Raw genomic sequence first — 56161 nt, forward strand, 5'->3', positions numbered from 1 at the left:
ATACTAATCGATCGAGGACTTAACCCAATAAGTATTGAAATAAGTGAACGATATGAATTTCTTGATACGAACACATTATCTAGTTTTGAAGGATCAACCTTCAACTGAATATGTCTGGTAATGATGGCGAAGAGGTCACACCCGTTCCCATACCGAACACGGAAGTTAAGCTCTTCAGCGCCGATGGTAGTTGGGGGATCTCCCCCTGTGAGAGTAGGACGTTGCCAGGCAAATTTATAGGAAACCAGTGCTTATTAGATTAGGCGCTGGTTTTTTTGTATTCTTTTTGGAGAAAATGGTGGCCGAACAATGACAGGGTCCTTTGGAAAGGGGAGGATCTGTCATCGTAGAGGCGAAACGGTGACAAAACAGCGGAGAAGAAGAAAGTTTTGTCATCTTAGAGCGAGAAAGGTGCCAAAAAACAAAAACTAGAGACAATTTTGTCACCGTTTAGCATCGATATTCAGTATGATGAAGACACATTGGGGAAAAATTTTTCGCTGTAAATGTCATCATTCAACTGCTGAAGTCACTTTAAAGCTGAAATTCCATCATATATGTCCTCATATACAAAATGAAAGCACTTTGGCTATTTAATCCCCCTCGTAAACGCCTTTATCATCCCTCTTAAGATAATATAACCACCTACCTCAAACCCCGAACCACTAACGCCCCATTTAATACATTTTTTGAACAATTTTGACCAATTGACGTTTAAACACCTCCCAAAAGTGGAATTCTGTTTGAGAGAGATTATTTTGTCAGAAAAGCTCCCTACATCTATAACCCTACATATATTGACGCAAAGACACCCCAAACACGCCAGAATGACAGTTTTTAGCGAAAGGTTATCTATTGAATTTTTTCGGAAGGTCTTATATATTTTACATATAGTCAAAGATAGTCAAGGTCAGATAGGAGGATAGCATGAGGAACATATCTGATGTCATTGAGCATTATTTGAAACAGGTGTTAGAGGGAAGCAGGGAGAATTCTGCTGAGATTAAACGAAGTGAGATAGCAGATAAGTTTGAATGTGTGCCCTCCCAGATTAATTATGTGATTAATACTAGGTTTACGATTGAACGAGGATATTTGGTGGAGAGCAAGCGTGGAGGCGGCGGGTATATTAGGATTATTAAAATCAAACCGCATGACCATTTGCAATTAATTGACCAGCTTATAGAACTGATAGATGTGAGAGTTTCCCAAGCTAGTGCGGAGGATGTTATCTTTCGGTTGGTGGAAGAGAAGGTGATTTCCGCTAGGGAGGCGAAGATAATGGTCAGTGTCATGGACCGCTCTGTTTTATATTTGGGCCTGCCTGAAAGAGATGAGTTGCGGGCAAGGATGTTAACGGCCATGCTGACGACACTGAAGTATCGGTAGGGGGGATGAAAATGGTTTGTCAAGAATGTAATGAGCGTCCGGCTGCTTTGCATTTTACGAAGATAATTAATGGAGAAAAATCCGAGATTCATATATGTGAGCAATGTGCTCAAGAAAAGGGTAGTATGTCATTATTTACGGGTGGTTCAGGTTTTTCGATTAATAACCTGATTGCTGGATTGTTAAATACGGAACACGCCATTCCAAATCCACAAAAGCAAGATCTTGAGCCGCAGAAGATCTTACAGTGTGAGCGGTGTAAGATGACATTTCCACAGTTTACGAAAATTGGCCGATTTGGTTGTTCGGAATGTTACCATACTTTTTCTGACAAGATGCAGCCTATTTTAAAAAGGTTGCATAGTGGAAACACGATGCATGCAGGGAAAATACCGAAACGAATCGGCGGAAGTATGCATGTAAGGAAAGAAATTGATTCGCTAAGAGAGGAACTACAAGACCTTATTTTACAGGAAGAATTCGAGAGCGCGGCGAATACTAGAGATAGAATCAGAGAATTGGAAAGGCAATTGAGTGAAAAAAGAGAGGGGGAGCAGTAGATGTCTCTTGAACACTTTTTGAATAATGCGGTCAGCTCTTGGATGAAGCAGGAGGGTCCGGATTCAGATATCGTACTTAGTAGTAGAGTGCGACTTGCTAGGAATCTAGAAAAGATGCAGTTTCCGACAGTGTCTAGCAATGAGGAAGCTCAGCAAATAGTGGATATCATGAGGCAGCATTTTGGGGAAAAAGAGTTTCAGGACCTTGGGGAACTAGAGTTTCTTCTTATGGAGGAAATGAATGCATTAGAGAAGAGAGTGCTGGTAGAAAAGCACTTGATCAGTCCACAACTGGCGGAGGATTCGGCATTTGGAGCATGTTTGTTATCACCGAATGAAGAAGTGAGCATTATGATAAATGAGGAGGATCATATCAGGATACAATGCTTGTTTCCCGGCCTGCAATTAAATGAAGCGTTGCAGGTGGCTAATTCATTGGATGATTGGATAGAAGAAAAGATTGATTATGCGTTTGATGAAAAACGAGGATACTTAACGAGTTGCCCGACAAATGTGGGGACGGGGCTCCGCGCTTCCGTCATGATGCACTTGCCCGCACTGGTGTTGACTCAGCAGATGAACAGAATTGTTCCTGCAATTAATCAATTGGGATTAGTTGTTAGAGGAATTTATGGGGAAGGCAGCGAAGCTTTAGGGAACATCTTTCAAATATCTAACCAAATGACACTTGGTAAGTCAGAAGAAGATATTGTCCAGGACCTTATGGGTGTTGTGCATCAACTTATTTCACAAGAGCGCTCTGCCAGGGAAGCATTAGTCAAAACTTCGAACATACAATTAGAAGATAGGGTATTTCGCTCATACGGGTTGCTCGCACATAGCCGGGTAATGGAGACGAAAGAGGCGGCAAAGTGTTTATCGAATGTGCGGCTTGGTATAGATTTAGGCTATATCACCGACATTTCAAGATCGATTTTGAATGAATTAATGATATTAACTCAACCGGGCTTCTTGCAGCAATATGCTGGAGGACCATTAAAACCAAATGAAAGAGATGTTCGCAGGGCTAGCTTGATTCGGGAAAGAATGCGATTAAATAGATAAAATATTCGGGAGGCGATTGGATATGATGTTTGGTCGATTTACAGAAAGAGCGCAAAAAGTATTGGCATTGGCACAAGAAGAGGCACTGCGCCTAAGCCATAATAATATTGGAACAGAGCATATCCTGCTTGGACTGGTCAGAGAAGGAGAAGGGATTGCTGCGAAAGCGCTGATTGCCCTGGGCCTGGGACCTGAAAAAATTCAAAAAGAAGTAGAAAACCTCATTGGCAGAGGTCAGGACAGTGGTCAGTCCATCCCTCACTATACACCAAGAGCGAAGAAGGTAATTGAGCTATCCATGGATGAAGCCCGTAAACTTGGTCATTCCTACGTGGGAACAGAGCATGTATTGCTTGGCCTGATTCGCGAGGGAGAAGGTGTGGCGGCACGCGTATTGAATAACTTGGGAGTGAGTTTGAACAAGGCTCGCCAGCAAGTGTTGCAATTACTTGGAAGCAACGAGTCTTCCGGAGGACATCAAGGTGGTGCATCGGCAAATGTGAATACACCTACTTTGGATAGCTTGGCAAGGGATTTAACAGCGGTTGCGCGTGAAGGCAGCCTGGATCCTGTTATTGGAAGAAGCAAGGAAATTCAGCGTGTCATTGAAGTGCTTAGCCGAAGAACAAAAAACAATCCGGTATTAATAGGGGAGCCTGGAGTGGGTAAGACGGCTATTGCTGAAGGACTCGCACAGCAAATTGTGAGCAACGAAGTTCCGGAAATCCTTCGTGATAAGCGCGTTATGACACTGGATATGGGAACGGTTGTTGCTGGTACGAAATATCGCGGGGAGTTTGAGGACCGCCTGAAGAAAGTGATGGATGAGATCCGTCAAGCTGGCAACATCATTCTTTTTATCGACGAACTTCATACATTAATCGGTGCCGGTGGGGCAGAGGGTGCCATCGACGCATCCAATATCTTAAAACCGTCCTTAGCGCGTGGAGAGTTGCAATGTATCGGTGCCACAACGCTAGATGAGTACCGTAAATATATCGAAAAAGATGCAGCACTTGAGCGACGCTTCCAGCCAATTACAGTGGATGAGCCGACAACAGCGGAATCTATTCAGATTCTGACAGGATTGCGTGACCGGTATGAGGCGCATCATCGCGTATCCATCACCGATGAAGCGATTGAGCAGGCGGTTAAGCTTTCCGATCGTTACATTTCGGACCGCTTCCTGCCGGATAAAGCGATCGACTTGATTGACGAAGCAGGATCAAAAGTGCGACTTCGTTCCTTTACAACACCTCCCAACTTAAAAGAGTTAGAGGTAAAGTTAGAAACTGTTCGCAACGAGAAGGATGCTGCCGTACAGAGCCAAGAGTTTGAAAAGGCGGCGTCATTAAGAGATACAGAGCAACGCCTTCGTGAACAATTAGAAGAAACAAAGAAAACGTGGAAAGAAAAACAGGGACAAGAGAATTCTGAGGTGACAGTGGAAGATATTGCGATGGTGGTATCAAGCTGGACAGGAATTCCGGTATCAAAACTGGCACAAACAGAAACAGATAAACTGTTAAACATGGAATCTTTATTGCACTCCCGTGTCATTGGACAGGATGAAGCAGTTAAAGCTGTATCAAAAGCTGTTCGCCGTGCACGTGCCGGCTTGAAAGATCCGAAGCGTCCAATAGGATCCTTCATCTTCCTTGGGCCAACTGGGGTAGGTAAAACGGAGCTTGCAAGAGCATTAGCTGAATCTATCTTTGGTGACGAGGATGCGATGATTCGTATTGATATGTCCGAATATATGGAGAAGCATTCAACTTCCCGTCTTGTTGGTTCCCCTCCAGGCTATGTTGGATATGATGAAGGCGGCCAATTGACGGAGAAGGTTCGTCGCAAACCGTATTCTGTTATTCTGTTAGATGAAATCGAGAAGGCGCATCCTGATGTGTTCAATATTCTACTACAAGTGTTAGAGGATGGCCGTTTGACAGATTCGAAGGGTCGAACAGTCGACTTCCGTAACACGCTTGTCATTATGACATCGAATGTTGGTGCAGATGCCTTAAAGCGTAACAAATATGTAGGTTTCAATGTACAGGATGAGAACCAGAACTATAAAGACATGAAAGGGAAAGTGATGGATGAGCTGAAAAAGGCGTTCCGTCCGGAGTTCCTAAACCGTGTGGATGAAATGATTGTTTTCCACTCTTTAGAAAAGACACACTTGAAAGAAATCGTAACGTTGCTATCTGAGCAGTTGACGAAACGCCTGAAAGAACAGGATATCGACTTAGAGCTGACAGATGCTGCAAAAGAAAAGATTTCAGAAGAAGGCTATGATCCGGAATATGGTGCAAGACCGTTGCGCCGTGCCATCCAAAAGCACGTGGAAGATAAACTATCAGAAGAGCTGTTAAAAGGAAATATCGAGAAAGGCAAGAAAATCTCATTAGATGTGATAGACGGAGAATTTGTTGTCCGTGATGTGGAAAAAGTAAAATAAAGTTGATAGTCGATTTACATGGCTGAATAGAAGTGGAGGTTAGCTCTTGATATAAGGGCTTTCCTCCTTTCTTGTATTTTCCAATGGTTTAGATTAGCGTAAGTTATGTGAAATAAGGTATCATAAAAGAAGGAAAACAATGGTATTTTTACTATACTCTTTTCATAAAGATTATTGTTAATATAGAGAGGATTTTTGGATGGCAAAGCGTAAGACAAAGTTTATGTGTAAGGAATGCGGGTATGAGTCTCCTAAGTGGATGGGGAAATGTCCCGGGTGCAATGCTTGGAATACAATGGTGGAGGAACTGGAAGAGTCCAGGACGCCAAGGCGTGGAGGTTTTACGACGTCCTCATCTACACTGGCAAGAAAAGCGGAATCCATCACAAAAGTGGAAAATATAAAGCAGTCAAGAATTTATACAGATATGGAAGAGTGCAATAGAGTGCTTGGAGGGGGATTGGTACAAGGATCACTTGTTCTTATTGGGGGAGACCCCGGCATTGGAAAGTCTACTTTATTGCTGCAGGTGTGCTGTCAATTGGCATTAAAAAAACATCGTGTCCTATACATATCGGGGGAAGAATCTGTTCAGCAAACAAAGCTGCGGGCAGACCGTTTGGGAGTACAGGCAGATGAGTTGTTTGTTTTATCAGAAACAGACTTCGAACTGGTTGCAAAAGCGGTGGATGATGTACAGCCGACCTTGCTTGTTGTCGATTCCATACAAACTGTTTACCACCCTGCTGTTACCTCCGCTCCGGGGAGTGTGTCGCAGGTTAGAGAATGTACGGCTGAGTTGATGCGGATAGCGAAGACAAAGAATATTGCCGTCTTCATCGTAGGTCATGTCACCAAAGAAGGATCAATTGCAGGGCCGCGCCTTTTGGAGCATATGGTGGACACGGTGCTGTATTTTGAAGGAGAAAGACACCACACATACCGTATCTTGCGTTCGGTAAAAAATAGATTCGGCTCCACAAATGAGATTGGGATTTTCGAAATGAAGGAAGAGGGGTTGACGGAAGTAAAGAACCCCTCAGAAATCTTTTTAGAAGAACGGTCAAAAGGAGCGGCAGGTTCCACAGTTGTAGCATCCATGGAAGGTACAAGGCCCGTATTGGTGGAAATCCAGGCATTGATCTCTCCAACAAGTTATGGGAATCCAAGAAGAATGGCAACAGGAATCGACCATAACAGGGTATCACTCATCATGGCGGTACTTGAAAAAAGAGTGGGGCTGTTGCTTCAAAACCAGGATGCCTACTTGAAAGTGGCTGGAGGGGTTAAACTCGATGAACCAGCCATTGACCTAGCAGTAGCGGTCAGCATTGCCTCAAGCTTCCGTAACCAGACATCTGAACCAACAGATGTGGTGATAGGGGAAGTGGGACTGACAGGCGAAATCAGACGGGTATCCCGCATCGAACAACGTGTTCAAGAAGCGGCAAAACTTGGATTCAAACGAGTGATCATACCCGCAAAAAACTTGGGAGGATGGACCATTCCAAAAGAAATTAATGTGATTGGCGTTAACACCATTGAACAGGCTCTTCAATATACTCTAGGGGGATAGAGATGGAAGAACAACGGCAGAAAGAAAAAATCATGGCAGATACGTTACAGTTTATCGCACCCGGAACACCTATTCGGGAAGGAATCAACAATATTCTAAGGTCCCAAACCGGCGGACTTGTGGTGGTGGGATTCAATGATAAAGTGAAAGACATGGTAGACGGCGGGTTTTCCATCAATTGTCCATTCAGCCCAGCCTACGTATATGAATTGGCCAAAATGGATGGCGCCATCATCCTAAATGAAAAAGGGACGAAAATACTGTATGCCAATGCACAATTGACACCTAACTCCACGATCATTTCAACAGAAACAGGAATGAGGCATCGAACAGCAGAACGTGTGGCTAAGCAGACAGGCTGTCTTGTGGTAGCGATATCTCAGCGCCGTAATGTCATTACATTGTATAAAGGCGATTTTCGTTATGCATTGCGTGATATCGGGGTTATTTTTACGAAGGCAAACCAAGCAATTCAAACGTTGGAAAAATATAAAACAGTGCTAGATCAAGGTATTACCAATTTAGGTGCCTTGGAATTTGAAGAACAAGTATCATTATCGGAACTTTTACAGGTAATCCATCGTATAGAAATGGTACTCCGCATAAAAAATGAAATACTAAGCTATATAAATGAGCTTGGTACGGAAGGCAGACTCATCCGTCTACAAATGACAGAACTACTGGCGCATATTGAAGAAGAAGCGATTCTACTTATAAAAGATTATTGTCTGGATAAAGAGATGGATGCGTTTATGATTTTAAGAAGATTGCAGGAGTTGGCAAATACCGATCTATTGGACGATGCGGTTATTCTGAAGATGCTAGGGTATTCTGGGTTTATGAATCCGGATGAAATTGTCCTCCCAAGAGGATATAGAGTCTTGCATAAGATTCCAAGACTTCCGCCTCTTGTCATCGAAAACCTTGTCTGCAAGTTCTGGAATTTAAAGCATATCCTTCATGCAACCGTGGAAGAACTGGATGAAGTAGACGGGATTGGTGAGGTGCGAGCCCGAAAAATCAAAGAGGGATTAAAACGAATACAGGACCAACTATTAATAGACCGTCAAATGTAAGCCGTAAAATCAGGAATGTGACAAAATCCTTACAAAAGTAAATTAAAAGTTTTTTCGACGTTTTATTTAAAGGAAACTGTTTATAATGAATAAAGGGAGGTGAGGCAATGTTAAGGCGTATGGTTCAACTATTCTTTTTAATCCTTGGCGGAACATTGGGGATCTTTTTCATTCCCGAGCTGTTTTCTCTTTTGGATCTAGGGGATATCCCTTTTCTTACGAAGCCTTATACTGTTGCTATTTTAGGAGCAATTATATTTTTTATCCTTACTTTTTGGTTAGTGGATTATGTTGTAGGATTCATTAAATGGATAGAGGAATCTCTAGTAAAAGCGCCGGTTACCGATGTGTTATTTGGTAGTTTAGGACTGATTTTTGGACTGATTGTCGCGTATCTAGCAGTTATTCCTTTAGAAAGAATCCCATTTGTCAGCGCCATTTTCCCTATTTTCATTACCATTCTATTAGGATATCTTGGTTTTCAAGTAGGCTTTAAAAAACGAGATGAATTAGTAAGTTTATTTTCTATCTCTTCTAAATTCGGGAAGAAAAAATCAGTAGAAGATGACGAATTAGATTTATCCTCAAAGAAACTGAAGATCTTGGATACGAGCGTTATTATTGATGGCAGGGTGGCCGATATTTGCCAAACCGGTTTTCTAGAAGGAACAATCGTCATTCCACGATTTGTTCTAGAAGAGCTTCAGCATATCGCCGATTCATCCGATGTATTAAAGCGAAATCGTGGTCGACGTGGATTAGATATACTTAACAGAATTCAAAAAGAATTAGCGATAAAAGTAGAGATATATGAAGGCAATTTTGAAGATATCCAGGAAGTGGATTCTAAGCTTGTGAAGCTAGCAAAGTTGACCTCTGGAGTAGTAGTGACCAATGACTTTAACTTAAACAAAGTTTGCGAACTCCAAAATGTTGAAGTGTTAAATATCAACGATCTCGCCAATGCGGTCAAGCCTGTCGTTCTTCCTGGCGAAGAGCTGACTGTACAAGTCATAAAAGACGGAAAAGAACATAATCAAGGTGTCGCATACCTTGATGACGGTACCATGATTGTAGTGGAAGAAGGCCGAGATTACATCGGCAAGCACATCCAGGTACTAGTCACAAGCGTCCTCCAGACATCTGCCGGACGAATGATCTTTGCCAAGCCCAAACAACTAGAACGGGCAGCGTTATAAGTAAATACGAGTAACCCTTACCCTCTTAAGCTTTGCTTAGAGGGTATAAGTTATTTTGTGAAAAAACAAGACCCACGGGAGAGTAAATAATGAACTATCAAGTAATCGTACTAGCAGCAGGACAGGGGAAGCGGATGAAAGCAGGAAAAAACAAGCAGTTCATCGAGCTGGAGGGGAAACCTGTCATCATACATACCCTCTCTGTCTTTGAAGCAGACCCATGGTGCAAAGAAATTAAACTAGTCATCAATGAAAATGAAAAAGGTATATTCAAAGAACTTCTTACCCAATATCCAATACAAAAAGTAAAAGAAATGGTCATTGGTGGAGAAGAGCGGCAGGATAGCGTGTATAATGGGCTTACATCGCTTCAAACAGCAGAAATTGTACTTGTTCATGATGGAGCAAGACCTTTCATTTCCCACGAAGTCATTCACAATTTGGTGGAAAAAGCGTCCAAAGAGGGGGCTGCAATTGTAGGGGTGCCGGTAAAAGATACGATAAAGCGTGTTAGCGTGGCGGGAATAGTGGAAGAAACCGTGGAGAGATCCAGCTTATGGTCCATCCAAACACCTCAAGCTTTCCGTTATGGAATCCTAAAAGAGGCGCATGATCAGGCAAAAACAGAGAACTACTTAGGAACCGACGAAGCAAGTCTGGTTGAACGTATCCATGTGCCGGTACACATAGTACAAGGTGAATACGAAAACTTCAAACTGACCACACCAGAAGATCTAATCCTTGCAAAAGCTTTTTTACAAAAATAATTTTATGAAAATGTAACAGATGATATTAAACCGTAAATCCCTGTAGATTGGAGTGCAAGGTGTGAGACTTCGGAGGGAGGTAGCGGTAGGTTGAGACCCCTTAAGCGTTGTGAGGAGGCTCAAGCACCGCCCATCGGAAAGCGAACACCTGGAACAGAAATCTACAGGAGTTAAACGATAATGGAGAGGTGCACTATGTTTCGAATTGGACAAGGTTTTGACGTACATCAGTTTGCAGAAGGTAGACCACTTATAATCGGAGGCATCACCATCCCTTACGAAAAAGGGCTACTAGGACATTCCGATGCCGACGTACTATTACATACAATCTCCGATGCATGCTTAGGCGCAATTGGAGAAGGAGATATCGGAAAACACTTCCCAGACACAGACCCGGCATTCAAAAACGCAGATTCCGCTGTTTTAATGGAACAGGTATGGGCAATAGTAAAAGAAAAAGGCTATACACTTGGAAATGTGGACTGTACCATCATTGCACAAAAACCAAAAATGGCTCCACATATCGAACCGATGCGCAAACGAATTGCCGAACTACTAGAAGCGGACGTGGAACAAGTCAACGTAAAAGCCACCACCACTGAAAAACTCGGCTTCACCGGCCGAGAAGAAGGAATCGCCGCCCAAGCAGCCGTCCTTTTGATAAAGAAATAGTTTTTGGAAAACGTGATCTATAGCTGATGATTGGAGCAAATGGCGAAGACTCCTCGAAAATGCTACGCATTTACTTCGTGCGATGTTTCGCTGCCGAAGCCTTCCTTGTCCTGAGGGAGATAGCGCTAGGTGGAGACCCCGCATGCGTAAGCCGAGGAGGCTCCAGCAGCGCCCCTAGGAATGCGAAGCCATTTGCGGAAATCAACAGCGGCGTTATAACAAACCTATAGAAAGAAATAGCTACGTGCTCCAGCATTTTTATGTTAAAATAATGCTTAGTTTTAAAAACCGTCCGGGCCCGAAAGCCGACGGAAAATGGAGGTAACAAAACATGACAGTTCGTGTACGATATGCCCCAAGTCCAACAGGGCACTTACATATAGGAAATGCCAGAACCGCACTATTCAACTACTTGTTTGCACGCAGCCAAAACGGGAAGTTCATCATCCGTATTGAAGATACAGACAAAAAACGTAATATCGCAGGCGGAGAAGAAAGCCAGCTGAAATATTTGAAGTGGCTTGGAATGGAATGGGATGAAAGTGTCGATGTAGGTGGCGAATATGGACCATACCGCCAATCAGAACGTAATGAAATCTACACTAAATTTTATAACGAGCTATTGGAAAATGGGTCTGCCTATAAATGCTATTGCACGGAAGAGGAACTGGAAGCGGAGCGCGAAGAACAGATTGCCCGTGGAGAGAACCCTAGTTACTCGGGCAAACATAGCAATTTAACCGAAGAAGAGCAGAAAGCATTTGAATCAGAAGGAAGAGAACCAAGCATTCGCTTCCGCGTACCAAAAGGAAAAGAAATTAAGTTCCATGACATGGTAAAAGGAGACGTTTCTTTTGAATCCGATGGCATTGGTGACTTTGTTATCGTGAAAAAGGACGGAACACCTACTTACAATTTCGCGGTGGCAGTCGATGATCACCTGATGCAAATTTCCCACGTCCTTCGTGGTGACGATCATATCTCGAACACGCCAAAACAAATCATGATTTTCGAAGCGTTAGGTTGGGATGTTCCTGTTTTCGGCCATATGACGTTAATCGTAAACGAAAGTCGAAAAAAATTAAGTAAACGTGATGAGTCCATCATCCAGTTTATCGAGCAATACGAGGAGCTTGGCTATCTGCCTGAGGCGTTGTTCAACTTTATTGCGTTGCTTGGATGGTCTCCAGTCGGCGAAGAGGAAGTCTTCTCTAAGGATCAATTTATTGAGATCTTTGACACGGCTCGCCTATCCAAATCACCAGCGGTATTTGATACAAACAAATTAACATGGATGAATAATCAATACATCAAAACAATGGACCTGGATCGACTAGTCGACCTTTCCTTGCCGCACCTAGTAAAAGCAGGTCGTCTGGAAGAATCGATGACAGAAGATAAAAAGGTTTGGGCGAAGGAGCTTATCGGACTTTACCAAGAGCAGATGAGTTTTGGAGCGGAAATTGTGGAGCTAACGGAAATGTTCTTCAAAACCCATATTGAATACGATGAAGAAGCAAAAGCTGTCCTGGCGGAAGAACAAGTACCGGAAGTAATGGTTGCTTTCCATAAAGAATTGGAAGCGATGGAGGACTTCTCCGTGGACAACATCAAAGCTGCAACGAAAGCTGTTCAAAAAGCAACCGGTCATAAAGGCAAGAAGCTGTTCATGCCGATCCGTGTGGCAACGACTGGTCAAACACATGGTCGTGACCTGCCGCAAACGATCCATCTACTAGGAAAAGATACAGTTTTAGCGAGATTGTCGAAGCTAATCGGTTAACATTTTACGTAAAACATAATATGATAGAATTAACATATTTTTAAACGAGATAACCATAGATGAATGTTGAAGAGGAGAGTAGAAAAAGTCCATCCTTTCCAGAGAGAATCGCCATGGCTGCAAGCGATTCATGTGATGACTTTTTTGAAATGCACCTTGGAGTCTGTTACTAAAAGGCGTTAAAGCTGAGTAAGTGACAGCGGCAACCTCCCGTTATGAGGCTTAAGTGGGGATATGGGTCCTCTTTTATTAGCAACCCATATCCAAACAGAGTGGAACCGCGCCATAAGCGTCTCTGTGTCAATGACACCGAGGCGTTTTTATTTTTGAAAAGAAAGAAAAGAAAGGAGGTACTCCATGTTTCGTACACTAAAGGAAGACATAGAAGTGGTATTTGAACAAGATCCCGCTGCAAGAAATTATTTCGAAGTAATCCTAACTTACTCGGGTCTCCATGCCGTATGGGCCCACCGGATTGCGCATGCTTTTTTTAAACGGAAAATGTTCTTCATCGCAAGAGTCATCTCCCAAGTAAGCCGTTTTTTCACTGGAATAGAAATCCATCCAGGTGCCAAAATTGGCCGTAGATTTTTTATTGACCACGGAATGGGAGTTGTTATAGGAGAAACCTGTGAAATTGGGAATAATGTTACTGTCTTCCAAGGAGTAACCCTCGGCGGTACCGGGAAAGAAAAAGGAAAACGCCACCCGACCATTCAAGACAACGCACTGATTGCAACAGGGGCCAAAGTATTGGGTTCCATCACAATCGGTGAAAACTCTAAAGTTGGAGCGGGATCGGTTGTATTAAAGGATGTACCTGCCAACTCCACTGTTGTTGGCATTCCGGGGAAGATCGTCATACAAGATGGAGTGAAGGTGAAAAGGGATTTAAACCATCATGAAATGCCAGATCCGACAGGTGACAGGTTTGTAGAATTAGAAAATCAAATTGCCCGCCTGCAAAATGAACTGCTACTTTTAAAAGAGAGGAAGAAAATTGATGACCATTCATCTTTATAATACATTAACACGTCAAAAGGAAAAGTTCGTCCCGCTTGAAGAGGGCAAGGTAAAGATGTATGTGTGCGGACCGACCGTTTATAACTACATTCATATTGGGAATGCTAGACCGCCAATCGTGTTTGATACGGTTAGAAGATACTTAGAATACCGCGGCTATGAAGTGAACTACGTTTCTAATTTTACGGATGTGGATGATAAGCTGATCAAGGCTGCAAACGAATTAGGAGAAGATGTACCGACCATTGCAGAACGGTTTATCGAAGCTTATCACGAAGACGTCTCTGCACTGGGTTGCAAACAAGCAACTGTTCACCCAAGAGTAACAGAAAGCATGGATATCATCATTGAGTTCATTGAAGCATTAATTGAAAAAGGATATGCCTACGAGTCTGGTGGAGATGTTTATTACAGAACCCGCGAGTTTAAGGAGTATGGAAAACTTTCACACCAACCGATAGAGGACCTTCAGCTTGGAACTCGTATTGAAGTAGGAGATAAGAAACAAGATGCACTTGATTTTGTTCTATGGAAAGCAGCAAAAGAGGGTGAGATTTATTGGGAAAGTCCATGGGGGAATGGTAGACCTGGGTGGCATATCGAGTGCTCGGCAATGGCGCGCAAATACCTTGGGGATACCATTGATATCCATGCCGGTGGACAGGACTTGTCCTTCCCGCATCATGAAAATGAAATCGCCCAATCTGAGGCGTTGACAGGTAAGACATTTGCTAACTATTGGTTGCACAATGGGTATATTAATATTGATAACGAAAAGATGTCTAAATCACTCGGTAACTTCGTGCTGGTTCATGACATCATTAAAAAGCATGACCCGCAATTATTACGTTTCTTTATGCTTTCCGTCCATTACCGTCATCCAATCAACTATAACGAAGAGTTGCTACAAAGTACCAAGAACGGCCTCGACCGTATACGAACAGCTTACGAAAACTTAAAGCATCGTTTGGACAATACAGCTGATCTTGCAACGGATGATGCGGAATGGCTAGAAAAAGTAGAAGAGTTTAAAAACGAATTCATCAAAGTAATGGATGATGATTTTAATACAGCAAATGCTGTTTCCGTTTTATTTGATATGGCGAAGCAAGCCAACCTTTACTTAAACGGGAAAAACACTTCTGAAAAGGTATTAGAGGCGTTCATTGCCCAGTTTGAAGAATTATTTTCTGTGATTGGTGTGTCCCTTACTGCAGAGGAAGAACTATTGGATGAAGAAATCGAAAGCTTGATTCAGCAGAGAATCGATGCAAGGAAAAACCGTGATTTTGCAAGAGCCGATGAGATTCGTGACGAATTGAAAGCTAAAAATATCATCCTCGAAGATACAGCACAAGGCACGCGTTGGAAAAGAGGCTAATATCTGAATGAGCAAAACACAAGTAGATGCAAAGCAATTAAATAGTCTGGCGCTTGCCTATATGGGGGATGCGGTGTATGAAGGATACATCCGCCACCACCTTTTGAAATCCGGAAAGATTCGCCCAAACCAGTTGCACCGGGCTGCAACAAACTATGTGTCTGCGAAATCGCAGGCACATCTGCTTCACCAACTGATGGACCGCGAATATTTTACCGAAGAAGAACAAGGTGTGATCAGACGCGGAAGGAATGCAAAATCCGGTTCAGTACCAAAGAATACCGACGTGCAAACATACCGTTACTCTACCGCATTTGAAGCGCTGATCGGCTATCATTATTTAAGTGATAAAATAGACCGCATGGAAGAAATCGTGTTTACCTGCATAGAACTGGTAGACAGCAAGAGAGGTGAATAGAGATGACAAAAGAATTCATTATGGGAAGAAACCCAGTGCTAGAGGCGCTTAAATCTAATCGTGAAATCAACAAGCTATGGATTGCAGAGGGTGGTCAAAAAGGCTCTATCCAACAGGTAATTGCAATGGCGAAGGAAGCAAATGTTCTTGTGCAATTTGTCCCTCGGAAAAAAATCGATCAGATGGTGGAGGGAAATCATCAAGGAGTCGTCGCATCCGTAGCTGCCTATGATTATGCAGAGCTTGATGATCTGTATAAGGCTGCAGAACAACGAAACGAAGATCCATTCTTTCTGATTCTTGATGAAATTGAAGATCCCCATAACTTAGGTTCCATCATGCGTACAGCAGATGCCGTAGGCGCACATGGTATCATCATTCCGAAGCGGAGAGCGGTGGGATTGACTGCCACAGTGGCAAAAGCCTCCACAGGTGCCATTGAGCATATACCGGTTGTGCGAGTAACCAATCTTGCCAGAACAGTGGACGAGCTGAAAGAGCGAGGTCTTTGGATCTTTGGAACAGATGCAAAAGGAACGGTTGATTATACAAAAATCGATGGTTCCTTGCCGCTTGGGCTTATCATAGGCAGTGAAGGAAAAGGAATGGCCAGACTTTTAAAAGAAAAATGTGATTTTCTTGTGTCTTTACCGATGGTGGGGAAAGTTACGTCACTAAATGCATCTGTAGCAGCAAGTTTATTAATGTATGAGGTTTTCCGCAAAAGATTGTCGGCAGGAGAGTAAGGAAGAATGGATATTCTACTGGTAGATGGATATAACATTATCGGTGCGTGGCCGGAGCTTAGGGTCTTGAAAGATCAGGATCTCGCAATGGCCCGTGATATCCTTATTTCTAGAATGGCAGAGTACCAGGCGTATACAGGCTACAAGGTGATTATTGTTTTTGACGCGCATATGTCACAGGGAATAGAGACGAAGTACAAAAATCATCGGGTGGAAGTCATTTATACTCGTGAAAACGAAACAGCCGATGAAAGGATCGAAAAACTCGCTATCAGCTTAAGTGATATTCGCACCCAAATCCATGTGGCCACTTCTGACTTTACAGAACAATGGGCCATCTTCGGTCAAGGTGCATTGCGGAAATCTGCTCGTGAACTGTTAAATGAGTCAAATGCTATTGAGGAAAGAATAAAAAAACGCGTAACAAAATTTACCAACGAAAAGCCGTCAAAACGCATAGAACTGGACCATGAAATTTCAGCAATTTTCGAAAAATGGCGCCGAGGACAGCGATGAGTGGTTGACGGTCAATTTATGCCTACTGTATAATATTTCTATCTACTGATTCAGTCGGAGGGATAGGTGTGATAGTGAGCGATCCAAGAAATGCTAACAGGATATTAGAGCTTATGGAAGACGAACAGATGGTAGAACTTGTGCATTTAGGTGATAGTGAAGCGCTAGATTATTTAATCAACAAGTATAAGAACTTCGTTCGCGCGAAGGCTAGATCCTATTTTCTTATTGGTGCAGATCGCGAGGATATTGTGCAAGAAGGGATGATAGGTCTATACAAGGCAATCCGGGACTTTAAAGAGGACAAGTTGACTTCTTTCAAGGCGTTTGCCGAACTATGCATTACAAGACAAATCATTACTGCGATTAAAACTGCTACAAGACAGAAGCATATTCCATTGAATTCGTACGTATCATTGGACAAGCCTATCTATGACGAAGAATCGGACCGCACATTAATGGATGTCATTTCGGGTGCTAAGGTCATGGACCCTGAAGAATTAATCATAAATCAAGAGGAATTTGATGATATAGAAGTTAAGATGGGGGAGTTGCTGAGCGACCTTGAGAGAAAGGTTCTTGCTCTTTACCTGGACGGACGTTCCTATCAGGAAATTTCAGAAGATTTAAACCGGCACGTAAAATCCATCGATAACGCCTTACAAAGGGTAAAACGTAAGTTAGAAAGGTACTTGGAGCTGAGAGAGATTACGTTATAAACAGTAACATCTCCTAGGCTATAATACCAAATGGTGGCGCCTTCAAACCACATTGACTAATTATTACGCCTATGTTACATTTTTAGGGACATCTATGTTTTGGTGGTGTAACACATGCAAAGTAAGGTAGCACTTGCTTGCGCGACGTGCTCTTCCCGCAACTATTCAACAGTGAAAGGAAAGTCACAAAGCGCAGAGCGATTAGAGATAAAGAAATTTTGTAAAGTTTGTAATGCTCACACCGTTCATCGGGAGACAAAATAGATCACTATCTGGGGTTGGAGGTTACATGGATGGGACGTTTGACTAATTTTTTTCGTGATGTAGCTCGCGAAATGAAAAAAGTAAGCTGGCCAAAACGCCAGGAACTAACTCGCTACACAATTACAGTAGTAACAACAGTATTGTTTGTAGCAGTATTTTTCTGGGTTATTGACTTAGGTATTTCCGAGTTAATCCGTGCTTTGATTAACTAATCTTTTAAGAGCGAACAAAATTTTTTCCTTATTCCTTTTGCTCTTGAATAAGTAATGTTATATCATGGTATAATGTAAATAATACTTTCTGATAAAAAGCCCGTTCAACGGGTTTTTTCATTTGGAAAAAAACACCACGGTGTTTTAATAGTTTCACTGATTTTTATAAGGTGGTATTCTTGGCGATTAGCCGAACTTCCCCTGTTGATTGTAGTGAAGGGTGTGAGACTCCTGAGGGAGATAGCGGTAGCTTGAGACCCCTGAAGCGTTGTGAGGAGGCTCAAGCACCGCCCCTAGGAAAGCGAACACCCATAACGGAAATCAACAGGGAGTTCAACGGAATACTAATATTTATAGTCTCAAAAATAAAATGCTAGAAAAGGGAGGGACGGACACAAGTCCTAAACAATGGAGAAAAACTGGTACGTTGTTCATACTTATTCCGGATACGAGAATAAAGTAAAAGCGAACTTAGAAAAACGAGTAGAATCAATGGGGATGCAAGACAAGATCTTCCGTGTCGTAGTTCCTGAAGAAGAAGAAACAGACATCAAAAACGGCAAAAAGAAAGTAACAAAGAAAAAAGTTTTCCCAGGTTACGTTCTAGTAGAAATTGTCATGACAGACGACTCTTGGTATGTCGTACGTAACACACCTGGAGTAACAGGTTTCGTAGGATCAAGCGGATCCGGTTCCAAGCCAACACCTCTATTGGATGATGAAATTGCATTTATCCTAAAGAGAATGGGCATGATGGAGAAGCAAGTAGAAGTAGACTTCGATCTGAAAGAATCCGTAAAAGTTACAGAAGGACCATTTGCAAACTTCACCGGTCACATCGTAGAGTTGGATAAAGACAAGCATAAAGTGAAAGTTCTAGTGAATATGTTCGGCCGTGAAACCCCTGTGGAGCTTGACTTTACACAGATTGAAAAATTATAATGTAAAAAAACTTGAAATAGTTTCGTAAAAATGATATTATTTCAAAGGTCAGTATGTCTCTGAAACAGAGACTATTAATAAAAAATATTCTTTATTAAATATATAAAGAATGAGTTGAGTGGGAGGGAGAAATCCCAGATACCACATCACGGACTTAAGGAGGTGTGTCTCGTGGCTAAAAAAGTAATTAAAATGGTAAAGCTACAAATTCCGGCAGCGAAAGCTAACCCAGCACCACCAGTTGGACCAGCACTAGGTCAAGCAGGTGTTAACATCATGGGTTTCTGTAAAGAGTTTAACGCTCGTACAGCAGATCAAGCTGGATTGATTATCCCTGTTGAAATCACGGTTTTTGAAGACCGTTCATTTACATTTATTACGAAAACTCCACCTGCTGCAGTTTTACTTAAAAAAGCAGCTGGTATCGAGTCTGGTTCTGGTGAACCAAACCGTAATAAAGTTGCAACAGTTAAGCGTGATAAAGTACGCGAAATTGCGGAGACGAAAATGCCAGATCTAAACGCTGCAAGCGTAGAAGCTGCAATGCGCATGGTTGAAGGTACTGCTCGTAGCATGGGTATCGTCATCGAAGACTAATCCCATTGCTTTTGATTTAACTGCTGTTCAGGGTTGCGGATTTTGGTTTATGGCCAATTCGCAACCTTTATTCGTGGGAGGTTATTCCGCTAAAACCACATAAGGAGGACGTTTAAAATGGCAAAAAGAGGTAAAAAGTACATCGAAGCTGCGAAACTTGTGGACCGTCAAACGGCTTACTCTGTTAACGAAGCTATCGAATTAGTTAAGAAAACAAACACTGCGAAGTTCGACGCTACTGTGGAAGTTGCATTCCGTCTTGGAGTTGACCCTCGTAAAAATGACCAACAGATCCGTGGAGCAGTAGTGCTTCCTCATGGAACTGGTAAAACTCAAAAAGTCCTAGTTTTCGCTAAAGGCGAAAAAGCGAAAGAAGCAGAAGCTGCTGGAGCTGACTATGTTGGGGATGCTGACATGATCGCGAAAATCAACCAAGGTTGGTTTGATTTCGACGTAATCGTTGCTACACCAGACATGATGGGTGAAGTTGGTAAATTGGGACGCGTATTAGGACCTAAAGGCTTAATGCCAAACCCTAAAACTGGTACAGTTACATTTGATGTAACAAAAGCTGTTAACGAGATCAAAGCTGGTAAAGTTGAATACCGCCTTGACAAATCCGGTAACATCCACGTACCAGTAGGTAAAATCTCTTTCGAAGATACGAAGCTTGTTGAAAACTTCACAACTATCTATGAGACTTTACTAAAAGCTAAACCGGCTGCTGCAAAAGGTACATTCATGAAGAACGTTGCTGTTACTTCTACAATGGGCCCTGGAGTAAAAGTTGACACTTCTACTTTCGTAGCTACCAAAAACTAACATATTGACACAAGATAACTAGACGGTTATAATAATCGTTGTGTTTATAAAATGATATTGTTTGTACCGTAGACAGTAGGTGCCGCAAGGCTTAATTTCCTACCGAGGTGTGAATTTTTACGACATAAAGCCTTGTGCTTTTAACGATAAAACTTCTGCCTCCACCTGCGTGGAGGCATTCTTTATGTACACCGGTCGGTATAAGTAGTAACCAACTTTTTAGGAGGTGTAACGATGAGCAAAGCAGTTGAAGTAAAAAAACAAGCTGTTGGAGAAATCGCTGACAAGTTTAAAGGTTCTGTATCTACGATCGTAGTTGACTACCGTGGACTTAACGTTGCGGAAGTAACAGAACTTCGTAAACAACTTCGTGAAGCAGGTGTTGAGTTCAAGGTTTACAAAAACTCTTTAACTCGCCGTGCGGCTGAAGCAGCAGACATCAACGGACTTAACGACGCATTAACAGGACCTAACGCTATCGCATTCTCTACTGAAGATGTAGTAGCTCCTGCTAAGATTCTTAATGACTTCGCGAAAAAACACGAAGCATTAGAAATCAAAGCTGGTGTAATCGAAGGAAATGTTGCAACGGTTGAAGAAGTGAAAGCTCTTGCTGAACTTCCATCCCGCGAAGGTCTTCTTTCCATGTTGCTTAGCGTCCTTCAAGCTCCAATCCGCAACTTGGCTCTTGTTACGAAAGCAGTTGCAGATCAAAAAGAAGAGCAAGGCGCTTAATTTCAATCTAGCAAGTTAAGTAAGAAAAACAAAAACTTATAATATCTAAGGAGGAAATTAACAATGACACACGAACAAATCATTGAAGCGGTTAAAAATATGACTGTTTTAGAATTAAACGACCTAGTAAAAGCAATCGAAGAAGAATTTGGTGTAACTGCTGCTGCTCCTGTAGCTGTAGCTGGTGGCGGAGCTGCTGAAGCTGCTGCTGAGCAAACTGAATTCGACGTAATCCTAGCTAACGCTGGCGGACAAAAAATCAAGGTTATCAAAGTAGTACGTGAAATCACTGGCCTTGGTCTTAAAGAAGCTAAAGAAGTTGTAGACAACGCTCCTAAAGCTCTTAAAGAAGGTATTGCTAAAGAAGAAGCTGAAGAAATCAAAGCTAAACTTGAAGAAGTTGGAGCTTCTGTAGAAGTTAAGTAATTACAGGCTCTTTAAAAGGAAAGCTCGCTACGTGTTAGCGGGCTTTTTTTAAACGGTGCCACACTTGATGTAAGGATCGTTTGGTTACTGTCTTTTTCAAGGGTGCTAATATATGAAGTTGATTTGTTGAAAAGTTAGTGATAGCTTTTCAGATAAGGAGACTAAATATGACGAATCATTATTATACAAACAAGCCATCTGTGGAAAGCAACCGTCAACAATGGAAATTTGATTTAAAAGGTAACAACTTTTCTTTCATAACGGATAGCGGTGTTTTTTCAAAAAAAGAAGTGGACTTTGGATCAAGAGTGCTGATAGAGGCTTTTGAAGAACCGGAAGTGGAAGGTCGCATTCTGGATGTTGGCTGTGGTTATGGTCCAATTGGATTGTCTCTTGCAAAATTTTATCCACATCGTCACGTGGACATGATTGATGTCAATGAACGGGCTGTTGAGCTTGCCAAAGAAAACGGTTCTATTAACAAAGTGGAAAATATCACAGTTTTCACTAGTGATATTTATGAAAATGTCACTTCCACCGATTATGCGGCAATACTTTCTAATCCTCCGATCCGCGCTGGCAAAAAAGTAGTTCATGAAATTCTAGAAAAAGCTTGGACGCACTTAGCGCCAAAAGGTGAACTGTGGATTGTGATCCAAAAGAAACAAGGAGCTCCTTCAGCAATGGAGAAATTAGAATCATTGTTTGAGGAAGTGGAAGTTGTGACAAAGAAAAAAGGCTACTCCATCATCAAATCAAAAAAGGGTTGACTTGGTTTTTTTGTTATGGTAGCATTGTTTAATGCCAATATGTATTTTTCTGAGCACTAATAATTTTATGTATTTTGCATGTATAAAATTAGTATGCTTGGAAAAGATAGTAAAATCAATAGAGCGATTGTAAAAACGTGGTTTTCTGTATTGAAACCATTTTTTATTTTTAACATGGATTCGTTTAAGCAATATTGTTTCCATGTTGAATGTTTTTTTATGTTTGGCTTTGAGTGGTTTATATTTTTTAAACTACTATTAATAACGCTTGATACGAGGGGTGAATCAGTTGACAGGTCAACTAGTTCAATACGGACGACACCGCCAACGCAGAAGTTATGCTCGCATTAGTGAAGTATTAGATTTACCAAATCTAATAGAGATTCAAACATCTTCTTATCAATGGTTCCTTGATGAAGGGTTAAGAGAAATGTTTCACGACATTTCCCCGATTGAAGACTTCACAGGAAATCTATCTTTAGAATTCATCGATTATAGCTTAGGGGAACCTAAATATTCTGTTGAAGAATCAAAGGAAAGAGATGTTACATACTCAGCTCCTTTACGTGTGAAGGTTCGTCTCATTAACAAAGAAACTGGTGAAGTAAAAGACCAGGATGTATTTATGGGTGATTTCCCGTTGATGACGGATACTGGTACGTTCGTTATTAATGGTGCAGAACGTGTTATTGTATCTCAGTTAGTGCGTTCTCCAAGTGTGTATTACAGCGGAAAAGTAGATAAAAATGGTAAAAAAGGCTTTTCGGCTACTGTTATTCCAAACCGTGGTGCATGGTTAGAATACGAGACTGACGCTAAAGATGTTGTATATGTTCGTATAGATCGTACTCGTAAACTACCAGTAACGGTTCTTTTGCGTGCTCTTGGATTCGGTTCCGACCAGGAAATCATTGATCTTCTTGGCGAAAACGAGTACCTTCGCAATACTTTAGATAAGGATAACACAGAAAGCACAGAAAAGGCATTACTAGAAATATATGAGCGTCTACGCCCTGGTGAACCACCAACGGTTGAAAACGCGAAAAGTTTATTAGAGTCTAGATTTTTCGATCCTAAACGCTATGATTTGGCAAGTGTTGGAAGATACAAGATTAATAAAAAGCTTCATATTAAGAACAGGCTTTTCAATCAACGTATCGCTGAAACACTTGTAGACCCAGAAACTGGGGAGATCATTGTAGAAAAAGGTACGCTGTTAGATCGTAGAACTTTAGACCGCATCCTACCTAACATTGAAGATGGTATCGGTCTGACTTCTTTCCATCCGCATGGTGGAGTAGTAGAAGATGAAGTGCCTATGCAATCTATTAAGATATATGCACCAAATGATGCAGAAGGTGAAAAAGAAATCGTCGTTTTAGGCAACGGTTTTATTGAAGAAAAAGTAAAGCATATCGCTCCAGCGGATATTATTGCTTCTATCAGTTACTTCTTTGACCTTCTTCATGGTGTAGGCGACACGGATGATATTGATCACCTTGGTAACCGCCGTTTACGTTCTGTTGGAGAACTTCTTCAAAACCAGTTCCGTATCGGTCTATCCAGAATGGAGCGTGTAGTTCGTGAGAGAATGTCCATTCAGGACACGAACACTATTACTCCGCAACAATTGATCAACATCAGACCTGTTATTGCATCTATTAAAGAGTTCTTCGGAAGCTCTCAGTTATCTCAGTTCATGGATCAAACAAATCCACTGGCTGAATTAACACATAAACGTAGATTATCTGCGCTTGGACCTGGTGGTTTGACGCGTGAGCGTGCCGGCTTTGAAGTACGTGACGTTCACTACTCTCACTATGGCCGTATGTGTCCGATCGAGACTCCTGAGGGACCAAACATTGGATTAATCAACTCCCTTTCTTCTTTTGCGAAAGTGAATAAATTTGGCTTCATCGAAACTCCTTACAGAAGAGTTGACCCTGAAACGGGCCGCGTGACAGACCAAATTGATTACTTGACTGCAGATGAAGAAGATAACTATGTAGTAGCCCAAGCAAATGCCCGTCTTGGTGAAGATGGTACATTCTTGGATCAAAATGTTGTATCCCGTTTCCGTGGAGAGAACACGGTTGTTGTAAGTGAGAGAATTGACTACATGGACGTTTCTCCTAAGCAGGTTGTATCTGCTGCGACAGCTTGTATTCCTTTCTTAGAAAACGATGACTCCAACCGTGCCCTAATGGGAGCGAACATGCAACGTCAAGCTGTACCTTTATTGCAACCGGAATCCCCGATTGTTGGTACTGGGATGGAGCACGTTTCCGCAAAAGACTCCGGAGCTGCCGTTATCTGTAAACACCCTGGTGTTGTAGAACGTGTAGAAGCCCGCGAAGTTTGGGTGCGTCGTATGGAAGAAGTCGACGGACAACAGGTAAAAGGCAACCTTGATAAGTACAGAATGCTTAAATTCATTCGTTCTAACCAAGGGACTTGCTATAACCAACGTCCAATCGTTTCTGTTGGTGACGTTGTAACAAAAGGAGAAATCCTTGCAGACGGTCCATCCATGGAAAAAGGTGAATTGGCACTTGGCCGTAACGTAATGGTCGGTTTCATGACATGGGACGGTTATAACTATGAGGATGCTATCATCATGAGTGAGCGTCTGGTAAAAGATGATGTGTACACTTCCATTCATATTGAAGAATATGAGTCAGAAGCACGTGACACGAAACTTGGACCAGAAGAAATCACACGTGATATCCCGAACGTTGGGGAAGAGGCACTTAAAAATCTTGACGACCGCGGAATCATCCGAGTGGGTGCGGAAGTAAAAGACGGAGACCTACTAGTAGGAAAAGTAACACCTAAAGGAGTTACGGAACTTACTGCAGAAGAACGTCTATTACACGCAATCTTCGGTGAGAAAGCAAGAGAAGTACGTGATACATCACTAAGAGTTCCACACGGTGGTGGCGGTATCGTACTTGATGTAAAAGTATTCAACCGTGAAGATGGTGATGAATTGCCACCAGGTGTTAACCAATTAGTTCGTGCATACATCGTTCAGAAGCGTAAAATTTCTGAAGGTGACAAAATGGCCGGACGACATGGTAACAAAGGGGTAATCTCCCGTATCTTACCGGAAGAAGATATGCCTTACTTGCCAGATGGAACACCAATTGACATCATGTTAAACCCACTAGGGGTACCTTCTCGTATGAACATCGGGCAGGTATTGGAGCTTCACCTAGGAATGGCAGCAAGAACACTTGGCATCCACGTAGCTTCCGCCGTATTTGATGGCGCGCGTGAAGAAGACGTTTGGAGCACACTTGAAGAGGCTGGCATGGCAAGAGACGCTAAAACAGTATTGTATGACGGAAGAACAGGTGAGCCGTTCGACAGCCGTGTATCTGTAGGGATCATGTATATGATCAAACTTGCGCACATGGTTGATGATAAGCTTCACGCACGTTCTACTGGACCATACTCACTTGTTACGCAACAACCACTTGGCGGTAAAGCTCAATTTGGTGGACAACGTTTCGGTGAGATGGAGGTATGGGCACTTGAGGCTTATGGTGCCGCTTATACACTACAAGAAATCCTAACAGTTAAATCCGATGACGTAGTAGGACGTGTAAAAACGTACGAAGCGATCGTTAAAGGTGAAAATGTACCTGAACCAGGTGTACCTGAATCCTTCAAAGTATTGATCAAAGAACTTCAAAGTTTAGGTATGGATGTAAAAATCCTATCCGGCGATGAAGAAGAGATAGAAATGAGAGATCTAGAGGAAGATGAAGAACAAGCTTCCGAAGGTATTTCCCTTGATTCAGATCAAGTAGAAGAAGTAAAAGAAACTGTCGCTAAAGACTGATGGCCAACAGTACTTTAAAGATAAGCATTTGGGTAGAACCTGTAGATTATAAGGGAGGTAGGCCCCTTGCTAGATGTTAATAATTTTGAATATATGAAAATAGGCCTTGCTTCACCCGACAAGATCAGATCCTGGTCTTTCGGGGAAGTCAAGAAGCCTGAGACAATTAACTATCGTACATTAAAGCCAGAAAAAGATGGGTTATTCTGCGAAAGAATTTTCGGTCCTACAAAGGACTGGGAATGTCACTGTGGTAAATACAAGCGCGTCCGTTATAAGGGCGTTGTCTGTGACCGCTGTGGTGTAGAAGTAACAAGAGCAAAAGTACGTCGTGAACGCATGGGTCACATCGAGCTTGCTGCTCCTGTATCCCACATCTGGTACTTCAAAGGAATCCCAAGCCGCATGGGTCTTGTTCTTGACATGTCCCCACGTGCGCTAGAGGAAGTAATTTACTTCGCATCTTACGTGGTAACAGAAACAGGCGACACTCCTTTGGAGAAGAAGCAACTGCTTTCTGAAAAGGAATTCCGTGCATACCGTGAAAAGTATGGTCAAACATTCCAAGCTGCCATGGGTGCAGAAGCAATCAAGAAACTTCTTTTTGACATCGACTTGGAAAAAGAAGTAGATACCCTAAAAGAAGAGCTTAAAACTGCTCAAGGTCAACGCCGTACGAGAGCAATTAAGCGTCTTGAAGTATTGGAATCCTTCAGAGGATCCGGCAACGAACCATCTTGGATGATCCTTGATGTACTACCGGTTATCCCTCCTGAATTACGTCCAATGGTGCAATTGGATGGTGGTCGTTTTGCGACTTCCGACTTGAATGACTTGTATCGCCGTGTCATCAACCGTAACAACCGTTTAAAACGTCTTCTTGACCTTGGTGCCCCAAGCATCATCGTACAGAATGAAAAACGTATGTTACAAGAAGCTGTTGACGCACTTATCGACAATGGTCGCCGTGGCCGTCCAGTAACAGGACCTGGTAACCGCCCATTGAAATCTCTTTCTCACATGCTGAAAGGGAAGCAAGGTCGTTTCCGTCAGAACTTACTAGGAAAACGTGTTGACTACTCTGGTCGTTCCGTTATCGTAGTAGGACCTAACTTGAAAATGTACCAATGTGGATTACCGAAAGAAATGGCCCTTGAGCTATTCAAGCCTTTCGTCATGAAAGAACTTGTAGAACGCGGGCTTGCACATAACATTAAGAGTGCGAAGCGTAAGATCGAACGGGTACAACCTGAGGTTTGGGACGTATTGGAATCCGTTATCAAGGAACACCCAGTATTACTGAACCGCGCACCAACTCTACACAGACTAGGTATTCAAGCATTTGAACCTACCCTTGTAGAAGGCCGTGCTATTCGTCTACATCCTCTTGTGTGTACTGCATACAACGCGGACTTTGACGGTGACCAAATGGCTGTTCACGTACCTCTTTCTGCTGAAGCACAGGCTGAAGCACGCATCTTGATGCTTGCTGCGCAAAACATCCTTAACCCTAAGGATGGAAAACCGGTAGTAACACCTTCCCAGGATATGGTACTTGGTAACTACTACTTAACACTAGAGCGAGAAAATGCTGTAGGTGAAGGAATGGTATTCAAGGATACGAATGAAGCGCTTATCGCTTATTCAAACGGCTATGTACATCTGCACACTCGTGTAGCGGTATATGCAGGATCCTTAAATAACGAAACATTCACTGAAGAGCAAAAACAAAAGCTTCTAATTACGACAGTAGGGAAGTTGATTTTCAACGAAATCCTGCCGCCGTCATTCCCTTACATTAACGAACCGACAAAGTTCAACTTAGAAGTAAACACTCCTGAGAAGTATTTTGTTGAAAAAGGTGCGAATGTAAAAGAAGCAATACAAGCACAAGAAATAATCGATCCATTTAAGAAGAAAATTCTTGGTAACATTATTGCGGAAGTGTTCAAACGCTTCAAGATTACGCAAACGTCTGAAATGCTTGACCGCATGAAAAACCTTGGATTCCGTTACTCTACTAAAGCTGGTATCACAGTTGGTGTAGCTGATATCGTAGTTCTTAAAGAGAAAGATGAAATCTTGGTGGAAGCACAAACAAAAGTTGATACAGTTCTTAAGCAGTTCCGCCGTGGATTAATCACAGAGGAAGAGCGCTATGACCGCGTTATCTCCATCTGGAGTGCTGCTAAAGATAAGATCCAAGGGTTGCTAATGGCGTCCTTGCCACGCTTGAACCACATCTTTATGATGAGTGATTCCGGTGCCCGTGGTAACGCATCTAACTTTACACAATTAGCTGGTATGCGTGGACTGATGGCCAATCCATCTGGACGTATCATTGAATTACCGATCAAATCCAGTTTCCGTGAAGGTCTTACGGTATTGGAATACTTTATCTCTACTCACGGTGCGCGTAAAGGTCTTGCCGATACAGCACTGAAAACTGCCGATTCCGGTTACTTGACTCGTCGTCTTGTAGACGTGGCGCAGGATGTTATCGTTCGTGAGATAGATTGTGGAACAGACCGTGGTCTGCACATTACTTCTCTGAAAGATGGCACAGAAGTAGTAGAAAAATTAGAAGAACGTTTAGTCGGCCGTTACGCGAGAAAAGCTGTAAAGCACCCTGAAACTGGGGAAGTTCTTGTTGCGGGTAACGATTTAATTACTGAAGACCTAGCAACAACCATTGTAGAAGCAGGCGTGGAAGATGTTTGGATCCGATCTGTATTCACATGTGACACTCGTCATGGTGTATGTAAAAAATGTTACGGCCGCAACCTTGCGACTGGCCTAGAAGTAGAAGTGGGAGAAGCAGTTGGTATCATCGCTGCCCAATCTATCGGTGAGCCGGGAACTCAGTTGACGATGCGTACATTCCATACAGGTGGGGTTGCTGGAGACGATATTACACAAGGTTTACCACGTATCCAAGAGATTTTCGAAGCGCGTAATCCTAAAGGTCAAGCGGTCATCTCTGAGATCGATGGTGTTGTAACTGCCATCAACGAAGGTCGCGACCGTCAGCAAGAAATCACTGTCCAAGGTGAAGTTGAAACGAGAAACTACACAGTGCCTTACACTGGCCGCCTTAAAGTAGGCGTGAATTCAGAAGTATCTCGTGGTCAGGAACTAACAGAAGGTTCCATCGATCCGAAAGAACTACTGAAAGTGAAAGATATGGTTTCTGTACAGGAGTATCTATTGCTTGAAGTTCAAAAAGTATACCGTATGCAAGGGGTAGAAATCGGTGACAAACACGTAGAGGTTATGGTTCGCCAGATGCTACGTAAAGTACGTGTTATTGATGCTGGTGATACAGATGTACTACCAGGAACACTGCTTGATGTTCACCAATTCACTGATGCAAACGAACGTGTACTTCTTGAAGGCAGAACACCTGCAACTGGACGTCCGGTATTACTAGGTATCACGAAAGCTTCTCTTGAAACGGATTCCTTCCTATCTGCAGCTTCCTTCCAGGAAACGACTAGAGTCTTGACAGACGCTGCAATTAAAGGAAAACGCGACGAGTTACTAGGTCTGAAAGAGAATGTTATCATCGGTAAACTAGTTCCAGCTGGTACAGGTATGAACCGTTACCGTAAATTCGATCTAACGAAAGAAGTCGGTAAAGAAGAGCCTGTAACGGTAGAATAAAAGAAAGATTGTCGGGCATCCCCCGACAATCTTTTCAATGTTATTCGATAAAGTGTTGACATTCAAAAATAGAGATGGTAATATAGCAAAGGTGCTTATATAACCTGTTGCTTTGGAGGATATGTTAATGTCTTATGAAAAAGTGATGCAGGCAAACACCTTCATTGTTGGTACCAAACAAACAGTGAAGGCGCTGAAATCCGGAACAGTAAAAGAGGTTGTCATTGCAGAGGATGCTGATGTGATTGTCACACAGAAAGTTGTCCAAACTGCCAATGAGCACAACATACCAGTCTTAAAAGTAGATTCGATGAAAAAACTCGGAAAAGCTTGCGGGATTGAAGTGGGTGCCTCCGCTGTTGCGATCATTCATTAAAAACTGTTTTTGTGAGTGCAGATTCGCAAAGACTTTGTTTTTTACCTAAAAATGAACCACCTGGATATGTGGTCTTAAAACACTAGGAAGGAGGAAATATTAATGCCTACTATTAACCAGTTAGTCCGCAAAGGACGTACAAGTAAAGTTGTAAAGTCAAAATCTCCAGCTTTGAACAAAGGTTATAACAGTTTCAAGAAGGCTCAAACTGATGTGTCTTCACCTCAAAAACGTGGTGTATGTACTCGTGTTGGTACAATGACTCCAAAGAAACCGAACTCCGCATTACGTAAATATGCTCGTGTTCGTTTAACTAACCAAATTGAGGTAACTGCTTATATCCCAGGTATCGGTCACAACCTACAAGAGCACAGCGTAGTATTAATTCGCGGCGGTCGTGTAAAAGACTTACCAGGGGTACGTTACCACATCGTTCGTGGAGCACTTGATACTGCGGGAGTTAACAACCGTATGCAAGGTCGTTCTAAATATGGTACTAAGAGACCAAAAGCACCTAAGAAGTAATATACTTCAAACTGCTTAACATTAAGTTACCCGAAAGGAGGAAAATAATATGCCACGTAAAGGCCCTGTTGCAAAAAGAGACGTATTACCAGATCCGTTATACAACTCTAAATTAGTAACTCGTCTTGTAAATAAATTAATGATCGATGGTAAGAGAGGAAAATCTCAAGCTATCATCTATAACGCATTCAAACTAGTTGGTGAGCGTTCCGGACAAGAACCTATGGAAGTGTTCGAACAAGCTATGAAAAACATCATGCCTGTTCTTGAAGTTAGAGCACGTCGTGTAGGTGGAGCAAACTACCAAGTACCTGTAGAGGTGCGCCCAGATCGTCGTACAACTCTTGGACTTCGTTATTTAGTTAACTATTCTCGTCTTCGTGGAGAGAAAACGATGGAAGAGCGTTTAGCTAATGAAATCCTTGATGCTGCTAACAACACTGGTGCTTCCGTTAAGAAGCGTGAAGATATGCACAAAATGGCAGAAGCAAACAAAGCGTTTGCTCACTACCGCTGGTAAGATCACATATTATCTGGAGCTGTTAAGACAAGTACTTAACAGCTTTCGGTATAAATTAAATCTAGTTACTTAGGAAGGAGAAATACACTATGGCAAGAGAGTTCTCCTTAGATAAAACACGTAATATCGGTATCATGGCTCACATCGATGCTGGTAAAACAACAACAACTGAACGTGTTTTGTTCTACACAGGACGTATTCACAAAATTGGTGAAACTCACGAAGGTGCTTCTCAAATGGACTGGATGGAGCAGGAGCAAGAGCGTGGAATCACGATCACATCTGCTGCGACAACAGCTCAATGGAAAGGTCACCGCGTAAACATTATCGATACACCTGGTCACGTAGACTTCACTGTTGAAGTAGAACGTTCCCTACGTGTACTTGATGGTGCGGTAGCAGTTCTTGATGCACAATCTGGAGTTGAGCCTCAAACTGAAACAGTTTGGCGCCAAGCTACAACTTATGGTGTTCCACGTATCGTGTTCGTTAACAAAATGGACAAGATCGGTGCAGATTTCTTATACTCTGTAGGAACTATCCATGACCGCCTTCAAGCTAATGCTCATCCAATTCAACTTCCTATCGGAGCTGAAGATGAGTTTGAAGGTATCATCGACCTAGTAGAAATGCAAGCTTTCTACTACGAGGATGACTTAGGTACTCGTTCTGAAGCGAAAGAAATTCCGGCTGAGTACAAAGACCAAGCTGACGAATACCGTCAACGCTTAGTTGAAGCAGTAGCAGAATTAGATGAAGAATTAATGATGAAATACCTTGAAGGTGAAGAGCTTACTACTGAAGAGTTGAAAGCGACTATCCGTAAAGGTACTTGTGATGTTAACTTCTATCCTGTAATCTGTGGTTCTGCTTTCAAAAATAAAGGTGTTCAATTAATGCTTGACGCTGTTATCGATTACCTTCCAGCGCCAACAGACGTACCTGCAATCAAAGGTATCGTTCCTGACACTGAAGAAGAAGTAACTCGTGAATCTGGCGACGAAAACCCATTCGCTGCGCTTGCATTCAAAGTTATGACTGACCCTTATGTAGGTAAATTAACGTTCTTCCGTGTGTACTCTGGTACATTAAACTCCGGATCTTACGTAATCAACTCTACAAAAGGTAAGCGTGAGCGTGTAGGACGTATCCTACAAATGCACGCAAACAGCCGTGAAGAGATTCCTGTTGTTTATTCTGGAGATATCGCTGCTGCAGTTGGTCTTAAAGACACAACTACTGGTGACACGCTATGTGACGATAAAAACCAAGTTATCTTGGAGTCCATGGAATTCCCAGAGCCGGTTATCCAATTGTCTGTTGAGCCTAAATCTAAGGCTGACCAAGACAAAATGACAACTGCTCTTCAAAAGCTACAAGAAGAAGATCCTACTTTCCGTGCACATACAGATCAGGAAACTGGTCAAACAATCATCGCAGGTATGGGTGAACTTCACCTTGATATCCTAGTTGATCGTATGAAGCGTGAGTTCAAAGTAGAAGCAAACGTTGGTGCACCTCAGGTTGCTTACCGTGAAACGTTCCGCGGATCTGCTAAGGTTGAAGGTAAATTTGCTCGTCAATCTGGTGGACGTGGTCAATTCGGACACGTTTGGATCGAATTCGAACCAAACGAAGAAGGAAAAGGCTTTGAATTTGAAAACAAAATCGTAGGTGGGGTTGTACCTCGTGAATACGTACCTGCAGTTCAATCTGGTCTTGAAGATGCAATGGCGAACGGTGTACTAGCTGGTTACCCTCTAATCGATGTTAAAGCTGCGTTGGTTGATGGTTCTTACCATGACGTTGACTCCTCTGAGATGGCGTTTAAAGTAGCTGCATCTTTAGCTCTTAAAAATGCAGTATCCAAGTGTAACCCTGTAATCCTTGAGCCTGTCATGAAAGTTGAAGTAGTGACACCTGAAGAGTACATGGGAGACATCATGGGTGGTATCACTTCCCGTCGTGGTCGTGTAGAAGGTATGGAAGCTCGCGGTAACGCTCAAGTTGTTCGCGCAATGGTTCCACTTTCTGAAATGTTTGGTTATGCAACATCCCTACGTTCTAACACACAAGGACGCGGAGTGTTCACAATGCATTTCGATCACTATGAAGAAGTACCAAAATCGATTTCTGAAGAAATCATCAAAAAAAATAAAGGTGAATAATTGATTTTCACCTAATCTTGTTTTATAAATAGTATGTAGGTTAATAAGTGGAAATCACTTGTTAATAACATATAAAATAAAAATTAATGAAATTCTAAGGAGGATATAACAATGGGTAAAGAGAAATTCGATAGATCCAAGACTCATGCTAATATCGGTACAATCGGTCACGTTGACCACGGTAAAACAACTTTAACAGCTGCAATCACTACTGTTCTTGCTAAGCGCAGTGGTAAAGGTGCTGCAATGGCATACGACATGATCGATGCTGCTCCAGAAGAAAGAGAGCGTGGAATCACAATTTCTACAGCTCACGTTGAGTACGAAACTGATACTCGTCACTATGCACACGTTGACTGCCCAGGACACGCTGACTATGTTAAAAACATGATCACTGGTGCTGCGCAAATGGACGGCGGAATCCTAGTAGTATCTGCTGCTGACGGCCCAATGCCACAAACTCGTGAGCACATCCTTCTTTCTCGTCAAGTAGGTGTACCTTACCTAGTAGTATTCTTAAACAAATGCGACATGGTAGACGACGAAGAATTATTAGAACTAGTTGAAATGGAAGTTCGTGACCTTCTTTCTGAGTACGATTTCCCTGGAGACGATGTTCCTGTAATCAAAGGTTCTGCTCTTAAAGCTCTTGAAGGAGACGCTGAGTGGGAAGAAAGAATCGTTGAGCTTATGGCTGCAGTTGATGACTACATCCCAACACCAGCTCGTGACACTGAAAAGCCATTCATGATGCCAGTTGAGGACGTATTCTCTATCACTGGTCGTGGAACAGTTGCTACTGGACGTGTTGAGCGTGGACAAGTTAAAGTTGGTGACACTATCGAAATCATCGGTTTAACTGAAGAGCCTAAATCTACTACTGTAACTGGAGTAGAAATGTTCCGTAAGCTTCTTGACTATGCTGAAGCTGGAGACAACATCGGTGCACTTCTTCGTGGGGTTGCTCGTGACGACATCCAACGTGGACAAGTATTAGCTAAGCCTGGTACAATCACTCCACACACAAAGTTCAAAGCTGAAGTTTACGTACTATCTAAAGAAGAGGGTGGACGTCACACTCCATTCTTCACAAACTACCGTCCTCAGTTCTACTTCCGTACAACTGACGTAACTGGTATTTGTAACCTACCTGAAGGCATCGAAATGGTTATGCCTGGCGACAACGTTGAGATGACTGTTGAACTTATCTCTCCAATCGCTATCGAAGAAGGAACTAAGTTCTCTATTCGTGAAGGTGGACGTACTGTAGGCGCTGGCGTTGTAGCGACTATCCAAGAGTAATTTTTGGATCTATCATAGATCTTTTATAAACCGGCATCCCTAATTGAGGGGTGCCGGTTTTTTGTTTTGTTAATCTGATATGAAGACATTCTTAAGTCTTAAATTCTTGTGAGAGTGTATTCACGAAAGTGATGAAGACATTTATGAGTGAAGAAAAAACGAGAGACTGTTTTCATATGGTTGATGAAGACAATCCTGCGTCGAAGAAATGAGTGAGATTGTCATCATTGACTGCATGAAGACAATTCTTAATTGACAAACCCCCGAGTTCGTAATCATATGCAGCGACAGTAATTCTAAGCGATGAAATATCCTCTTTCTTCTATATAAATAACAACCATCTTCCGCTGGAAAAAACTGAAACGAATAAATCTCCTGCCCACTTGTTGCATTAAACCTCACTTCTCGTTATAATATGAAAAGTGCTCAGAGATTTATTTGAAATATAGTTGCATTGTCTATTAACTCCATGTATAATAGGTAATGTTGGTCTTTGACTGCGATGATGTGAAAGGTTGCTGACACACCCGGCCGCTTTGCCATGGCGAGTGTGACAGGTTAATTTTCACGGAGAATGTCTATCAATAATATAGGCGAAAAAAGGAGGGAAAAATAATGGCAAAAGAAAAGATTCGCATTCGTTTAAAAGCTTATGATCACAGAATTCTAGATCAATCTTCTGAGAAGATCGTTGAAACTGCAAAACGTTCAGGTGCAACTGTTTCTGGTCCTATTCCGTTACCAACGGAAAGATCTGTATACACAATCTTACGTGCGGTACACAAATATAAAGATTCTCGTGAGCAATTCGAAATGCGCACTCATAAGCGCTTAATCGACATCATTAATCCAACACCACAAACGGTTGACAGCTTAATGCGTTTAGACCTACCATCTGGTGTAGATATCGAAATCAAGCTTTAATCAATAAATTACTTAATTAATCTAGGAGGTGTGACTGATGACCAAAGGAATCTTAGGAAGAAAAGTTGGTATGACTCAAGTTTTTGCTGAAAACGGCGATCTTATCCCTGTAACAGTAATTGAAGCTACACCAAACGTTGTACTTCAAGTTAAAACTGTTGAAACAGACGGATACGAAGCGGTTCAGATTGGTTTTGCTGACAAACGCGATAAATTAGCGAACAAGCCATTAAAAGGACACGTTGCTAAAGCGAACACAGCACCTAAGCGCTTCATTCGTGAAATCAGTGGAGCTAACTTAGAAGTTGGTCAAGAAGTCAAAGTTGATATTTTCACAGAAGGCGATGTAGTAGATGTAACAGGAATCTCAAAGGGTAAAGGTTTCCAAGGCTCAATTAAGCGCCATAACCAATCTCGTGGCCCAATGAGTCACGGTTCCCGTTATCACCGTCGTCCTGGTTCTATGGGACCTGTTGCTCCAAACCGTGTATTCAAAGGTAAACTTTTACCTGGACGTATGGGTGGAGAGCGCATTACTATCCAGAACCTTGAGATCGTGAAAGTTGACGTAGAACGTAACCTATTACTTGTTAAAGGTAACGTACCTGGTCCAAAAAAATCTTTAATCACAATTAAAAGTGCTATAAAAGCAAACTAATTGTTTAGGAAAGGAGGAACTACAAATGCCTAAAGTAGCATTATACAACCAAGCTGGCGCAAACGTTGGTGAAGTTGAATTAGCAGATGCTGTATTCGGTATTGAGCCAAATAACAGCGTATTGTTCGATGCGATTGTTATGCAAAGAGCATCTCAACGTCAAGGTACTGCAAAAGTAAAAGGACGTTCTGAAGTAGCAGGTGGTGGACGCAAACCATGGCGTCAAAAGGGTACTGGTCGTGCTCGTCAAGGATCTATCCGCTCTCCACAATGGCGTGGTGGTGGTATCGTATTCGGTCCTACACCAAGAAGCTACAGCTACAAACTTCCTAAAAAAGTTCGTCGCTTAGCTATCAAATCTGCATTATCATCTAAGGTATTAGAAAACGAACTATTAGTATTAGAAGGATTAGCTTTTGATGCACCAAAAACAAAAGAAATGACTTCTGTATTAAAAGGTTTAGAAATCAATCGTAAAGCGTTGATCGTAACAGCTGACGCTGACGAAAACGTTGCTTTATCTGCTCGTAACATTCCTGGAGTAACAGTTGTTACAGTAACTGGTGTGAACGTATTAGACGTTGTTAACCACGATAAAGTAATCTTTACGAAAGACGCTGTTCAAAAATTAGAGGAGGTGCTTGCATAATGAGAGATCATCGTGATGTTCTTAAGCGCCCCGTGATTACTGAGCGTTCTACAGATTTAATGACTGAAAAGAAATATACTTTTGAAGTAGATGTTAGAGCTAATAAAACTGAAGTTAAAGATGCTGTTGAAGCGATCTTTGGCGTAGACGTTGAAAAAGTAAACATCATGAACTACAAAGGTAAATTCCGTCGTGTAGGTCGTCATAGCGGATTAACTAACCGTCGTAGAAAAGCTATCGTAACTTTAAAAGCTGATAGCAAAGAAATCGAATTCTTCGAGGTTTAATACAAAAATAAAAACATCATCGAAAAGGAGGGAACATGATGGCGATTAAAAAATACAAACCAACCTCTAATGGACGTCGTGGCATGACAGTTTCTGATTTTGCTGAGATCACTACAGACAAACCAGAAAAAAGCTTGCTTCAACCGTTACACAGAAAAGGTGGTCGTAATAACCAAGGTAAATTGACTGTACGTCACCAAGGTGGTGGACACAAACGTCAATACCGCGTCATCGACTTTAAACGTGATAAAGATGGTATACCAGGACGCGTTGCTACAATCGAGTACGATCCTAACCGTTCCGCTAATATCGCGTTAATCAACTATGCAGATGGGGAAAAGCGTTACATCCTGGCTCCTAAGAACTTAGAAGTAGGAATGACTGTAATGGCTGGTCCTGAAGCAGACATCAAGGTAGGAAATGCATTACCACTAATCAACATCCCAGTTGGTACTGTAATCCACAACATCGAGTTAAAACCAGGTAAAGGTGGACAATTAGTTCGCTCTGCAGGAACTTCTGCTCAAGTACTTGGTAAAGAAGGTAAATACGTACTTGTACGTTTAACTTCTGGTGAAACTCGTATGATTCTATCCACTTGCCGCGCTACTGTAGGTCAAGTTGGTAACGAACAACACGAACTTATCAACATTGGTAAAGCAGGACGTTCTCGTTGGATGGGTATTCGCCCAACTGTACGTGGTTCTGTAATGAACCCTAACGATCACCCACACGGTGGTGGTGAAGGACGTTCTCCAATCGGACGTAAGTCACCTATGACTCCTTGGGGCAAACCGACTCTTGGATTCAAAACTCGTAAGAAAAAGAACAAGTCTGACAAATTTATCGTTCGTCGTCGTAAAAAATAACGGGGTTGTACTACGGTTCAACGGAGCCGTAGAGCAATCACGAAGGGAGGTTTCCACATGGGTCGCAGCTTGAAAAAAGGGCCTTTTGTAGATGATCATTTAATGAACAAGATTGAAAAGTTAAATGAAACTGAGGGTAAACAAGTTGTTAAAACTTGGTCTCGTCGTTCTACTATTTTCCCACAATTTATCGGACATACAATCGCTGTATATGATGGCCGTAAACACGTACCTGTTTATGTGACAGAAGACATGGTAGGTCACAAGCTTGGAGAATTCGCTCCATCTCGTGCTTACAAAGGTCACGGAAATGATGATAAGAAAACAAAACGCTAATTAGAGAGGAGGCTTTTACATGCAAGCTAAAGCTGTTGCAAGAACAGTTCGTATTGCTCCTCGTAAAGCTCGTCTAGTTATGGATTTAATTCGAGGCAAGCAAGTAGGCGAAGCGGTAGCTATTTTGGCATTAACTCCAAAAGCTGCTTCACCAGTAATCGAAAAGGTTCTAAAGTCCGCTATTGCAAATGCAGAGCACAATTTTGAAATGGACGCAAACTCACTAGTTGTAACAGAGGCATACGTTAACGAAGGTCCAACTTTGAAACGTTTCCGCCCTCGTGCAATGGGTCGTGCGAGCCAAATTAACAAACGTACTAGCCACATTACAATCGTGGTATCAGAAAAGAAGGAGGGATAACCAGTGGGTCAAAAGGTAAATCCGATCGGTCTTCGTGTAGGAGTCATTCGTGATTGGGAGTCCAAATGGTACGCAGGTAAAGATTATGCTAACCTGTTACATGAAGACATCAAAGTTCGCGAATACATCGCAAAACGTCTAAATGACGCATCTGTTTCTAAAGTAGAAATCGAACGTGCTGCAAACCGTCTGAACGTTACTGTTCACACTGCTAAGCCAGGTATGGTTATTGGTAAAGGTGGTACGGAAGTTGAAGCATTACGTAAAGCACTTAACCAATTAACTGGTAAACGTGTACACATCAACATCTTAGAGGTTAAAAGAGCAGATCTTGATGCTAAATTAGTAGCTGAAAACATCGCTCGTCAATTAGAAAACCGTGTATCTTTCCGTCGTGCTCAAAAGCAATCACTTCAACGTGCAATGCGCGCTGGTGCGAAAGGTATTAAAACGATGGTTTCTGGTCGCTTAGGCGGAGCAGATATCGCTCGTTCTGAACATTATAGTGAGGGTACAGTTCCACTTCATACTCTTCGCGCTGATATTGACTATGGTACAGCAGAAGCTGATACAACTTACGGTAAATTAGGTGTGAAAGTATGGATCTACCGTGGAGAGGTCCTTCCTACGAAGAAGAAAACTGAGGAAGGAGGAAAATAATTATGTTATTACCAAAACGCGTAAAATATCGCCGCGAACATCGTGGAAAAATGCGTGGTAAAGCGAAAGGCGGTACTGAAGTACATTTCGGAGAGTTCGGATTACAATCTCTTGAAGCTTCTTGGATCACAAACCGTCAAATCGAAGCTGCGCGTCGTGCGATGACTCGTTATATGAAACGTGGCGGTAAAGTTTGGATTAAAATTTTCCCTTCAAAACCATACACTGCAAAACCTCTAGAGGTCCGAATGGGTTCCGGTAAAGGTGCTCCAGAAGGATGGGTAGCAGTTGTTAAACCTGGAAAGGTTATGTTTGAAATTTCAGGTGTATCTGAAGAAGTAGCTCGTGAAGCTCTACGTTTAGCTATGCATAAGTTGCCAGTTAAATGTAAGTTCGTAAAACGTGAAGAAATTGGTGGTGAATCTAATGAAAGCTAATGAACTACGCGACTTAACCACTGCCGAGATTGAACAAAAAGTGAAATCTTTAAAAGAAGAGTTATTTAACCTACGCTTTCAATTAGCGACTGGTCAATTAGAAAACACTGCTCGTATTCGCGAAGTACGTAAGTCAATCGCTCGTATGAAAACAGTAGTTCGCGAGAGAGAGATCGCTTCTAACAAATAATCAAGAGGAGGTTCGCGAAAATGAGTGAACGTAACCAACGTAAAGTTTACACTGGTCGTGTTGTTTCCGATAAAATGGATAAAACAATCACTGTACTAGTTGAAACTTACAAAACTCACCCACTCTACGGCAAACGTGTTAAGTACTCTAAAAAGTACAAAGCGCATGATGAGAATAGCACAGCTAAAACTGGCGACATCGTAAAAATCATGGAGACTCGTCCATTATCTTCTACGAAGCGTTTCCGTTTGCTAGAGGTTGTAGAGAAAGCTGTAATTATCTAATATATAAGTTCGGATATTTAATTCCGAAGGGAGGTACCATGCATGATTCAACAAGAATCTCGTTTGAAAGTTGCTGATAACTCAGGTGCTCGTGAAGTGCTTGCTATTAAAGTACTAGGTGGATCTGGTCGTCGCTACGCTAACATTGGTGATGTTATTGTTTGTACAGTGAAACAAGCAACACCAGGAGGCGTTGTTAAAAAAGGTGACGTAGTGAAAGCTGTTGTAGTACGTACAAAGCGCGGAGTTCGTCGTAATGACGGTTCATACATCCGTTTCGATGAGAACGCATGCGTAATCATCAAGGATGATAAGAGCCCTCGTGGAACTCGTATCTTCGGACCAGTTGCACGTGAACTACGTGATAACAACTACATGAAGATTGTATCTTTAGCTCCAGAAGTTCTGTAATAAATCGAAAAGATGTTTGTCAAGGAGGTGCGAAAGGATGCATGTCAAAAAAGGTGATAAAGTTGTAGTTATCTCTGGTAAGGATAAAGGTAAACAAGGAGTTATTCTTGAATCTTATCCTAAGAAAGACCGTGTTCTTGTAGAAGGTATCAACGTGATCAAAAAGCACGCTAAACCATCTCAAGAAAATCCTCAAGGTGGAATCATCAACCGTGAGGCACCTATTCATGTATCAAACGTTATGCCTTTAGATCCTAAGTCCGGTGAACCGACTCGTGTAGGATACAAGGTAGTTGACGGTAAAAAAGTACGTGTTGCAACAAAATCAGGTGAACAATTAGATAAATAGAACGTTTAAGAAAGGAGGTACTTTTGATGAACCGCCTAAAAGAAAAGTATCAAAGCGAAATTATTCCTGCTCTAATGGGCAAGTTTAACTATCAATCTGTGATGCAAGCTCCTAAGCTTGAGAAAATCGTTATCAACATGGGTGTTGGTGATGCAGTAGCAAACTCTAAGGCTTTAGACGCAGCTGTTGAAGAGTTAACTTCAATCACTGGTCAAAAACCTGTTGTAACAAGAGCGAAAAAATCTATCGCTGGTTTCCGTCTTCGTGAAGGAATGCCTATCGGTGCGAAAGTTACATTACGCGGCGAGCGTATGTACGAATTCCTAGATAAGTTAGTATCTGTTTCCCTACCACGTGTTCGTGACTTCCGTGGAATCTCTAAAAAGTCTTTCGACGGTCGTGGAAACTACACTCTTGGAGTGAAAGAGCAACTTATCTTCCCTGAAATTGATTACGATAAAGTTAGCAAGGTTCGTGGTATGGATATCGTTATCGTTACTACTGCTAACACTGATGAAGAAGCGCGTGAGCTTTTAACATCATTCGGAATGCCATTCCAAAAATAATACCAGCGTGTGGTAGAGGGAGGCGAAAATGTGGCTAAAAAATCAATGATTGCGAAACAAAAGCGCACACCAAAATATAACGTGCAGGCTTACACTCGTTGCGAACGTTGTGGACGTCCCCACTCTGTAATCCGTAAGTTTAAGCTTTGCCGTATTTGTTTCCGTGAATTAGCTTATAAAGGCCAAATTCCTGGCGTTAAAAAAGCAAGTTGGTAAAACCCGATAATTGGGAAGGAGGTAAATTAAATGGTTATGACAGATCCTATTGCAGATATGCTTACTCGCATCCGCAATGCGAACATGGTACGTCACGAGAAGCTTGAACTTCCTGCTTCTAAAATCAAAAAAGAAGTTGCTGAAATCTTAAAGCGTGAAGGTTTCGTACGTGACGTAGAATTTATCGAAGACAACAAACAAGGTATCATTCGTATTTTCTTGAAATACGGTGCAAACAACGAGCGTGTTATTACTGGTCTTAAGCGTATCAGTAAGCCTGGTCTTCGTGTTTATGCAAAAGCAAATGAAGTACCTCGTGTATTAAACGGTTTAGGTATTGCGATCATCTCTACTTCTCAAGGTGTTATCACTGATAAAGAAGCTCGTCAAAAACAAGCTGGTGGAGAAGTATTAGCATACGTTTGGTAATAAATTTCTTTAAATGAACGGAGGTGTAACTATGTCACGTGTAGGTAAAAAACCTATTGAAATCCCAACTGGGGTTACAATTACAAACGACAACAACACAGTTACCGTAAAAGGTCCTAAAGGTGAATTAACTCGTACATTCAGCCAAGATATGGCTATTACAGTTGAAGAGAACGTATTAACAGTAGTACGTCCTTCTGATAGCAAAGAACACCGTACAATCCACGGAACAACTCGTGCACTTTTAAACAACATGGTTCAAGGTGTTACAACTGGTTTCGAAAGAGGATTGGAACTTATTGGGGTAGGTTACCGTGCATCTAAGCAAGGTAACAAACTAGTTCTTAACGTTGGTTACTCTCATCCAGTTGAGATCACTCCTGAACAGGGGATCGAAGTGGAAGTACCGGCAAACACAAAGATCGTTATTAAAGGTATTGATAAAGAGCGCGTAGGTGCTTTAGCAGCTAACATTCGTGACGTTCGCCCACCAGAGCCTTACAAAGGTAAAGGTATTCGTTATGAAGGTGAACAAGTACGTCGTAAAGAAGGTAAAACTGCTAAGTAATACGGCATAAGCAGATAGAAAGGAGTGACTGCACGATGATTACAAAACCTGATAAGAATTCTACTCGTAAGAAAAGACACACTCGTGTTCGTGCTAAGTTATCAGGAACTGCAACTCGTCCACGTTTAAATGTGTTCCGTTCCAACCAACACATTTACGCTCAAGTGATCGACGATACTAACGCTGTAACAATCGCAAGTGCTTCTACACTTGACAAAGATGTAACAGCAAACGGTAGCAACGTTGAGTCCGCTAAAGCAGTTGGAGAACTTGTTGCAAAGCGCGCAATTGAAAAAGGAATCAAATCAGTAGTATTCGACCGCGGTGGATACTTATATCACGGCCGTGTGAAAGCATTAGCAGATGCTGCACGTGAGGCTGGTCTAGAATTTTAATCGACAAAGGAGGGACACTGATGCGTCGTATTGATCCAAACAAATTAGAACTTGAAGAACGCGTTGTTACGGTTAACCGCGTTGCGAAAGTAGTAAAAGGTGGACGTCGTTTCCGCTTTGCTGCTCTTGTAGTAGTAGGAGATAAAAACGGTAATGTTGGTTTTGGTACTGGTAAAGCTCAAGAGGTACCTGAAGCAATCCGTAAAGCAATTGAAGATGCGAAAAAGAACTTGGTTGCTGTACCTATCGTTGGTACAACAATTCCTCACCAAGTACTTGGTGAGTTCGGTTCTGGTGAAATCCTATTGAAACCTGCTTCTGAAGGTACTGGGGTTATCGCTGGAGGACCAGTTCGTGCGGTACTTGAGTTAGCGGGTGTTCAAGACATCCTTTCTAAATCTTTAGGATCTAACACACCAATCAACATGATCCGTGCAACACTTAACGGATTAAAGCAATTGAAACGTGCAGAGGACGTTGCTAAATTGCGTGGTAAAACGGTAGAAGAACTGTTAGGATAAGGAGGGAAACAAAATGGCGAACAAATTAGCAATCACCCTCACTCGCAGTGTAATCGGTCGTCCACAAGATCAACGTGCGACTGTTCAAACTCTTGGTTTGAAAAAGATGCACCAAACAGTTGTCCATGAGGATAACGCAGCTATCCGTGGAATGATTAACAAGGTATCTCACCTTGTTACTGTGAAAGAGCAATAAATAGAAACGGTTTTTTAAATAAGGAGGTGCCACAATGAAACTTCATGAGTTAAAACCTAACGAAGGATCTCGTAAAGAGCGCAACCGTGTAGGTCGCGGAACTGGTTCTGGTAACGGAAAAACTTCTGGTAAAGGTCATAAAGGTCAAAATGCACGCTCTGGCGGTGGCGTTCGTCCTGGATTCGAAGGTGGTCAAACACCTCTATTCCAACGCTTACCTAAGCGCGGATTCACGAACATCAATCGCAAAGAGTACGCAATCATTAACCTTGATGCTTTAAACCGCTTTGACGAGGGAACTGAAGTTACTCCTGAATTACTTCTTGAAACAGGTTTAGTTAGCAAATTAAACGCTGGTCTTAAAGTATTGGGTAACGGTTCTATCGAGAAAAAGCTTACAGTACGTGCTCATAAATTCTCCTCAGCAGCTAAGGAAGCTATCGAAGCAGCTGGCGGTTCAGTTGAGGTGATTTAATGTTCCAGACATTCTCCAATTTTATGCGCGTGGGTGATATAAGAAAGAAAATTGTCTTCACCCTATTAATGTTAGTAATTTTCCGTATCGGTACGTTTATCCCAGTACCAGGGGTGAACTCTGACATTTTGAAATTCCAGGATGAACTTAGTGTATTTGGTATCCTGAATACTTTTGGTGGTGGAGCTCTTCAGAACTTCTCTATTCTTGCCATGGGTGTAATGCCATACATCACAGCGTCCATCATCGTGCAGTTATTGCAAATGGATGTTGTTCCGAAGTTTACGGAGTGGTCAAAACAAGGAGAAGCTGGACGTCGCAAATTAGCTCAATTCACTAGGTATTTTACCATTGTACTTGGTTTCGTTCAGGCAATTGGTATGTCGATCGGTTTCAATACAATGGCCAATGGTCAATTGATTATGAATCCGACTTTCACTACTTATCTGCTTATAGCATTAGTGTTAACAGCAGGAACTGCATTCTTGATGTGGCTTGGTGAGCAAATCACGGCACATGGCGTAGGAAACGGAATCTCCATTCTAATCTTCGCTGGTATCGTATCTGCAATCCCAACCGGCGCAAATCAGATTTACGCATCTTTGATCCAGGATGCTGGTGATCAGTTGTTCTTAAATCTTGTTATTGTTGCACTTATCATCCTTGCAATCTTAGCTGTAATCGTAGGTGTAATCTTCATTCAGCAAGCGTTACGTAAAATTCCGATTCAGTATGCGAAGAAGACGGCAGGTCGCGCTCCTACTGGTGGAGGACACACTACACACTTACCTTTAAAGGTAAATGCAGCAGGGGTAATTCCGGTTATCTTTGCAGTATCCTTTATCATTACACCACCGACAATCGCTTCATTCTTTAACGAGAATGCTGTGACTAGATGGATTATTAGTTCATTTGACTACACGAATCCAATCGGTATGGTTGTATATGTAGCTCTTATAATTGCCTTCACTTACTTCTACACATTTGTTCAGTCTAATCCTGAACAGATGGCAGAAAACTTAAAGAAACAAGGCGGATATATCCCAGGAATTCGTCCTGGTTTAAATACACAGGAATATTTGACCAAGATTATTTACCGACTAACATTTGTTGGTGCATTATTCTTAGCAGCTATTTCTATCCTACCTATTATCTTTATGAGCTTTGCCGGTCTTCCTGCAGCAGTGCAGATTGGCGGTACTAGTCTACTAATCGTCGTAGGTGTTGCACTTGAGACGATGAAGCAACTAGAAAGCCAGTTAGTGAAGCGTCATTATAAAGGGTTTATCAAGTAATGAAGTAGTTGGGATAAATTTATCCCAATATACTTCACAAGATACTGAGGGGGCAAAAAGATGAATTTAGTTCTAATGGGACTTCCGGGTGCCGGTAAAGGTACTCAAGCAGAACGAATTGTCGAAAAGTACAATATCCCTCATATCTCTACTGGAGATATGTTTCGTGCTGCTATGAAGGAAGAAACTGAACTAGGCATGAAAGCTAAGTCTTTCATGGATCAAGGTCAGCTTGTTCCGGATGAAGTGACGATCGGTATCGTTCGTGAAAGATTAGAAAAAGAAGATTGCAAAGACGGCTTTCTATTAGACGGTTTCCCAAGAACGGTTCCCCAAGCAGATGCACTTGAGCAGATGCTAGAAGAACTAGGTCGTAAAATTGACTATGTCATCAATGTCAATGTTGACCAAAGCATTCTTATGGAGCGTTTAACAGGACGTCGTATCTGTAAAGATTGTGGAGCTACTTACCACTTGGTATTCAACCCACCTGCAAAGGATGGCGTTTGTGACAAATGTGGAGGAGAGCTTTACCAACGTGCTGATGACAACGAAGAGACAGTTGGTAACCGTCTTGAAGTTAACGTAAAACAATCTAAGCCATTGTTAGACTTCTATGAGTCCAAAGGTTATCTTCGCAACATTAATGGCCAACAAGCGATCGATAAAGTATTCGCTGATATAGAAGAACTTCTTGGAGGTCGTGCGTAATGATTATCTGTAAAACTCCTCGTGAACTTGAGATCATGAGAGAAGCAGGTAGAATTGTCGCTCTGACACACCAAGAATTAAAAAAGCACATTGTACCTGGTGTAACAACGAAGCAATTGGATGATATTGCTGAGAAATTCATCCGCAAACATGATGCAATTCCTTCGTTTAAGGGGTATAATGGTTTTCGCGGAAGCATCTGCGCTTCTGTTAATGAAGAACTTGTTCATGGTATTCCCGGCGATCGTGTTCTGAAAGACGGAGATATCATTAGCATAGATATTGGTGCTAAGTATAATGGTTACCACGGTGACTCCGCTTGGACGTATGCTGTTGGTAACATATCCGATGAAACAAAGCGATTACTTGAAGTCACGGAACAATCATTGTATGAAGGCATCAAGGAAGTAAAACCGGGCGCTCGTCTCTCTGATGTATCCCATGCGATTCAAACGTATGCGGAAGCACACGATTTTTCAATTGTGAGAGAGTATGTAGGGCATGGAATTGGTCAAGACTTACATGAAGACCCACAAATTCCTCATTATGGACCTCCTAACAAAGGTCCACGGTTAAAACCTGGTATGGTTCTTGCAATTGAACCAATGGTCAATGCAGGCACCCGCTACGTAAAAACGCTAGCAGATGACTGGACTGTTGTTACTGTTGACGGTAAAATGTGTGCTCATTTTGAACATACGGTCGCTATTACAGAAACAGGCTACGAGATCTTAACAAAAGCCTAAGAGGTGATATTGCTTGATCGAATCTGATTCGACTTTGCAAGTAGGCCAAATTGTTTCGATTACTCAAGGCAGAGATGCCGGACAGTATGCCGTAATTATTAAAATTCTTGATGAGCGTTTTGTCGTCCTAGCGGATGGAGACAAGCGGAAGTTTGACCGCCCAAAGAAAAAGAACATTCATCATCTTGAATTTTTTGATTACGTGTCTCCAGAAGTTCAGAACAGTATGAAGGAAACAAGCCGTGTGACAAATGGAAAGCTGCGTTTTGCACTAACCAAATTTGTCAATGAGCTTGTTACTGATTTGAAGAAGGGAGAACTTAATTAATGGCGAAAGACGATGTAATTGAAGTAGAAGGTACGGTCATTGAGACTTTACCAAATGCTATGTTTAAAGTAGAATTGGAAAATGGTCATACTGTGTTGGCTCATGTATCTGGGAAAATACGTATGCACTTTATTCGAATCCTACCAGGAGATAAAGTAACGGTGGAGCTTTCTCCATACGATTTAACACGCGGTAGAATTACGTATCGTTTTAAATAAACCTATTTTAGCACTCCGTACTATCAGGGAGGTAATATAAGATGAAAGTGAGACCATCTGTTAAGCCAATCTGCGAAAAATGTAAAGTTATTCGTAGAAAAGGCAAAGTCATGGTTATTTGTGAAAACCCGAAACACAAACAAAAACAAGGATAACTTGAGGGAGGTGCGCATATATGGCACGTATTGCTGGTGTTGATGTTCCTCGCGACAAGCGCGTTGTAATTTCATTAACATACATTTTCGGTATTGGTCGTTCTACAGCTGAGAAAGTATTGGCTGAAGCTGGTGTTTCTGAAGAAACTCGCGTTCGCGACTTAACGGAAGAAGAATTAGGAAAGATTCGTGACATCGTAGACAAAATAAAAGTTGAGGGAGACCTTCGTCGTGAAGTATCTCTAAACATTAAACGTCTTATCGAGATCGGTTGCTACCGTGGTCTTCGTCACCGTCGTGGTTTACCGGTTCGCGGTCAAAACACTAAAAACAACGCTCGTACACGTAAAGGACCTCGTCGTACTGTAGCAAACAAAAAGAAATAATTTTAAGTAAGTAAGGAGGTAAGTTAAATATGGCACGCAAAACTAATACACGTAAACGCCGTGTGAAAAAGAATATTGAAACTGGTATCGCGCATATCCGTTCTACATTCAATAACACAATCGTAACGATTACTGACTCTCACGGAAATGCAATTGGGTGGTCTAGTGCAGGTGCTCTTGGCTTCAGAGGTTCTCGTAAATCTACTCCATTCGCAGCACAAATGGCAGCTGAAACAGCAGCTAAAGCTTGCATGGAGCACGGTTTAAAAACTCTTGAAGTTACAGTTAAAGGCCCTGGAGCTGGTCGTGAAGCAGCAATTCGTGCTTTACAAGCAGCTGGTCTTGAAGTAACTGCGATCAGAGACGTAACCCCAGTACCTCATAACGGTTGCCGTCCACCAAAACGTCGCCGTGTTTAATTTGTCTGTATAGATTTTGTATACATGTCAATAATGGCTGATGATACAGTTTAAAAATATACAGAGATAATTAAATGTTGTTGTTGTGCACAATCGGGACATACCTATGGGGAATTTCGGTAAGACATTATATGTCTTTCCGGGGTTTCGACGTTTTGAAGGAGGGTTATGAATGTTAGAAATCGAAAAACCAAAAATCGAAACGGTTGAAATCAGCGATGACGCCAACTATGGTAAATTCGTCGTCGAGCCACTTGAGCGTGGATATGGAACAACTTTGGGTAACTCCTTACGTCGTATTCTTTTATCCTCACTTCCTGGTGCCGCTGTAACATCTATCCAAATAGATGGTGTACTGCATGAGTTCTCAACAATTGAAGGCGTCGTTGAAGATGTTACAACAGTTATTTTGAACGTTAAGAAGCTAGCATTAAAAATCTATTCTGATGATGAGAAGACGTTAGAGATTGATGTGCAAGGTGAAGGTGCTGTAACAGCTGCTGACATTACTCATGACAGCGATGTTGAAATCCTTAACCCTGACCTTCATATCGCAACGTTAGCGAAGGACGCTCACCTGCGTATCCGTTTCACTGCAAAACGCGGTCGTGGATATGTACCAGCGGACGGAAACAAACGTGAAGACCAACCAATCGGTGTTATTCCGATTGATTCCATTTTCACTCCAGTTTCTCGTGTTTCTTATTATGTTGAAAATACACGTGTAGGCCAAGTCTCTAACTATGACAAGCTTACATTAGATGTATGGACAGATGGTAGTAACGGTCCACAAGAAGCAGTTGCACTTGGGGCAAAGATTTTAACTGAACACCTAAATATATTTGTAGGTCTAACAGATGAAGCGCAAAACGCTGAAATCATGGTAGAAAAAGAAGAAGATCAGAAAGAAAAAGTTCTAGAGATGACTATCGAGGAATTAGATCTATCTGTTCGTTCTTACAACTGCCTGAAGCGTGCTGGCATCAACACTGTTCAAGAACTTGCAAATAAGACAGAAGAAGATATGATGAAAGTTCGTAACTTAGGCCGTAAATCTTTAGAAGAAGTCAAGCACAAATTAGAAGAGCTTGGTCTTGGCCTGCGTAAAGATGACTAGTTTTTACTTGGAAAACTAGGCATCTTTATGTGTTTGAACGTTTCATGACTTTCTACAGAAGGAGGGAACATCAACATGGGATACAGAAAATTAGGTCGTACTAGCGCACAGCGTAAAGCAATGTTACGTGACTTGACTACTGACTTGATCATCAGCGAGCGCATTGAAACTACTGAAGCACGTGCAAAAGAATTACGTTCTTTAGTAGAAAAAATGATTACTCTTGGTAAGCGTGGTGACTTACACGCTCGTCGTCAAGCAGCTTCTTACGTTCGTCATGAAGTAGCGAACGCAGAAACTGGTCAAGACGCAGTTCAAAAGTTATTCGCTGATATCGCTCCACGTTATGAAGAGCGTCAAGGTGGATACACTCGTATCATGAAACTTGGACCTCGTCGTGGAGACGGAGCTCCAATGGTTATCATTGAACTTGTATAATATATAATAGATGATAGTGGGTTAAAGAGGAGGAAACGATTCTTTGAGCTTACTATAGTCAGTCATAAATAAGGGCGGACAGTTGTAATGACTGATCTAAGCCCTTTATTTTTTTGTCTATTTATTTAAAAGAGTTTCTGCTAATACACCGCTGGTGATATCCGCAAAAGGCTTCGCTTTCCTAGGGGCGGTGCTTGAGCCTCCTCGCATTCGCTGCGGGGTCTCAAGCTACCGCTATCTCCCTCAGGAGTCTTCGCCTTTTGCTCCAATCACCAGCTATAAATATCATTGAACGTGGTATTAAAGATTCTCAAGAACGGAAGTTAACGTTTCAAATATCTATGAGTTGATAGCAGTAACCCCATGTTGCTTGGAGTGGAAGGTGTGAGACTCCAGCGGGGGAAAACGGTTGATTGAGACCCCGCAACGAAGTGAGGAGGCTCAAACACCGTCCCGCGGAAAGCGAACGCCTGCAACGTAAAGCAACAAGGGAGTATAACCAAACCCTTGCACTTGAACTGTGTTGGTGGGTTGTACTACTTATTTTCTTTTTTTAGAGGTTAAGTCTATAGTAGAGAGAGTCAGTTAAGCGGAGAAGAGAGGAGTTGTATTTTCGATGGCCATCTTAGAAGTGAAGGGTTTGTCCTTCCGCTATGCAAACCAAGAAGAGGATACGTTAAAGAATATTAACCTGAAAGTGGAACAAGGAGAGTGGACCGCCATTGTTGGCCATAACGGCTCAGGCAAATCCACATTGGCTAGGATCCTAAACGGCTTGCAGCTTCCAACAGAAGGATCTGTTACAGTGCAGGGAACAAAGTTAGCAGAAGATACGATTTGGGATATTAGAAGACAGGTAGGAATGGTCTTTCAAAACCCTGATAATCAATTTGTAGGCTCGACGGTAGAGGACGATGTTGCGTTTGGTTTAGAAAATATTGGCGTCCCCCGTGAAGAAATGATTTCCCGCGTGGCAGAGGGGATTGAAAAAGTAGGGATGGAATCTTTTTTAACCCAAGAGCCACATCAGCTCTCTGGTGGCCAAAAGCAGCGGGTGGCCATTGCAGGCTTAATTGCGCTGCGACCATCCATCATCATTTTGGATGAAGCTACTAGCATGCTCGATCCTATCGGACGAAAAGAAGTAATTGACACAATAGAAGAGCTCCGACAACAGGTGGGAGTAACGGTTATATCCATTACACATGATCTGGAAGAGGCTGCTAGAGCTGACCGAATCATTGTATTGAACGCAGGAGAAGTGTATGGCGAAGGAACCCCCGAGGAAGTTTTCCGTATGGGAGATAAGCTTGTGGAGATAGGTCTTGATTTGCCTTTTCCTATCATCTTGGCGAATAAACTGCAACAGTTGGGTGTGGAGTTTGATACAGATCCGACCAATAGGGAAAGGCTGATGAATGAGTTATGCAAATTACAATCAAAGATTTAGAGCATCGCTATCAGCTGAATACTCCCTTTGAAAGAGTTGCGCTTTATGATGTAGACATGATGATTCCTGAGAACTCCTATATTGCCATTATTGGTCATACAGGGTCCGGGAAGTCTACATTGTTGCAACACCTTAATGGATTGTTAAGACCTACAAGTGGGAGCATTCAAGTTGGAGACATCACCTTGCATGCGAATAAAAAGGAAAAGAACATCAAGGCCTTGCGTAAAAAGGTAGGGATTGTTTTTCAATTTCCGGAGCATCAGCTTTTTGATGAAACCGTGGAAAAGGATGTTTGTTTTGGTCCGCTTAATTTTGGTGTTCCAGAAGAGGAAGCAAAGAAGCGGGCAAGAGAGGCACTTAAGCTTGTCGGTCTGCCTGATAGATATCTGGAGTCATCGCCTTTCGATTTAAGTGGTGGACAGATGCGCCGGGTTGCCATTGCCGGGGTGCTTGCGATGCAACCGGAAGTCCTTGTACTGGACGAGCCGACAGCTGGTCTCGATCCACGAGGACGTAAAGAAATCATGGACCTGTTTTATAAACTGCATAAAGAGCAGAACCTTACCACCATCCTAGTCACACACAGCATGGAGGATGCGGCAAAGTACGCAGATTCGATTGTGGTCATGAACAACGGGACTGTTGGGCTAAAAGGGACACCAAGGGAGATTTTCAGCCAGGCAGAGGAAATTAAGAAACTTGGGTTGGACGTTCCGGAGACGGTTTTGTTTATGAAAGAGTTAGGGGCGCGTTTGAATTTAGAATTCAGTGAAGTGTGTCTGACTGTTGAAGAAGTGGCAGAAGCGATCGCCTCCCGTTTGAAAAAGGGGGATGAGTGAAGTGAATAATTTAATCATCGGTCGTTATGTGCCCGGTACTTCTCTTATTCACCGGATGGATCCAAGAGCAAAACTCTTGCTTGTATTTATTTTCGTCATGGTTGTGTTTCTTGCCAATAACATCTGGGGCTATGCCATGCTTGCTGCCTTCACATTGACCATCGTGTTGCTTACCAGAATACCGGTTCCCTTTATTTTAAAAGGACTGAAGCCGATTCTCTGGATTATTATCTTTACCATGCTTTTTCATGTTTTTTTAACAAAAGAGGGCAACTTGCTCTTTGAAGTAGGTTTTATTGAAGTGTACGAAGAAGGCATCATACAGGCTATCTTTATATCCTTGCGTTTTTTATTCTTGATTACCATCACCACCATCCTTACCTTGACCACTACACCAATTGAGGTGACTGACGGGATGGAGACGTTATTTGGTCCGTTTAAAAAGATAGGAGTCCCTGTCCATGAATTAGCGCTTATGATGTCTATTTCCTTGCGATTCATCCCAACCTTGATGCAGGAAACGGACAAGATCATGAAGGCGCAGAGTGCGAGAGGTGCAGACTTCACTGTAGGGCCTCTGAAAGAGCGTGTTAAGGCGTTGGTTCCTTTGCTTGTCCCGTTGTTCATCAGTGCGTTTAAACGCGCAGAGGAGCTTGCTACGGCGATGGAAGCACGAGGGTATAGAGGCGGCGAAGGAAGAACGAAATTCCGTCTGTTAGAATGGCAGTGGAAAGACACCTTGTTGTTGGTGACGCTTGCTGTCCTTACGTTTATCTTAGTTCTTATTCGAACATAATGGAGTTAGATATAATGAATAGATTGAAATGTACCCTAACCTATGACGGGGCACAGTTTGAAGGCTATCAGATTCAAAAGGAGAAGCGTACGGTTCAGCTGGAGGTCCAGAAGGCTTTGTCCCGAATTCATAAGGGGACAGAGGCAAAGGTTGCTGCTTCTGGACGTACGGATGCAGGTGTTCATGCAGTAGGGCAGGTGCTGCACTTTGACTCGCCTCTAAGTATTCCGGAGGCTGCCTGGCAGAAGGCGCTGAACGCCCATCTACCCAAAGATATTTGGGTGAAGAGAGTGGAGTCTGTCTCAGGGGACTTCCACGCACGTTTTGATGTGGTAAAAAAGGAATACCGTTACAAGGTGAGCCTGGCAAAGGACTTTAATGTGTTTGACCGAGATCAGGTGTTTCACTACCCTTACCCGTTGGATTTGGAAGCTGTTAAAGAGGCGTGTGAGCATTTTATTGGCGAACACGATTTCACAAGCTTCTGTTCTGCAAAAACGGAAGTGGAGGACAAGGTGCGGTTCATTTACTCGCTTGATGTAGAGTTGAATGGGGAGGAGCTTGAATTCCGCATTGTCGGCAATGGCTTTTTATATAATATGGTCCGTATCATTGTAGGTACCTTACTGGAAATAGGACAAGGTAAAAAATTACCAAGAGATATTTTTTCGATCCTGGAAGCAAGAGATCGGGGAGCGGCAGGAAAAACGGCACCAGCACACGGTTTATACCTTTGGGACGTGGTTTATGATGACAACTAATCCTGGTGTAACATTTTCTTGACAATCTCGCAAAAAAGATATAAGATATCACATGGTATGTATTTTAACCCCACGATTAAGCCCCGGAAGAGTTTCATCGTGTTGAATAAAATATATGAAGAAATGAAAAATAAAAGGTTTATTTTTTTTAGGAGGGAAATTTAATGCGTACAACGTTTATGGCGAAAGCTAGCGAAGTAAATCGTAAATGGTACGTGGTTGACGCTGAAGGTCAAACTTTAGGTCGTCTTGCAAGTGAAGTTGCATCCATTTTACGTGGTAAACATAAACCAACTTTTACTCCAAACGTAGACACTGGAGATCATGTAATCATCATCAATGCAGAAAAAATCCACTTAACTGGTAACAAGTTGAACGGTAAGATCTACTACCGTCACACAATGCACCCAGGTGGACTTAAACAAAGAACGGCTTTAGAAATGCGTACTAACTATCCTACAAAGATGTTAGAACTAGCAATCAAAGGCATGCTTCCAAAAGGAAGTCTTGGACGTCAGCAAGCTAAAAAATTGAATGTGTATGCTGGAAGCGAGCATCCACACCAAGCACAACAACCTGAAGTTTACGAACTTCGCGGTTAATTAATAAGGAGGGTATAACTTTGGCACAAGTACAATACTACGGCACAGGTCGTCGTAAAAGCTCCGTTGCACGTGTACGTCTAGTTCCTGGTAACGGACAAATCGTGATCAACGATCGTGATATCGAAAACTACATCCCATTCGAAGCTCTACGTAACGTTGTTAAACAACCATTAGCAGTTACTGAAACAGAAGGTAACTACGATGTATTAGTAAACGTTGACGGTGGAGGATACACTGGTCAAGCTGGTGCGATCCGTCATGGAATCGCTCGTGCATTATTGCAAGCTGATCCTGAGTTCCGTGCTTCTTTAAAGCGTGCAGGTCTTCTGACTCGTGACGCGCGTATGAAAGAGCGTAAAAAATACGGACTTAAGGGCGCTCGTCGTGCACCTCAGTTCTCAAAACGTTAATCTTCGGATTCCAATATGGAAAACCCCCGACCCTTGTGGTTGGGGGTTTTTTGGTGTTTTTGGCGGACGATGTAGGACGTGGATTGGGAGAGAGAGGTCTTCATACGGTTGATGAAGACGTGATTGGGTCGTATTTTGTGCGAGAGAGGTCTTCATACGGTTGATGAAGACGTGATTGGGTTGAGTTTTGTGCGAGAGAGGTCTTCATACGGCCGATGAAGACGTGATTGGGTCGTATTTTGTGCGAGAGAGGTCTTCATACGGTTGATGAAGACGTGATTGGGTCGTATTTTGTGCGAGAGAGGTCTTCATACGGTTGATGAAGACGTGATTGGGTTGAGTTTTGTGCGAGAGAGGTCTTCATACGGTTGATGAAGACGTGATTGGGTTGAGTTTTGTGCGAGAGAGGTCTTCATACGGTTGATGAAGACGTGATTGGGTCGTATTTTGTGCGAGAGAGGTCTTCATACGGTTGATGAAGACGTGATTGGGTCGTATTTTGTGCGAGAGAGGTCTTCATACGGTTGATGAAGACATGATTGGGTTGAGTTTTGTGCGAGAGAGGTCTTCATACGGTTGATGAAGACGTGATTGGGTAGATTTTTCTGCAAGAGAGGTCTTCATACGATCGATGAAAACGTGTATTAGGAGAGAGAGGTCTTCATAAGCCGATGAAGACCTGAGTGGGACGTGTATAGCGCAAAAGAGGTCCTCATACGATCGATGAAAACGTGTCTGCAACGGATTGCTCTTGAGAACTAACACCCACTAGAAAATACAAAGCCTGACCAGAAACTTGAGCCCCTCCATTCTACCTAAGCAGTATCTCACACACAAACATGGTAATTAAGTAAATATTAGGTAATTACAACCAATTACTCTTGTTCTATATAGTGAATAAAATAGGCATTATGCAACTTAAAAAAAATGAAAACTTACTTTATCATTAGTTCTTAATAAAGAAGAAAAGGAGGTAAGTGGTCATAAAAATAAGAATATTGGTTACTTTTCTGGTCCTGACTTGTTTTTTCTTCGCTGGCACTCAAGTTCAAGCTAATAGCTGGAAAAGCCTTAAAGACTGGATGACAGAAAATATCAAAGGGCATTTTGATCCTGAAAACTTCAATAACATCTTTTCAGAACAACTCCAAGAAATAGACAACTCCCAATACTCCTTAGAAAT

The 56161-nt window shown here is 42.2% G+C and carries 69 protein-coding genes, 1 rRNA gene and 2 other annotated features (1 of these 72 cut by a window edge); all 70 genes read left to right on the forward strand.

The window, feature by feature from the left end:
• Positions 1-113 precede the first annotated feature (113 nt).
• A 5S ribosomal RNA gene (rrf, locus tag FZC76_RS20880) occupies positions 114-230 on the forward strand.
• Between the two features lie 697 nt (positions 231-927).
• Positions 928-1389, forward strand: coding sequence for a CtsR family transcriptional regulator (locus FZC76_RS20885; RefSeq protein ID WP_148990085.1), 462 nt, complete (start codon positions 928-930; stop codon positions 1387-1389).
• A gap of 11 nt (positions 1390-1400) precedes the next feature.
• Positions 1401-1949, forward strand: coding sequence for a UvrB/UvrC motif-containing protein (locus tag FZC76_RS20890; RefSeq protein ID WP_148990086.1), 549 nt, complete (start codon positions 1401-1403; stop codon positions 1947-1949).
• Positions 1950-3014, forward strand: coding sequence for a protein arginine kinase (locus FZC76_RS20895; RefSeq protein WP_148990087.1), 1065 nt, complete (start codon positions 1950-1952; stop codon positions 3012-3014).
• 22 nt (positions 3015-3036) lie between these two features.
• Entirely contained in the window at positions 3037-5475 is a 2439-nt protein-coding gene (gene clpC / locus FZC76_RS20900; protein WP_148990088.1) for an ATP-dependent protease ATP-binding subunit ClpC, read from the forward strand.
• Positions 5476-5674: 199 nt separating this feature from the next.
• The gene (gene radA / locus FZC76_RS20905) at positions 5675-7051 is read left to right on the forward strand and encodes a DNA repair protein RadA (RefSeq protein WP_148990089.1); all 1377 of its coding nucleotides are present in this window, start codon (positions 5675-5677) and stop codon (positions 7049-7051) included.
• Between the two features lie 2 nt (positions 7052-7053).
• Positions 7054-8127: a DNA integrity scanning diadenylate cyclase DisA gene (gene disA, locus FZC76_RS20910; protein ID WP_148990090.1), complete on the forward strand. Its 1074-nt coding sequence runs from the start codon at positions 7054-7056 to the stop codon at positions 8125-8127.
• Positions 8128-8234: 107 nt separating this feature from the next.
• Positions 8235-9326: a PIN/TRAM domain-containing protein gene (locus tag FZC76_RS20915; RefSeq protein WP_060666625.1), complete on the forward strand. Its 1092-nt coding sequence runs from the start codon at positions 8235-8237 to the stop codon at positions 9324-9326.
• Between the two features lie 89 nt (positions 9327-9415).
• Positions 9416-10093: a 2-C-methyl-D-erythritol 4-phosphate cytidylyltransferase gene (ispD, locus tag FZC76_RS20920; RefSeq protein ID WP_148990091.1), complete on the forward strand. Its 678-nt coding sequence runs from the start codon at positions 9416-9418 to the stop codon at positions 10091-10093.
• A gap of 195 nt (positions 10094-10288) precedes the next feature.
• Positions 10289-10765: a 2-C-methyl-D-erythritol 2,4-cyclodiphosphate synthase gene (gene ispF, locus FZC76_RS20925; protein WP_060666623.1), complete on the forward strand. Its 477-nt coding sequence runs from the start codon at positions 10289-10291 to the stop codon at positions 10763-10765.
• A 331-nt stretch (positions 10766-11096) separates the two neighbouring features.
• Positions 11097-12548 carry a glutamate--tRNA ligase gene (gene gltX, locus FZC76_RS20930; RefSeq protein WP_148990092.1) on the forward strand — a complete coding sequence of 484 codons (1452 nt, stop codon included), beginning with the start codon at positions 11097-11099 and terminating at the stop codon, positions 12546-12548.
• 57 nt (positions 12549-12605) lie between these two features.
• Positions 12606-12848, forward strand: a binding site (T-box leader).
• A 57-nt stretch (positions 12849-12905) separates the two neighbouring features.
• Positions 12906-13571, forward strand: coding sequence for a serine O-acetyltransferase (gene cysE / locus FZC76_RS20935; protein ID WP_148990093.1), 666 nt, complete (start codon positions 12906-12908; stop codon positions 13569-13571).
• Positions 13552-14952: a cysteine--tRNA ligase gene (gene cysS, locus FZC76_RS20940; RefSeq protein ID WP_148990094.1), complete on the forward strand. Its 1401-nt coding sequence runs from the start codon at positions 13552-13554 to the stop codon at positions 14950-14952. The genes cysE and cysS overlap by 20 nt, the downstream gene beginning before the upstream one ends.
• A 7-nt stretch (positions 14953-14959) precedes the next feature.
• The gene (locus FZC76_RS20945) at positions 14960-15370 is read left to right on the forward strand and encodes a Mini-ribonuclease 3 (protein WP_148990095.1); all 411 of its coding nucleotides are present in this window, start codon (positions 14960-14962) and stop codon (positions 15368-15370) included.
• A 2-nt stretch (positions 15371-15372) separates the two neighbouring features.
• Positions 15373-16116 (forward strand): 23S rRNA (guanosine(2251)-2'-O)-methyltransferase RlmB, encoded by a 744-nt coding sequence (gene rlmB / locus FZC76_RS20950; RefSeq protein WP_148990096.1) that lies wholly within the window; start codon positions 15373-15375, stop codon positions 16114-16116.
• Between the two features lie 6 nt (positions 16117-16122).
• A complete protein-coding gene (locus tag FZC76_RS20955; protein WP_060666617.1) occupies positions 16123-16632 on the forward strand; it encodes an NYN domain-containing protein in 510 nt (169 codons plus the stop codon).
• Between the two features lie 113 nt (positions 16633-16745).
• A complete protein-coding gene (gene sigH / locus FZC76_RS20960) occupies positions 16746-17351 on the forward strand; it encodes an RNA polymerase sporulation sigma factor SigH (protein WP_087942026.1) in 606 nt (201 codons plus the stop codon).
• Between the two features lie 114 nt (positions 17352-17465).
• Positions 17466-17615, forward strand: coding sequence for a 50S ribosomal protein L33 (rpmG, locus tag FZC76_RS20965; protein ID WP_010191464.1), 150 nt, complete (start codon positions 17466-17468; stop codon positions 17613-17615).
• Positions 17616-17644: 29 nt separating this feature from the next.
• Positions 17645-17827 carry a preprotein translocase subunit SecE gene (secE, locus tag FZC76_RS20970; RefSeq protein WP_010191465.1) on the forward strand — a complete coding sequence of 61 codons (183 nt, stop codon included), beginning with the start codon at positions 17645-17647 and terminating at the stop codon, positions 17825-17827.
• Positions 17828-18235: 408 nt separating this feature from the next.
• Positions 18236-18769, forward strand: coding sequence for a transcription termination/antitermination protein NusG (nusG, locus tag FZC76_RS20975; RefSeq protein ID WP_060666616.1), 534 nt, complete (start codon positions 18236-18238; stop codon positions 18767-18769).
• Between the two features lie 171 nt (positions 18770-18940).
• Positions 18941-19366, forward strand: a complete 426-nt coding sequence (rplK, locus tag FZC76_RS20980) for a 50S ribosomal protein L11 (protein ID WP_148990097.1) — start codon at positions 18941-18943, stop codon at positions 19364-19366.
• A 117-nt stretch (positions 19367-19483) separates the two neighbouring features.
• Complete coding sequence (gene rplA, locus FZC76_RS20985; RefSeq protein ID WP_148990098.1) at positions 19484-20188, forward strand: 50S ribosomal protein L1; 705 nt, start codon at positions 19484-19486, stop codon at positions 20186-20188.
• A gap of 48 nt (positions 20189-20236) precedes the next feature.
• Positions 20237-20382, forward strand: a sequence feature (ribosomal protein L10 leader region).
• Between the two features lie 40 nt (positions 20383-20422).
• A complete protein-coding gene (rplJ, locus tag FZC76_RS20990) occupies positions 20423-20923 on the forward strand; it encodes a 50S ribosomal protein L10 (RefSeq protein ID WP_010191469.1) in 501 nt (166 codons plus the stop codon).
• Positions 20924-20986: 63 nt separating this feature from the next.
• Complete coding sequence (gene rplL / locus FZC76_RS20995; RefSeq protein ID WP_060666612.1) at positions 20987-21349, forward strand: 50S ribosomal protein L7/L12; 363 nt, start codon at positions 20987-20989, stop codon at positions 21347-21349.
• A 167-nt stretch (positions 21350-21516) separates the two neighbouring features.
• A complete protein-coding gene (locus tag FZC76_RS21000; RefSeq protein WP_148967033.1) occupies positions 21517-22119 on the forward strand; it encodes a class I SAM-dependent methyltransferase in 603 nt (200 codons plus the stop codon).
• Positions 22120-22408: 289 nt separating this feature from the next.
• Complete coding sequence (rpoB, locus tag FZC76_RS21005; RefSeq protein ID WP_060666610.1) at positions 22409-25966, forward strand: DNA-directed RNA polymerase subunit beta; 3558 nt, start codon at positions 22409-22411, stop codon at positions 25964-25966.
• Positions 25967-26032: 66 nt separating this feature from the next.
• The gene (rpoC, locus tag FZC76_RS21010) at positions 26033-29629 is read left to right on the forward strand and encodes a DNA-directed RNA polymerase subunit beta' (protein WP_148990099.1); all 3597 of its coding nucleotides are present in this window, start codon (positions 26033-26035) and stop codon (positions 29627-29629) included.
• 127 nt (positions 29630-29756) lie between these two features.
• Positions 29757-30005, forward strand: coding sequence for a 50S ribosomal protein L7ae-like protein (locus FZC76_RS21015; RefSeq protein WP_010191478.1), 249 nt, complete (start codon positions 29757-29759; stop codon positions 30003-30005).
• Between the two features lie 102 nt (positions 30006-30107).
• Positions 30108-30530, forward strand: coding sequence for a 30S ribosomal protein S12 (gene rpsL, locus FZC76_RS21020; RefSeq protein WP_010191479.1), 423 nt, complete (start codon positions 30108-30110; stop codon positions 30528-30530).
• A 49-nt stretch (positions 30531-30579) separates the two neighbouring features.
• Entirely contained in the window at positions 30580-31050 is a 471-nt protein-coding gene (gene rpsG, locus FZC76_RS21025) for a 30S ribosomal protein S7 (RefSeq protein ID WP_010191480.1), read from the forward strand.
• An 89-nt stretch (positions 31051-31139) separates the two neighbouring features.
• Complete coding sequence (gene fusA, locus FZC76_RS21030) at positions 31140-33218, forward strand: elongation factor G (RefSeq protein ID WP_148990100.1); 2079 nt, start codon at positions 31140-31142, stop codon at positions 33216-33218.
• A 111-nt stretch (positions 33219-33329) separates the two neighbouring features.
• Positions 33330-34520 (forward strand): elongation factor Tu, encoded by a 1191-nt coding sequence (gene tuf, locus FZC76_RS21035; RefSeq protein ID WP_148990101.1) that lies wholly within the window; start codon positions 33330-33332, stop codon positions 34518-34520.
• Between the two features lie 615 nt (positions 34521-35135).
• A complete protein-coding gene (gene rpsJ, locus FZC76_RS21040) occupies positions 35136-35444 on the forward strand; it encodes a 30S ribosomal protein S10 (protein WP_010191483.1) in 309 nt (102 codons plus the stop codon).
• 37 nt (positions 35445-35481) lie between these two features.
• Positions 35482-36102 carry a 50S ribosomal protein L3 gene (rplC, locus tag FZC76_RS21045; protein WP_148990102.1) on the forward strand — a complete coding sequence of 207 codons (621 nt, stop codon included), beginning with the start codon at positions 35482-35484 and terminating at the stop codon, positions 36100-36102.
• A gap of 25 nt (positions 36103-36127) precedes the next feature.
• Positions 36128-36751: a 50S ribosomal protein L4 gene (gene rplD, locus FZC76_RS21050; protein WP_088016681.1), complete on the forward strand. Its 624-nt coding sequence runs from the start codon at positions 36128-36130 to the stop codon at positions 36749-36751.
• On the forward strand, positions 36751-37038 hold the full coding sequence (rplW, locus tag FZC76_RS21055) for a 50S ribosomal protein L23 (RefSeq protein ID WP_010191491.1): 288 nt from the start codon (positions 36751-36753) through the stop codon (positions 37036-37038). Before rplD ends, rplW begins: the two co-directional genes overlap by 1 nt.
• A gap of 38 nt (positions 37039-37076) precedes the next feature.
• Positions 37077-37907, forward strand: a complete 831-nt coding sequence (gene rplB, locus FZC76_RS21060) for a 50S ribosomal protein L2 (RefSeq protein ID WP_148990122.1) — start codon at positions 37077-37079, stop codon at positions 37905-37907.
• 57 nt (positions 37908-37964) lie between these two features.
• Positions 37965-38243, forward strand: coding sequence for a 30S ribosomal protein S19 (gene rpsS / locus FZC76_RS21065; protein WP_060666604.1), 279 nt, complete (start codon positions 37965-37967; stop codon positions 38241-38243).
• Positions 38244-38262: 19 nt separating this feature from the next.
• Positions 38263-38604, forward strand: coding sequence for a 50S ribosomal protein L22 (gene rplV, locus FZC76_RS21070; protein ID WP_010191496.1), 342 nt, complete (start codon positions 38263-38265; stop codon positions 38602-38604).
• A gap of 3 nt (positions 38605-38607) precedes the next feature.
• On the forward strand, positions 38608-39264 hold the full coding sequence (rpsC, locus tag FZC76_RS21075; RefSeq protein WP_060666603.1) for a 30S ribosomal protein S3: 657 nt from the start codon (positions 38608-38610) through the stop codon (positions 39262-39264).
• Between the two features lie 2 nt (positions 39265-39266).
• Positions 39267-39701, forward strand: a complete 435-nt coding sequence (gene rplP / locus FZC76_RS21080; RefSeq protein WP_010191498.1) for a 50S ribosomal protein L16 — start codon at positions 39267-39269, stop codon at positions 39699-39701.
• On the forward strand, positions 39691-39891 hold the full coding sequence (gene rpmC, locus FZC76_RS21085; RefSeq protein WP_010191499.1) for a 50S ribosomal protein L29: 201 nt from the start codon (positions 39691-39693) through the stop codon (positions 39889-39891). The genes rplP and rpmC overlap by 11 nt, the downstream gene beginning before the upstream one ends.
• A gap of 20 nt (positions 39892-39911) precedes the next feature.
• Positions 39912-40175, forward strand: coding sequence for a 30S ribosomal protein S17 (gene rpsQ / locus FZC76_RS21090; protein WP_060666602.1), 264 nt, complete (start codon positions 39912-39914; stop codon positions 40173-40175).
• 42 nt (positions 40176-40217) lie between these two features.
• Complete coding sequence (gene rplN / locus FZC76_RS21095; RefSeq protein ID WP_010191501.1) at positions 40218-40586, forward strand: 50S ribosomal protein L14; 369 nt, start codon at positions 40218-40220, stop codon at positions 40584-40586.
• A 37-nt stretch (positions 40587-40623) separates the two neighbouring features.
• On the forward strand, positions 40624-40935 hold the full coding sequence (gene rplX, locus FZC76_RS21100; RefSeq protein WP_010191502.1) for a 50S ribosomal protein L24: 312 nt from the start codon (positions 40624-40626) through the stop codon (positions 40933-40935).
• Positions 40936-40961: 26 nt separating this feature from the next.
• Positions 40962-41501 (forward strand): 50S ribosomal protein L5, encoded by a 540-nt coding sequence (rplE, locus tag FZC76_RS21105; RefSeq protein ID WP_148990103.1) that lies wholly within the window; start codon positions 40962-40964, stop codon positions 41499-41501.
• A gap of 30 nt (positions 41502-41531) precedes the next feature.
• Positions 41532-41717, forward strand: coding sequence for a type Z 30S ribosomal protein S14 (locus FZC76_RS21110; RefSeq protein ID WP_060666600.1), 186 nt, complete (start codon positions 41532-41534; stop codon positions 41715-41717).
• Positions 41718-41747: 30 nt separating this feature from the next.
• Positions 41748-42146 (forward strand): 30S ribosomal protein S8, encoded by a 399-nt coding sequence (gene rpsH, locus FZC76_RS21115; protein WP_010191507.1) that lies wholly within the window; start codon positions 41748-41750, stop codon positions 42144-42146.
• A 31-nt stretch (positions 42147-42177) separates the two neighbouring features.
• Positions 42178-42714, forward strand: coding sequence for a 50S ribosomal protein L6 (gene rplF, locus FZC76_RS21120; protein WP_148990104.1), 537 nt, complete (start codon positions 42178-42180; stop codon positions 42712-42714).
• Positions 42715-42749: 35 nt separating this feature from the next.
• Complete coding sequence (rplR, locus tag FZC76_RS21125; RefSeq protein ID WP_060666598.1) at positions 42750-43109, forward strand: 50S ribosomal protein L18; 360 nt, start codon at positions 42750-42752, stop codon at positions 43107-43109.
• 20 nt (positions 43110-43129) lie between these two features.
• Positions 43130-43630, forward strand: coding sequence for a 30S ribosomal protein S5 (gene rpsE, locus FZC76_RS21130; RefSeq protein WP_060666597.1), 501 nt, complete (start codon positions 43130-43132; stop codon positions 43628-43630).
• A 13-nt stretch (positions 43631-43643) separates the two neighbouring features.
• Positions 43644-43826 carry a 50S ribosomal protein L30 gene (rpmD, locus tag FZC76_RS21135; RefSeq protein WP_060666596.1) on the forward strand — a complete coding sequence of 61 codons (183 nt, stop codon included), beginning with the start codon at positions 43644-43646 and terminating at the stop codon, positions 43824-43826.
• Between the two features lie 34 nt (positions 43827-43860).
• Entirely contained in the window at positions 43861-44301 is a 441-nt protein-coding gene (gene rplO, locus FZC76_RS21140; protein WP_148990105.1) for a 50S ribosomal protein L15, read from the forward strand.
• On the forward strand, positions 44301-45596 hold the full coding sequence (gene secY, locus FZC76_RS21145; protein ID WP_148990106.1) for a preprotein translocase subunit SecY: 1296 nt from the start codon (positions 44301-44303) through the stop codon (positions 45594-45596). Before rplO ends, secY begins: the two co-directional genes overlap by 1 nt.
• A gap of 60 nt (positions 45597-45656) precedes the next feature.
• Positions 45657-46307: an adenylate kinase gene (locus tag FZC76_RS21150; protein ID WP_148990107.1), complete on the forward strand. Its 651-nt coding sequence runs from the start codon at positions 45657-45659 to the stop codon at positions 46305-46307.
• Positions 46307-47053, forward strand: a complete 747-nt coding sequence (gene map / locus FZC76_RS21155; RefSeq protein ID WP_010191515.1) for a type I methionyl aminopeptidase — start codon at positions 46307-46309, stop codon at positions 47051-47053. Before FZC76_RS21150 ends, map begins: the two co-directional genes overlap by 1 nt.
• 13 nt (positions 47054-47066) lie before the next feature.
• Positions 47067-47381: a KOW domain-containing RNA-binding protein gene (locus FZC76_RS21160; RefSeq protein ID WP_148990108.1), complete on the forward strand. Its 315-nt coding sequence runs from the start codon at positions 47067-47069 to the stop codon at positions 47379-47381.
• Positions 47381-47599 carry a translation initiation factor IF-1 gene (gene infA / locus FZC76_RS21165; protein ID WP_010191517.1) on the forward strand — a complete coding sequence of 73 codons (219 nt, stop codon included), beginning with the start codon at positions 47381-47383 and terminating at the stop codon, positions 47597-47599. The genes FZC76_RS21160 and infA overlap by 1 nt, the downstream gene beginning before the upstream one ends.
• A gap of 41 nt (positions 47600-47640) precedes the next feature.
• Entirely contained in the window at positions 47641-47754 is a 114-nt protein-coding gene (gene rpmJ / locus FZC76_RS21170; RefSeq protein WP_003156543.1) for a 50S ribosomal protein L36, read from the forward strand.
• A gap of 20 nt (positions 47755-47774) precedes the next feature.
• Positions 47775-48140: a 30S ribosomal protein S13 gene (gene rpsM, locus FZC76_RS21175; protein ID WP_060666590.1), complete on the forward strand. Its 366-nt coding sequence runs from the start codon at positions 47775-47777 to the stop codon at positions 48138-48140.
• 29 nt (positions 48141-48169) lie between these two features.
• Positions 48170-48559, forward strand: a complete 390-nt coding sequence (gene rpsK, locus FZC76_RS21180) for a 30S ribosomal protein S11 (RefSeq protein ID WP_060666589.1) — start codon at positions 48170-48172, stop codon at positions 48557-48559.
• Between the two features lie 172 nt (positions 48560-48731).
• Positions 48732-49676, forward strand: coding sequence for a DNA-directed RNA polymerase subunit alpha (locus tag FZC76_RS21185; RefSeq protein ID WP_148990109.1), 945 nt, complete (start codon positions 48732-48734; stop codon positions 49674-49676).
• Between the two features lie 75 nt (positions 49677-49751).
• Positions 49752-50114, forward strand: a complete 363-nt coding sequence (gene rplQ, locus FZC76_RS21190) for a 50S ribosomal protein L17 (RefSeq protein WP_010191541.1) — start codon at positions 49752-49754, stop codon at positions 50112-50114.
• A gap of 616 nt (positions 50115-50730) precedes the next feature.
• Complete coding sequence (locus FZC76_RS21195; RefSeq protein WP_148990110.1) at positions 50731-51564, forward strand: energy-coupling factor ABC transporter ATP-binding protein; 834 nt, start codon at positions 50731-50733, stop codon at positions 51562-51564.
• Positions 51540-52406 (forward strand): energy-coupling factor ABC transporter ATP-binding protein, encoded by an 867-nt coding sequence (locus FZC76_RS21200; RefSeq protein ID WP_148990111.1) that lies wholly within the window; start codon positions 51540-51542, stop codon positions 52404-52406. The genes FZC76_RS21195 and FZC76_RS21200 overlap by 25 nt, the downstream gene beginning before the upstream one ends.
• Complete coding sequence (locus tag FZC76_RS21205; RefSeq protein WP_262372744.1) at positions 52399-53202, forward strand: energy-coupling factor transporter transmembrane component T family protein; 804 nt, start codon at positions 52399-52401, stop codon at positions 53200-53202. The genes FZC76_RS21200 and FZC76_RS21205 overlap by 8 nt, the downstream gene beginning before the upstream one ends.
• A gap of 14 nt (positions 53203-53216) precedes the next feature.
• Positions 53217-53963 carry a tRNA pseudouridine(38-40) synthase TruA gene (gene truA, locus FZC76_RS21210; protein WP_148990113.1) on the forward strand — a complete coding sequence of 249 codons (747 nt, stop codon included), beginning with the start codon at positions 53217-53219 and terminating at the stop codon, positions 53961-53963.
• A 164-nt stretch (positions 53964-54127) separates the two neighbouring features.
• Positions 54128-54565, forward strand: a complete 438-nt coding sequence (gene rplM, locus FZC76_RS21215; RefSeq protein WP_060666583.1) for a 50S ribosomal protein L13 — start codon at positions 54128-54130, stop codon at positions 54563-54565.
• Positions 54566-54585: 20 nt separating this feature from the next.
• On the forward strand, positions 54586-54978 hold the full coding sequence (gene rpsI / locus FZC76_RS21220; RefSeq protein WP_060666582.1) for a 30S ribosomal protein S9: 393 nt from the start codon (positions 54586-54588) through the stop codon (positions 54976-54978).
• Positions 54979-55955: 977 nt separating this feature from the next.
• A protein-coding gene (locus FZC76_RS21225) for a hypothetical protein (protein ID WP_148990114.1) crosses the window boundary here: on the forward strand, positions 55956-56161 show its beginning. It continues 217 nt past the right edge of the window; the window shows 206 of its 423 coding nt (coding positions 1-206); it begins with the start codon at positions 55956-55958; its stop codon lies beyond the right edge, outside the window.

The organism is Sutcliffiella horikoshii (assembly GCF_008180725.1).
Lineage (GTDB): Bacteria > Bacillota > Bacilli > Bacillales > Bacillaceae_I > Sutcliffiella_A > Sutcliffiella_A horikoshii_B.

Bases quoted from the DNA above. Each gene is read 5' to 3' on its own strand.
- FZC76_RS20885 (WP_148990085.1), top strand. From the start codon at position 928: ATGAGGAACATATCTGATGTCATTGAGCATTATTTGAAACAGGTGTTA.
- FZC76_RS20890 (WP_148990086.1), top strand. From the start codon at position 1,401: ATGGTTTGTCAAGAATGTAATGAGCGTCCGGCTGCTTTGCATTTTACG.
- FZC76_RS20895 (WP_148990087.1), top strand. From the start codon at position 1,950: ATGTCTCTTGAACACTTTTTGAATAATGCGGTCAGCTCTTGGATGAAG.
- clpC (WP_148990088.1), top strand. From the start codon at position 3,037: ATGATGTTTGGTCGATTTACAGAAAGAGCGCAAAAAGTATTGGCATTG.
- radA (WP_148990089.1), top strand. From the start codon at position 5,675: ATGGCAAAGCGTAAGACAAAGTTTATGTGTAAGGAATGCGGGTATGAG.
- disA (WP_148990090.1), top strand. From the start codon at position 7,054: ATGGAAGAACAACGGCAGAAAGAAAAAATCATGGCAGATACGTTACAG.
- FZC76_RS20915 (WP_060666625.1), top strand. From the start codon at position 8,235: ATGTTAAGGCGTATGGTTCAACTATTCTTTTTAATCCTTGGCGGAACA.
- ispD (WP_148990091.1), top strand. From the start codon at position 9,416: ATGAACTATCAAGTAATCGTACTAGCAGCAGGACAGGGGAAGCGGATG.
- ispF (WP_060666623.1), top strand. From the start codon at position 10,289: ATGTTTCGAATTGGACAAGGTTTTGACGTACATCAGTTTGCAGAAGGT.
- gltX (WP_148990092.1), top strand. From the start codon at position 11,097: ATGACAGTTCGTGTACGATATGCCCCAAGTCCAACAGGGCACTTACAT.
- cysE (WP_148990093.1), top strand. From the start codon at position 12,906: ATGTTTCGTACACTAAAGGAAGACATAGAAGTGGTATTTGAACAAGAT.
- cysS (WP_148990094.1), top strand. From the start codon at position 13,552: ATGACCATTCATCTTTATAATACATTAACACGTCAAAAGGAAAAGTTC.
- FZC76_RS20945 (WP_148990095.1), top strand. From the start codon at position 14,960: ATGAGCAAAACACAAGTAGATGCAAAGCAATTAAATAGTCTGGCGCTT.
- rlmB (WP_148990096.1), top strand. From the start codon at position 15,373: ATGACAAAAGAATTCATTATGGGAAGAAACCCAGTGCTAGAGGCGCTT.
- FZC76_RS20955 (WP_060666617.1), top strand. From the start codon at position 16,123: ATGGATATTCTACTGGTAGATGGATATAACATTATCGGTGCGTGGCCG.
- sigH (WP_087942026.1), top strand. From the start codon at position 16,746: ATGGAAGACGAACAGATGGTAGAACTTGTGCATTTAGGTGATAGTGAA.
- rpmG (WP_010191464.1), top strand. From the start codon at position 17,466: ATGCAAAGTAAGGTAGCACTTGCTTGCGCGACGTGCTCTTCCCGCAAC.
- secE (WP_010191465.1), top strand. From the start codon at position 17,645: ATGGGACGTTTGACTAATTTTTTTCGTGATGTAGCTCGCGAAATGAAA.
- nusG (WP_060666616.1), top strand. From the start codon at position 18,236: ATGGAGAAAAACTGGTACGTTGTTCATACTTATTCCGGATACGAGAAT.
- rplA (WP_148990098.1), top strand. From the start codon at position 19,484: ATGGCAAAAAGAGGTAAAAAGTACATCGAAGCTGCGAAACTTGTGGAC.
- rplJ (WP_010191469.1), top strand. From the start codon at position 20,423: ATGAGCAAAGCAGTTGAAGTAAAAAAACAAGCTGTTGGAGAAATCGCT.
- rplL (WP_060666612.1), top strand. From the start codon at position 20,987: ATGACACACGAACAAATCATTGAAGCGGTTAAAAATATGACTGTTTTA.
- FZC76_RS21000 (WP_148967033.1), top strand. From the start codon at position 21,517: ATGACGAATCATTATTATACAAACAAGCCATCTGTGGAAAGCAACCGT.
- FZC76_RS21015 (WP_010191478.1), top strand. From the start codon at position 29,757: ATGTCTTATGAAAAAGTGATGCAGGCAAACACCTTCATTGTTGGTACC.
- rpsL (WP_010191479.1), top strand. From the start codon at position 30,108: ATGCCTACTATTAACCAGTTAGTCCGCAAAGGACGTACAAGTAAAGTT.
- rpsG (WP_010191480.1), top strand. From the start codon at position 30,580: ATGCCACGTAAAGGCCCTGTTGCAAAAAGAGACGTATTACCAGATCCG.
- fusA (WP_148990100.1), top strand. From the start codon at position 31,140: ATGGCAAGAGAGTTCTCCTTAGATAAAACACGTAATATCGGTATCATG.
- tuf (WP_148990101.1), top strand. From the start codon at position 33,330: ATGGGTAAAGAGAAATTCGATAGATCCAAGACTCATGCTAATATCGGT.
- rpsJ (WP_010191483.1), top strand. From the start codon at position 35,136: ATGGCAAAAGAAAAGATTCGCATTCGTTTAAAAGCTTATGATCACAGA.
- rplC (WP_148990102.1), top strand. From the start codon at position 35,482: ATGACCAAAGGAATCTTAGGAAGAAAAGTTGGTATGACTCAAGTTTTT.
- rplD (WP_088016681.1), top strand. From the start codon at position 36,128: ATGCCTAAAGTAGCATTATACAACCAAGCTGGCGCAAACGTTGGTGAA.
- rplW (WP_010191491.1), top strand. From the start codon at position 36,751: ATGAGAGATCATCGTGATGTTCTTAAGCGCCCCGTGATTACTGAGCGT.
- rplB (WP_148990122.1), top strand. From the start codon at position 37,077: ATGGCGATTAAAAAATACAAACCAACCTCTAATGGACGTCGTGGCATG.
- rpsS (WP_060666604.1), top strand. From the start codon at position 37,965: ATGGGTCGCAGCTTGAAAAAAGGGCCTTTTGTAGATGATCATTTAATG.
- rplV (WP_010191496.1), top strand. From the start codon at position 38,263: ATGCAAGCTAAAGCTGTTGCAAGAACAGTTCGTATTGCTCCTCGTAAA.
- rplP (WP_010191498.1), top strand. From the start codon at position 39,267: ATGTTATTACCAAAACGCGTAAAATATCGCCGCGAACATCGTGGAAAA.
- rpmC (WP_010191499.1), top strand. From the start codon at position 39,691: ATGAAAGCTAATGAACTACGCGACTTAACCACTGCCGAGATTGAACAA.
- rpsQ (WP_060666602.1), top strand. From the start codon at position 39,912: ATGAGTGAACGTAACCAACGTAAAGTTTACACTGGTCGTGTTGTTTCC.
- rplN (WP_010191501.1), top strand. From the start codon at position 40,218: ATGATTCAACAAGAATCTCGTTTGAAAGTTGCTGATAACTCAGGTGCT.
- rplX (WP_010191502.1), top strand. From the start codon at position 40,624: ATGCATGTCAAAAAAGGTGATAAAGTTGTAGTTATCTCTGGTAAGGAT.
- rplE (WP_148990103.1), top strand. From the start codon at position 40,962: ATGAACCGCCTAAAAGAAAAGTATCAAAGCGAAATTATTCCTGCTCTA.
- rpsH (WP_010191507.1), top strand. From the start codon at position 41,748: ATGGTTATGACAGATCCTATTGCAGATATGCTTACTCGCATCCGCAAT.
- rplF (WP_148990104.1), top strand. From the start codon at position 42,178: ATGTCACGTGTAGGTAAAAAACCTATTGAAATCCCAACTGGGGTTACA.
- rplR (WP_060666598.1), top strand. From the start codon at position 42,750: ATGATTACAAAACCTGATAAGAATTCTACTCGTAAGAAAAGACACACT.
- rpsE (WP_060666597.1), top strand. From the start codon at position 43,130: ATGCGTCGTATTGATCCAAACAAATTAGAACTTGAAGAACGCGTTGTT.
- rpmD (WP_060666596.1), top strand. From the start codon at position 43,644: ATGGCGAACAAATTAGCAATCACCCTCACTCGCAGTGTAATCGGTCGT.
- rplO (WP_148990105.1), top strand. From the start codon at position 43,861: ATGAAACTTCATGAGTTAAAACCTAACGAAGGATCTCGTAAAGAGCGC.
- secY (WP_148990106.1), top strand. From the start codon at position 44,301: ATGTTCCAGACATTCTCCAATTTTATGCGCGTGGGTGATATAAGAAAG.
- FZC76_RS21150 (WP_148990107.1), top strand. From the start codon at position 45,657: ATGAATTTAGTTCTAATGGGACTTCCGGGTGCCGGTAAAGGTACTCAA.
- map (WP_010191515.1), top strand. From the start codon at position 46,307: ATGATTATCTGTAAAACTCCTCGTGAACTTGAGATCATGAGAGAAGCA.
- infA (WP_010191517.1), top strand. From the start codon at position 47,381: ATGGCGAAAGACGATGTAATTGAAGTAGAAGGTACGGTCATTGAGACT.
- rpmJ (WP_003156543.1), top strand. From the start codon at position 47,641: ATGAAAGTGAGACCATCTGTTAAGCCAATCTGCGAAAAATGTAAAGTT.
- rpsM (WP_060666590.1), top strand. From the start codon at position 47,775: ATGGCACGTATTGCTGGTGTTGATGTTCCTCGCGACAAGCGCGTTGTA.
- rpsK (WP_060666589.1), top strand. From the start codon at position 48,170: ATGGCACGCAAAACTAATACACGTAAACGCCGTGTGAAAAAGAATATT.
- FZC76_RS21185 (WP_148990109.1), top strand. From the start codon at position 48,732: ATGTTAGAAATCGAAAAACCAAAAATCGAAACGGTTGAAATCAGCGAT.
- rplQ (WP_010191541.1), top strand. From the start codon at position 49,752: ATGGGATACAGAAAATTAGGTCGTACTAGCGCACAGCGTAAAGCAATG.
- FZC76_RS21195 (WP_148990110.1), top strand. From the start codon at position 50,731: ATGGCCATCTTAGAAGTGAAGGGTTTGTCCTTCCGCTATGCAAACCAA.
- FZC76_RS21200 (WP_148990111.1), top strand. From the start codon at position 51,540: ATGCAAATTACAATCAAAGATTTAGAGCATCGCTATCAGCTGAATACT.
- FZC76_RS21205 (WP_262372744.1), top strand. From the start codon at position 52,399: ATGAGTGAAGTGAATAATTTAATCATCGGTCGTTATGTGCCCGGTACT.
- truA (WP_148990113.1), top strand. From the start codon at position 53,217: ATGAATAGATTGAAATGTACCCTAACCTATGACGGGGCACAGTTTGAA.
- rplM (WP_060666583.1), top strand. From the start codon at position 54,128: ATGCGTACAACGTTTATGGCGAAAGCTAGCGAAGTAAATCGTAAATGG.